This window comes from Mesorhizobium sp. PL10 (assembly GCF_053714315.1).
The window spans coordinates 111,020-164,758 of sequence record NZ_JBSKBR010000010.1 but is presented as its reverse complement, the minus strand read 5'-3'; the positions used below and the strand labels follow the sequence as shown (position 1 = coordinate 164,758).

The 53,739-nt window shown below is 62.7% G+C and carries 58 protein-coding genes and 1 pseudogene (1 of these 59 running past the window's edge); 28 read left to right on the top strand and 31 right to left on the bottom strand.

Annotation, left to right across the window (positions count from 1 at the left end; genetic code table 11):
- Positions 1 to 98: 98 nt before the first annotated feature.
- Both ACWGTO_RS18160 and ACWGTO_RS18155 read left to right on the top strand, forming a co-directional pair.
- A complete protein-coding gene (locus tag ACWGTO_RS18160) occupies positions 99 to 1,169 on the top strand; it encodes a branched-chain amino acid ABC transporter substrate-binding protein (RefSeq protein WP_454576180.1) in 1,071 nt (356 codons plus the stop codon).
- The gene (locus tag ACWGTO_RS18155) at positions 1,169 to 2,182 is read left to right on the top strand and encodes a P1 family peptidase (RefSeq protein WP_454576179.1); all 1,014 of its coding nucleotides are present in this window, start codon (positions 1,169 to 1,171) and stop codon (positions 2,180 to 2,182) included. The genes ACWGTO_RS18160 and ACWGTO_RS18155 overlap by 1 nt, the downstream gene beginning before the upstream one ends.
- Here ACWGTO_RS18155 and ACWGTO_RS18150 read toward each other — a convergent pair whose 3' ends face one another.
- On the bottom strand, positions 2,183 to 2,437 hold the full coding sequence (locus ACWGTO_RS18150; protein ID WP_454576178.1) for a DUF2171 domain-containing protein: 255 nt from the start codon (positions 2,435 to 2,437) through the stop codon (positions 2,183 to 2,185).
- Positions 2,438 to 2,575: 138 nt separating this feature from the next.
- Between ACWGTO_RS18150 and ACWGTO_RS18145 the strand changes: the two genes are divergently transcribed.
- From ACWGTO_RS18145 to purB, 3 genes are read left to right on the top strand one after another with little or no spacing between them, the layout of a single operon-like run.
- The gene (locus ACWGTO_RS18145) at positions 2,576 to 3,301 is read left to right on the top strand and encodes a DUF2259 domain-containing protein (protein WP_454576177.1); all 726 of its coding nucleotides are present in this window, start codon (positions 2,576 to 2,578) and stop codon (positions 3,299 to 3,301) included.
- The gene (locus tag ACWGTO_RS18140; protein WP_454576176.1) at positions 3,298 to 3,822 is read left to right on the top strand and encodes a hypothetical protein; all 525 of its coding nucleotides are present in this window, start codon (positions 3,298 to 3,300) and stop codon (positions 3,820 to 3,822) included. Before ACWGTO_RS18145 ends, ACWGTO_RS18140 begins: the two co-directional genes overlap by 4 nt.
- A 59-nt stretch (positions 3,823 to 3,881) precedes the next feature.
- Complete coding sequence (gene purB, locus ACWGTO_RS18135) at positions 3,882 to 5,183, top strand: adenylosuccinate lyase (RefSeq protein ID WP_454576175.1); 1,302 nt, start codon at positions 3,882 to 3,884, stop codon at positions 5,181 to 5,183.
- A 195-nt stretch (positions 5,184 to 5,378) separates the two neighbouring features.
- Here the strand turns inward: purB and ACWGTO_RS18130 are convergent, their stop codons facing one another.
- On the bottom strand, positions 5,379 to 6,191 hold the full coding sequence (locus tag ACWGTO_RS18130; RefSeq protein WP_454576174.1) for a VOC family protein: 813 nt from the start codon (positions 6,189 to 6,191) through the stop codon (positions 5,379 to 5,381).
- A gap of 184 nt (positions 6,192 to 6,375) precedes the next feature.
- On the opposite strand from ACWGTO_RS18130, the gene ACWGTO_RS18125 reads away from it, so the two are divergent.
- Entirely contained in the window at positions 6,376 to 6,930 is a 555-nt protein-coding gene (locus tag ACWGTO_RS18125; protein ID WP_454576173.1) for an RBBP9/YdeN family alpha/beta hydrolase, read from the top strand.
- Positions 6,931 to 6,955: 25 nt separating this feature from the next.
- Here ACWGTO_RS18125 and ACWGTO_RS18120 read toward each other — a convergent pair whose 3' ends face one another.
- The gene (locus ACWGTO_RS18120; protein WP_454576172.1) at positions 6,956 to 7,729 is read right to left on the bottom strand and encodes an HpcH/HpaI aldolase family protein; all 774 of its coding nucleotides are present in this window, start codon (positions 7,727 to 7,729) and stop codon (positions 6,956 to 6,958) included.
- Positions 7,730 to 7,862: 133 nt separating this feature from the next.
- Entirely contained in the window at positions 7,863 to 8,183 is a 321-nt protein-coding gene (locus tag ACWGTO_RS18115; protein ID WP_454576171.1) for a DUF1476 domain-containing protein, read from the bottom strand.
- Between the two features lie 276 nt (positions 8,184 to 8,459).
- Here ACWGTO_RS18115 and purC point away from each other — a divergent pair, with 276 nt between their 5' ends.
- Together purC and purS are read left to right on the top strand one after the other, a co-directional pair.
- A complete protein-coding gene (gene purC, locus ACWGTO_RS18110) occupies positions 8,460 to 9,254 on the top strand; it encodes a phosphoribosylaminoimidazolesuccinocarboxamide synthase (protein WP_056594372.1) in 795 nt (264 codons plus the stop codon).
- A gap of 87 nt (positions 9,255 to 9,341) precedes the next feature.
- Entirely contained in the window at positions 9,342 to 9,584 is a 243-nt protein-coding gene (gene purS, locus ACWGTO_RS18105; protein ID WP_454576170.1) for a phosphoribosylformylglycinamidine synthase subunit PurS, read from the top strand.
- 35 nt (positions 9,585 to 9,619) lie between these two features.
- Here purS and ACWGTO_RS18100 read toward each other — a convergent pair whose 3' ends face one another.
- Entirely contained in the window at positions 9,620 to 10,786 is a 1,167-nt protein-coding gene (locus ACWGTO_RS18100; RefSeq protein WP_454576169.1) for a hypothetical protein, read from the bottom strand.
- A gap of 271 nt (positions 10,787 to 11,057) precedes the next feature.
- Between ACWGTO_RS18100 and ACWGTO_RS18095 the strand changes: the two genes are divergently transcribed.
- Genes ACWGTO_RS18095 through ACWGTO_RS18080 form a run of 4 tightly spaced genes read left to right on the top strand, consistent with a single transcriptional unit; the run spans position 11,058 to position 13,370 of the window.
- Entirely contained in the window at positions 11,058 to 11,609 is a 552-nt protein-coding gene (locus ACWGTO_RS18095) for an RNA 2'-phosphotransferase (protein WP_454576168.1), read from the top strand.
- Entirely contained in the window at positions 11,606 to 12,274 is a 669-nt protein-coding gene (gene purQ, locus ACWGTO_RS18090; RefSeq protein WP_454576167.1) for a phosphoribosylformylglycinamidine synthase subunit PurQ, read from the top strand. Before ACWGTO_RS18095 ends, purQ begins: the two co-directional genes overlap by 4 nt.
- A gap of 36 nt (positions 12,275 to 12,310) precedes the next feature.
- Positions 12,311 to 12,721: a hypothetical protein gene (locus ACWGTO_RS18085; RefSeq protein ID WP_454576166.1), complete on the top strand. Its 411-nt coding sequence runs from the start codon at positions 12,311 to 12,313 to the stop codon at positions 12,719 to 12,721.
- A gap of 4 nt (positions 12,722 to 12,725) precedes the next feature.
- Complete coding sequence (locus tag ACWGTO_RS18080; RefSeq protein WP_454576165.1) at positions 12,726 to 13,370, top strand: Pr6Pr family membrane protein; 645 nt, start codon at positions 12,726 to 12,728, stop codon at positions 13,368 to 13,370.
- 16 nt (positions 13,371 to 13,386) lie between these two features.
- Here the strand turns inward: ACWGTO_RS18080 and ACWGTO_RS18075 are convergent, their stop codons facing one another.
- Complete coding sequence (locus ACWGTO_RS18075) at positions 13,387 to 13,632, bottom strand: DUF1127 domain-containing protein (protein ID WP_454576164.1); 246 nt, start codon at positions 13,630 to 13,632, stop codon at positions 13,387 to 13,389.
- A gap of 93 nt (positions 13,633 to 13,725) precedes the next feature.
- Here ACWGTO_RS18075 and ACWGTO_RS18070 point away from each other — a divergent pair, with 93 nt between their 5' ends.
- Positions 13,726 to 15,138: an aminotransferase-like domain-containing protein gene (locus ACWGTO_RS18070; protein ID WP_454576163.1), complete on the top strand. Its 1,413-nt coding sequence runs from the start codon at positions 13,726 to 13,728 to the stop codon at positions 15,136 to 15,138.
- 40 nt (positions 15,139 to 15,178) lie between these two features.
- Here ACWGTO_RS18070 and ACWGTO_RS18065 read toward each other — a convergent pair whose 3' ends face one another.
- Entirely contained in the window at positions 15,179 to 15,343 is a 165-nt protein-coding gene (locus ACWGTO_RS18065; protein ID WP_454576162.1) for a hypothetical protein, read from the bottom strand.
- Between the two features lie 192 nt (positions 15,344 to 15,535).
- Between ACWGTO_RS18065 and purL the strand changes: the two genes are divergently transcribed.
- The 3 genes from purL (at position 15,536) to ACWGTO_RS18050 (ending at position 18,629) form a co-directional block, all read left to right on the top strand.
- Positions 15,536 to 17,767: a phosphoribosylformylglycinamidine synthase subunit PurL gene (gene purL / locus ACWGTO_RS18060; RefSeq protein ID WP_454576161.1), complete on the top strand. Its 2,232-nt coding sequence runs from the start codon at positions 15,536 to 15,538 to the stop codon at positions 17,765 to 17,767.
- On the top strand, positions 17,764 to 18,288 hold the full coding sequence (locus ACWGTO_RS18055; protein ID WP_454576160.1) for a hypothetical protein: 525 nt from the start codon (positions 17,764 to 17,766) through the stop codon (positions 18,286 to 18,288). The genes purL and ACWGTO_RS18055 overlap by 4 nt, the downstream gene beginning before the upstream one ends.
- 107 nt (positions 18,289 to 18,395) lie before the next feature.
- Positions 18,396 to 18,629: a BolA/IbaG family iron-sulfur metabolism protein gene (locus ACWGTO_RS18050; RefSeq protein WP_010909092.1), complete on the top strand. Its 234-nt coding sequence runs from the start codon at positions 18,396 to 18,398 to the stop codon at positions 18,627 to 18,629.
- Between the two features lie 12 nt (positions 18,630 to 18,641).
- On the opposite strand, the gene ACWGTO_RS18045 is transcribed toward ACWGTO_RS18050, so the two are convergent.
- Positions 18,642 to 19,475: a phosphodiester glycosidase family protein gene (locus ACWGTO_RS18045; RefSeq protein ID WP_454576159.1), complete on the bottom strand. Its 834-nt coding sequence runs from the start codon at positions 19,473 to 19,475 to the stop codon at positions 18,642 to 18,644.
- Between the two features lie 160 nt (positions 19,476 to 19,635).
- Between ACWGTO_RS18045 and grxD the strand changes: the two genes are divergently transcribed.
- Both grxD and ACWGTO_RS18035 read left to right on the top strand, forming a co-directional pair.
- Positions 19,636 to 19,971, top strand: a complete 336-nt coding sequence (gene grxD, locus ACWGTO_RS18040) for a Grx4 family monothiol glutaredoxin (protein WP_112561431.1) — start codon at positions 19,636 to 19,638, stop codon at positions 19,969 to 19,971.
- Between the two features lie 115 nt (positions 19,972 to 20,086).
- Positions 20,087 to 21,355 (top strand): multidrug effflux MFS transporter, encoded by a 1,269-nt coding sequence (locus ACWGTO_RS18035; protein WP_454576158.1) that lies wholly within the window; start codon positions 20,087 to 20,089, stop codon positions 21,353 to 21,355.
- Between the two features lie 55 nt (positions 21,356 to 21,410).
- Here ACWGTO_RS18035 and ACWGTO_RS18030 read toward each other — a convergent pair.
- From ACWGTO_RS18030 to rpsD, 3 genes and pseudogenes are all read right to left on the bottom strand, one after another.
- A pseudogene (locus tag ACWGTO_RS18030) lies at positions 21,411 to 22,238 on the bottom strand (inositol monophosphatase family protein).
- The gene (gene ttcA / locus ACWGTO_RS18025; protein WP_454576157.1) at positions 22,228 to 23,121 is read right to left on the bottom strand and encodes a tRNA 2-thiocytidine(32) synthetase TtcA; all 894 of its coding nucleotides are present in this window, start codon (positions 23,119 to 23,121) and stop codon (positions 22,228 to 22,230) included. The pseudogene ACWGTO_RS18030 and the gene ttcA overlap by 11 nt, the downstream one beginning before the upstream one ends.
- Before the next feature lie 123 nt (positions 23,122 to 23,244).
- Positions 23,245 to 23,862 (bottom strand): 30S ribosomal protein S4, encoded by a 618-nt coding sequence (gene rpsD, locus ACWGTO_RS18020; protein ID WP_013895883.1) that lies wholly within the window; start codon positions 23,860 to 23,862, stop codon positions 23,245 to 23,247.
- 382 nt (positions 23,863 to 24,244) lie between these two features.
- On the opposite strand from rpsD, the gene ACWGTO_RS18015 reads away from it, so the two are divergent.
- Complete coding sequence (locus ACWGTO_RS18015; RefSeq protein WP_454576156.1) at positions 24,245 to 24,454, top strand: hypothetical protein; 210 nt, start codon at positions 24,245 to 24,247, stop codon at positions 24,452 to 24,454.
- 71 nt (positions 24,455 to 24,525) lie between these two features.
- Here the strand turns inward: ACWGTO_RS18015 and ACWGTO_RS18010 are convergent, their stop codons facing one another.
- Positions 24,526 to 24,714 (bottom strand): DUF3008 family protein, encoded by a 189-nt coding sequence (locus ACWGTO_RS18010; protein ID WP_454576155.1) that lies wholly within the window; start codon positions 24,712 to 24,714, stop codon positions 24,526 to 24,528.
- A 160-nt stretch (positions 24,715 to 24,874) separates the two neighbouring features.
- Here ACWGTO_RS18010 and ACWGTO_RS18005 point away from each other — a divergent pair, with 160 nt between their 5' ends.
- Positions 24,875 to 26,257 carry an RNB domain-containing ribonuclease gene (locus tag ACWGTO_RS18005; protein ID WP_454576154.1) on the top strand — a complete coding sequence of 461 codons (1,383 nt, stop codon included), beginning with the start codon at positions 24,875 to 24,877 and terminating at the stop codon, positions 26,255 to 26,257.
- 98 nt (positions 26,258 to 26,355) lie between these two features.
- On the opposite strand, the gene murI is transcribed toward ACWGTO_RS18005, so the two are convergent.
- From murI to ACWGTO_RS17990, 3 genes are all read right to left on the bottom strand, one after another.
- The gene (gene murI / locus ACWGTO_RS18000) at positions 26,356 to 27,156 is read right to left on the bottom strand and encodes a glutamate racemase (RefSeq protein WP_454576153.1); all 801 of its coding nucleotides are present in this window, start codon (positions 27,154 to 27,156) and stop codon (positions 26,356 to 26,358) included.
- 151 nt (positions 27,157 to 27,307) lie between these two features.
- On the bottom strand, positions 27,308 to 27,910 hold the full coding sequence (locus ACWGTO_RS17995; RefSeq protein ID WP_454576152.1) for a hypothetical protein: 603 nt from the start codon (positions 27,908 to 27,910) through the stop codon (positions 27,308 to 27,310).
- 81 nt (positions 27,911 to 27,991) lie between these two features.
- A complete protein-coding gene (locus tag ACWGTO_RS17990) occupies positions 27,992 to 28,840 on the bottom strand; it encodes an RNA methyltransferase (protein ID WP_454576151.1) in 849 nt (282 codons plus the stop codon).
- A 221-nt stretch (positions 28,841 to 29,061) separates the two neighbouring features.
- Here ACWGTO_RS17990 and ACWGTO_RS17985 point away from each other — a divergent pair, with 221 nt between their 5' ends.
- Both ACWGTO_RS17985 and ACWGTO_RS17980 read left to right on the top strand, forming a co-directional pair.
- Positions 29,062 to 30,273, top strand: a complete 1,212-nt coding sequence (locus ACWGTO_RS17985; RefSeq protein ID WP_454576150.1) for an NADP-dependent isocitrate dehydrogenase — start codon at positions 29,062 to 29,064, stop codon at positions 30,271 to 30,273.
- 59 nt (positions 30,274 to 30,332) lie between these two features.
- Complete coding sequence (locus ACWGTO_RS17980) at positions 30,333 to 30,959, top strand: glutathione S-transferase family protein (protein ID WP_454576149.1); 627 nt, start codon at positions 30,333 to 30,335, stop codon at positions 30,957 to 30,959.
- Between the two features lie 22 nt (positions 30,960 to 30,981).
- On the opposite strand, the gene ACWGTO_RS17975 is transcribed toward ACWGTO_RS17980, so the two are convergent.
- From ACWGTO_RS17975 to recA, 4 genes are all read right to left on the bottom strand, one after another.
- On the bottom strand, positions 30,982 to 31,461 hold the full coding sequence (locus tag ACWGTO_RS17975; RefSeq protein ID WP_454576148.1) for a DUF2269 family protein: 480 nt from the start codon (positions 31,459 to 31,461) through the stop codon (positions 30,982 to 30,984).
- Complete coding sequence (locus ACWGTO_RS17970; protein ID WP_454576147.1) at positions 31,458 to 32,771, bottom strand: SDR family oxidoreductase; 1,314 nt, start codon at positions 32,769 to 32,771, stop codon at positions 31,458 to 31,460. Before ACWGTO_RS17970 ends, ACWGTO_RS17975 begins: the two co-directional genes overlap by 4 nt.
- Before the next feature lie 10 nt (positions 32,772 to 32,781).
- Positions 32,782 to 35,448, bottom strand: coding sequence for an alanine--tRNA ligase (alaS, locus tag ACWGTO_RS17965; protein WP_454576146.1), 2,667 nt, complete (start codon positions 35,446 to 35,448; stop codon positions 32,782 to 32,784).
- A gap of 271 nt (positions 35,449 to 35,719) precedes the next feature.
- On the bottom strand, positions 35,720 to 36,820 hold the full coding sequence (recA, locus tag ACWGTO_RS17960; protein ID WP_112561417.1) for a recombinase RecA: 1,101 nt from the start codon (positions 36,818 to 36,820) through the stop codon (positions 35,720 to 35,722).
- Between the two features lie 284 nt (positions 36,821 to 37,104).
- Between recA and ACWGTO_RS17955 the strand changes: the two genes are divergently transcribed.
- The gene (locus ACWGTO_RS17955) at positions 37,105 to 38,049 is read left to right on the top strand and encodes a carbohydrate kinase family protein (RefSeq protein WP_454576145.1); all 945 of its coding nucleotides are present in this window, start codon (positions 37,105 to 37,107) and stop codon (positions 38,047 to 38,049) included.
- Between the two features lie 70 nt (positions 38,050 to 38,119).
- On the top strand, positions 38,120 to 39,037 hold the full coding sequence (locus ACWGTO_RS17950) for a pseudouridine-5'-phosphate glycosidase (RefSeq protein WP_454576144.1): 918 nt from the start codon (positions 38,120 to 38,122) through the stop codon (positions 39,035 to 39,037).
- 248 nt (positions 39,038 to 39,285) lie between these two features.
- Here ACWGTO_RS17950 and ACWGTO_RS17945 read toward each other — a convergent pair whose 3' ends face one another.
- Positions 39,286 to 39,609 carry a TfoX/Sxy family protein gene (locus ACWGTO_RS17945; RefSeq protein ID WP_454576143.1) on the bottom strand — a complete coding sequence of 108 codons (324 nt, stop codon included), beginning with the start codon at positions 39,607 to 39,609 and terminating at the stop codon, positions 39,286 to 39,288.
- Between the two features lie 89 nt (positions 39,610 to 39,698).
- Between ACWGTO_RS17945 and ACWGTO_RS17940 the strand changes: the two genes are divergently transcribed.
- The gene (locus tag ACWGTO_RS17940) at positions 39,699 to 40,196 is read left to right on the top strand and encodes a GFA family protein (protein WP_454576142.1); all 498 of its coding nucleotides are present in this window, start codon (positions 39,699 to 39,701) and stop codon (positions 40,194 to 40,196) included.
- 38 nt (positions 40,197 to 40,234) lie between these two features.
- On the opposite strand, the gene sufA is transcribed toward ACWGTO_RS17940, so the two are convergent.
- From sufA to ACWGTO_RS17905, 7 genes are all read right to left on the bottom strand, one after another.
- Positions 40,235 to 40,615, bottom strand: coding sequence for a Fe-S cluster assembly scaffold SufA (sufA, locus tag ACWGTO_RS17935; RefSeq protein WP_454576141.1), 381 nt, complete (start codon positions 40,613 to 40,615; stop codon positions 40,235 to 40,237).
- Positions 40,616 to 40,720: 105 nt separating this feature from the next.
- Positions 40,721 to 41,113 (bottom strand): SUF system Fe-S cluster assembly protein, encoded by a 393-nt coding sequence (locus ACWGTO_RS17930; RefSeq protein ID WP_256750870.1) that lies wholly within the window; start codon positions 41,111 to 41,113, stop codon positions 40,721 to 40,723.
- A 5-nt stretch (positions 41,114 to 41,118) separates the two neighbouring features.
- Entirely contained in the window at positions 41,119 to 42,360 is a 1,242-nt protein-coding gene (locus tag ACWGTO_RS17925) for a cysteine desulfurase (RefSeq protein WP_454576140.1), read from the bottom strand.
- A gap of 98 nt (positions 42,361 to 42,458) precedes the next feature.
- Positions 42,459 to 43,727: a Fe-S cluster assembly protein SufD gene (sufD, locus tag ACWGTO_RS17920; RefSeq protein WP_454576139.1), complete on the bottom strand. Its 1,269-nt coding sequence runs from the start codon at positions 43,725 to 43,727 to the stop codon at positions 42,459 to 42,461.
- Positions 43,728 to 43,752: 25 nt separating this feature from the next.
- Positions 43,753 to 44,508, bottom strand: coding sequence for a Fe-S cluster assembly ATPase SufC (gene sufC / locus ACWGTO_RS17915; protein ID WP_454576138.1), 756 nt, complete (start codon positions 44,506 to 44,508; stop codon positions 43,753 to 43,755).
- A 29-nt stretch (positions 44,509 to 44,537) separates the two neighbouring features.
- Entirely contained in the window at positions 44,538 to 46,055 is a 1,518-nt protein-coding gene (gene sufB / locus ACWGTO_RS17910) for a Fe-S cluster assembly protein SufB (RefSeq protein WP_454576137.1), read from the bottom strand.
- A 188-nt stretch (positions 46,056 to 46,243) separates the two neighbouring features.
- Positions 46,244 to 47,407 carry a cysteine desulfurase family protein gene (locus ACWGTO_RS17905; protein WP_454576136.1) on the bottom strand — a complete coding sequence of 388 codons (1,164 nt, stop codon included), beginning with the start codon at positions 47,405 to 47,407 and terminating at the stop codon, positions 46,244 to 46,246.
- A 250-nt stretch (positions 47,408 to 47,657) separates the two neighbouring features.
- On the opposite strand from ACWGTO_RS17905, the gene ACWGTO_RS17900 reads away from it, so the two are divergent.
- Together ACWGTO_RS17900 and ACWGTO_RS17895 are read left to right on the top strand one after the other, a co-directional pair.
- The gene (locus ACWGTO_RS17900) at positions 47,658 to 48,332 is read left to right on the top strand and encodes an alpha/beta hydrolase (protein ID WP_023669128.1); all 675 of its coding nucleotides are present in this window, start codon (positions 47,658 to 47,660) and stop codon (positions 48,330 to 48,332) included.
- A 156-nt stretch (positions 48,333 to 48,488) separates the two neighbouring features.
- Entirely contained in the window at positions 48,489 to 49,139 is a 651-nt protein-coding gene (locus ACWGTO_RS17895; protein WP_454576135.1) for an FMN-binding negative transcriptional regulator, read from the top strand.
- Positions 49,140 to 49,183: 44 nt separating this feature from the next.
- Here the strand turns inward: ACWGTO_RS17895 and ACWGTO_RS17890 are convergent, their stop codons facing one another.
- Genes ACWGTO_RS17890 through ACWGTO_RS17875 form a run of 4 tightly spaced genes read right to left on the bottom strand, consistent with a single transcriptional unit; the run spans position 49,184 to position 52,800 of the window.
- Positions 49,184 to 50,032 carry a phosphatase PAP2 family protein gene (locus ACWGTO_RS17890; RefSeq protein WP_454576134.1) on the bottom strand — a complete coding sequence of 283 codons (849 nt, stop codon included), beginning with the start codon at positions 50,030 to 50,032 and terminating at the stop codon, positions 49,184 to 49,186.
- 30 nt (positions 50,033 to 50,062) lie between these two features.
- Positions 50,063 to 51,706 carry an ArnT family glycosyltransferase gene (locus ACWGTO_RS17885; RefSeq protein WP_454576133.1) on the bottom strand — a complete coding sequence of 548 codons (1,644 nt, stop codon included), beginning with the start codon at positions 51,704 to 51,706 and terminating at the stop codon, positions 50,063 to 50,065.
- Positions 51,707 to 51,740: 34 nt separating this feature from the next.
- On the bottom strand, positions 51,741 to 52,073 hold the full coding sequence (locus tag ACWGTO_RS17880; RefSeq protein WP_454576132.1) for a lipid-A-disaccharide synthase N-terminal domain-containing protein: 333 nt from the start codon (positions 52,071 to 52,073) through the stop codon (positions 51,741 to 51,743).
- Entirely contained in the window at positions 52,066 to 52,800 is a 735-nt protein-coding gene (locus ACWGTO_RS17875; RefSeq protein ID WP_454576131.1) for a glycosyltransferase family 2 protein, read from the bottom strand. Before ACWGTO_RS17875 ends, ACWGTO_RS17880 begins: the two co-directional genes overlap by 8 nt.
- Positions 52,801 to 53,171: 371 nt before the next feature.
- Between ACWGTO_RS17875 and tyrS the strand changes: the two genes are divergently transcribed.
- Positions 53,172 to 53,739, top strand: the start of a protein-coding gene (gene tyrS / locus ACWGTO_RS17870; protein WP_454576130.1) for a tyrosine--tRNA ligase. It continues 686 nt past the right edge of the window; 568 of the gene's 1,254 nt are visible here — the first part of the coding sequence; its start codon is at positions 53,172 to 53,174; its stop codon lies beyond the right edge, outside the window.

The window sequence follows — 53,739 nt, the reverse complement described above, 5'->3', positions numbered from 1 at the left end:
CGCAAATTCGCGTGTTGCGCCCAGGGCGGGCAGCCTTTAGGTCTTGGCGCAAGAGACGCTGGAAGCATGCGACCGGCACGGAGGAATTCTTCGTCAGAATGCGACCCCTAGCAGCGACAATTGCGGCACTGCTCTGGCTGTTGCCGGCAAGCGCCGGCGCTCAGGCCCTGCTTGTCGGCGTCGCCGCGCCCCTGTCCGGTCCATCGGCGATCCTCGGCAAGCAGATCGAGGCCGGCGCTGGCTTGGCAGCTGAAGCCAATGGCTTGCAGATCAAGACGGTCGACGATGCCTGCACCGCCGATGGTGGGGCTGCCGCCGCCAGGGAATTCGTCGCGGCGAAGGTCAATGTCGTCGTCGGCTTCATCTGCACCGAGGCGATCCAGGCGGCGTTGCCGATCCTCAAGGATGCCGACATACCGGTCATCACCATTGGCGTACGCACCGAAAGCCTGACCGATCGCCGCGCCAAGACCGGCTGGCCGGTCTATCGGCTGGGACCACGCGGCGACGACGAGCGCAATGCGGTGGCTGCCATCCTTACCCGGCTGTGGCAGAGCGAACTGTTCGCCATCGTCGATGACGGCACCATCTATGGGCGCGAAATCGCCGAGACGCTGCGCGCCGCAGCCGAACAGGCAGCGCTGAAGCCGGTCTTCACGGACACGTTCCGGCCGCAACTCGACAACCAGATCGGCCTGATCGGCCGGCTGAAGAAGGCCGGCGCCAGCCATGTCTTTGCCGGCGGCGACGGCGACGACGTCGCCATCATGGGTCGCGACGCCGGCCAGCTCGAGGCCGGCATTATTTTTGCCGGCGGCGAGAATTTGCGCACACCGCCCGGCGACGTGCCCTACGCCGTCGGCACGCTGATGATCGCGCCGCCGGAATGGGCCGATGTTGCCGATCCCAAGGTGCTGGCCGCCTTTGCGGCCAAAAACCTTGCGCCCGACGGCTATACGCTACCAGCCTATGCGGCGGTGGAGATCGCCAAAGCGGCTTTGGCAGCCTCCGAGACCTCCGGCAAGCCGCTGGCTGACGCGCTCACCGGGCATGATTTCACAACTGCAATCGGCCAACTTCGTTTTGACGACAAAGGCGATCTGAGCCAGAGCCTCTATCGCGCCTTCCGCTTCGATGGAACGCGTTTCGTACCGGCGGAGACGAATTGATGTTCCGCACCGGGTCGCGCAATTTGATCACCGATGTCGCGGGCTTGCGCGTCGGCAACGCATCGGACGCAAGGCTGAAATCCGGGGTAACGGCCGTGCTGTGCGACGAACCGGCGATCGGTGGCGTGCAGATCCTGGGCGGCGCGCCAGGCACACGCGAGACCGACGTGCTTGAACCGCACAATTCCATCGAAGCGGTCCATGCCGTGGTGCTATCGGGCGGCTCGGCCTTCGGCCTCGACGCCGCCTCCGGCGTGCAGGCGGCGTTGCGCGAAAAAGGCATCGGCGTCGATGTCGGCGGCTTTCGCGTGCCGATCGTCCCGACGGCGATCCTGTTCGATTTGCGCAATGGCGGCGACAAGGATTGGGGCCGTTATCCCCCTTACCGCGATCTCGGCTACGAAGCTGTACAAACCGCTGCGATCGACTTTCCGCTCGGCACAATCGGCGCCGGCACCGGAGCGCTGAGTTCCGGGTTGAAGGGTGGGCTTGGCTCGGCCTCGACCGTGCTCGACAGCGGCGTCACCATCGGCGCGCTCGCCGCCGCCAACCCGACCGGCTCGGTGACCATCGCTCGAACCCACCATTTCTGGGCGGCGCCCTTCGAGATCGGCGATGAGTTCGGCGGGCTTGGCTATCCCTCGCCAATGCCCGACGACGCCAGGCGGATCCTGTTGAAATACCGCGACAAGCGTGTGGGTGGGACGGGCGGCGGCAACACCACCATCGCCGTCATCGCCACCGACGCCGTGCTGACCAAGGCGGCGGCCAAGCGCCTGGCCATTTCAGCCCATGATGGCTTTGTGCGCGCCATCTGGCCGGTGCACACGCCGGCCGACGGCGATCTGGTGTTCGCGCTGGCGACCGGCAAGAGCGGCATCGAACTCAGCGCCGACGATGCCGTCGATTTCTTTGCGGCCGCCGGCGCCACCATGGCGCGCGCCATCAGCCGCGGCATCCATGCAGCGACGCCGGCCGATGGCGATTTGTTTCCGGTGTGGTCGTCGCGCTGATCAGGTCGGGTCGGACTTTTCTTCCTCGAAGCTGACCGCGACATCGGAATTTGCCGACAGCCAGACCTTCTGGCCATCGACCTCGGCAAGCAGGCTCAGGGGAATGTAGTGGTGATGGCCTTTGTGCATACCCATGCCGCTGTCTGCCTTGGTCAGCTTGATCCGGTCGCCATCGACTTTGTCGACAGTACCGATGTGAACGCCATCGGCGCCGACCACTTCCATATGTTCGCGAATCTTGCTGACCTCGGTCATGGGGTGTTCTCCTTTTGAAAGCGATCGACGATAACAAACAGAGGCGTAATTGGATGCATCGGCTTTTGGATAGCACGATGTTTTGACTGTCTCATGATAGGGAACGATCGAACCATGGCAGCCGGAGCGGAGACGCCGATGCGAAATCTCGTCCTGATTGGCGTTTGCCTGCTGGTCCAGCTGGCCTCCGGTATCGCGGCCCGGGCGGGCGATGTTGCCGAGCTCGAAATCCTCGGTTTCACCAGAGATGGTGGCGTGTTCGCCTTCGAGGAATACGGCGTCGCGGACGGATCAGGCTTTCCCTATGCCAACCGCTATTACATCGACACCGCCGACGACACCTTCCTGAGGGGCACCCCGATCCGGGTCCGGCTGGAGGACGAGACCGCTTCGCTCGATACGGCCCGCCTCCAGGCCAGGCAAAAGGGCGAAGCGATCGTTGCCCAGGCCGAGCTTACCGCAAACCGTGGCATCACCGCCGGCTTCAATCCTGTGACCGAACTGTCGGCCGACCCGTTCCGCATGGTGGTCAACCCGCGGCCGATCTTTACACCGGTCGACCCGCCACTGGAATTCCGGCTCGACGAGATCGGCATGAACGACACAGAGGACTGCCAGAGCCAGGGCGAGATCAACGGCTTTCGGCTGCTGCGCATCGAAGCCAGGGATGGCGGCCAGACGCACCTTTTGCATGAGGACAAATCGATCCCGAAAAGCCGCGGCTGCCCGAATGGCTACCGGATCGGCGCGGTGCAGACATTTTCGATGGACAGCATCAGCGCCTATGCGGTCCTGATCGCGGTGCGCCAATACGGCTTTGAGGGGCCGGATTTCCGCTGGATCGCCGTGACCGGCCGCCTGTGACATCGCTCGATCAATCCGGTTGGCGCAAGCGCGCGGGCAACCGCGTCAGCCGCGCTGTCCCATCGACGCGCACGGCGCTTGTCGGCGCCTTGCTGTGGTCCGTTGCCATGGGCGCCAGTGCGCTGCTCTGTCTCTGGCTCGACAATTGGGAAACGCCTGAAAAGATCCGCTTCGTCGTCCTGCTCTTTGCCATGGGTGCAGCACTTGCCTTTCCGGTCGGCTTGTTCGCGGCGCGGCTGGTCTCGCTCGACCGGCATTGGGAAGTGGCATTCGCCGCCGCCTTCGTCTGTCTGCTTGCCGCGACACTTGCCTTCACCGGCGGCCTGTTCGCCCTGCAATACCGCTCTTACTACGCTGAATGGCACGCCGAGGCCTTCACCCTCCGTTGGGCGTTCGAACTGGTGTTCACCTCGCTGACAGCGCTCTACCAATTCGTGGTGCTGGGCGTGCGGCTCTATTTCCCGCTCGGATTCATCGCACTTGCCATTGCCAGCGTGTGGTTTGCGCGCCATCAGCGTTGAGCATTCGGTCCGCCTCTGTTAGGACGCGGACTTAACCACCGACACATCAGGACTGACGGATGATCCCTCGCTATTCCCGGCCGGCAATGGTCGCCATCTGGTCGCCGGAAACCCGCTTCCGCATCTGGTTCGAAATCGAAGCCCATGCCTGCGATGCGCTGGCCGAGCTCGGCGTCATCCCCAAGGAAGCTGCCAAGACCATCTGGGAAAAGGGCAATGCGGCCCGGTTCGATGTTGGCAAGATCGACGAGATCGAGGCCGTCACCAAGCATGACGTCATCGCCTTCCTCACCCACCTCGCCGAATTCGTCGGACCGGATGCCCGTTTCATTCACCAGGGCATGACATCGTCCGATGTGCTCGACACTTGTCTTGCGGTGCAGCTCAGCCGCGCCAGCGACATCTTGCTCGCCGACCTCGACGGCTTGCTCGCCGCACTCAAGCGCCGTGCCTTCGAGCACAAGGACACCGTCACCATCGGGCGCAGCCATGGCATCCACGCCGAGCCAACCACCTTCGGCGTCAAGCTGGCGCAGGCCTATGCCGAATTCTCGCGCTGCCGCGAGCGGCTGGTGCATGCGCGGGAGGATATTGCCACCTGCGCGATCTCCGGTGCGATCGGCACCTTCGCCAACATCGACCCCTATGTCGAGGAGCATGTGGCCAAAAAGCTCGGGCTGAAGCCGGAGCCGGCGTCGACGCAAGTCATTCCGCGCGACCGCCACGCCATGTTCTTTGCCACGCTCGGTGTCATCGCCTCGTCGGTCGAGCGGCTGGCGACCGAAATCCGCCATCTGCAGCGCACCGAGGTGCTGGAAGCGGAAGAGTATTTTTCGCCGGGGCAAAAAGGCTCCTCAGCCATGCCGCATAAGCGCAACCCGGTGCTGACCGAAAACCTCACCGGCCTTGCCCGCATGGTGCGGTCCATGGCGCTGCCGGCATTGGAGAATGTGGCGCTCTGGCACGAGCGCGATATCTCGCACTCATCGGTCGAGCGCATGATCGGTCCCGACGCCACGGTGACGCTGGATTTCGCGCTGTCGCGGCTGACCGGCGTCGTCGACAAATTGCTTGTCTATCCCGACAACATGCTGAAGAACATGAACAAGTTCCGCGGCCTTGTGCATTCGCAGCGCGTGCTTCTGGCGCTGACGCAAGCCGGCGTCAGCCGCGAGGACGCCTATCGCCTGGTGCAGCGCAATGCCATGAAGGTGTGGGAACAAGGCGCTGATTTCCTTGAGGAATTGTTGGCGGACAAGGAGGTCACCGCGGCGCTCCCCGAAGCCGAGATCCGCGAGAAATTCGACCTCGGCTATCACACCAAGCATGTCGACACGATCTTCAAGCGGGTGTTTGGATGAACTGCCTTCTCCCCGTTTACGGGAAGAAGGTGCCGGCAGGCGGATGAGGGGCGGCGCTGACCTCGGCGATCACCCACCCATAGGTTCCGCGGCTGAAAAGACAATTTTCGGGAACTTGGCGCTGCCCCTCATTGCCCTGCCGGGCATTTCTCGCCGTAAACGGGGAGAAAGAAGCTGTCGCCAGCGTCTCGCAGATCATGCCTTGCCCGGAACGGTCCTGATCACCGTGCCCCACGGATCTTCCCGCGTGGTCTCAGCCTTCACATTGTCCGAACGCATCTCGACCCAGGCCAGGCCGGAGCGAGACGGATCGCGGCGGCCGGCGCCGGCACTGTGCCAGGCATTGGCGCCGATATGGTGGTGGTAGCCGCCTGACGACAGGAACACCGCCTGGCCGCCATATTTGGCCACGGTGTCGAAGCCGAACTCCTGGTGCCACCAGGCTTCGGCGTCTTCAGGCCTCCCGACGCGCAGATGGACGTGGCCGACAATGCTATTCTCCGGCGCGCCCTGCCAGCCGGCGTCGCCGGCAGGTATGCTCGCCACAACGCCGGGCAGGTTCAGGCGTTCGGTCGCCATGGCAATCTTGTCGCCGTTCCACTTCCACTCCTGCGGCAGGCGATCTCGATAGATTTCGATGCCGTTGCCTTCTGGGTCGGTCAGATAGAGGGCCTCGCTGACCAGATGGTCGGAGGCACCCTCGATGCGAATCTGGTTGGCGGCGGCGTGGTTGATCCAGCGGCCGAGATCGGCGCGGCTGGGCAGCAGAAAGGCGGTGTGGAACAGACCGGCGCTGCGCGGATCGTCGGGCTTTGCGGCCTTATCCGCCTCGATGACCAGCAGCGGGCGCCCGGCGGCGCCCAACGTGATCGCGCCGTCGGCGCGGCTCAATTCCTGCAGGCCGACAACGGCACGGTAATAGGCCGCGAGGCTCTCGGCGTCTCGCGCCTTCAGGCCAACGCGTGACACACTGACGGGCGTGGTCGCGGCAAAAGGCAGTTCGCTCATAAAACTCTCCATTCGGCGCGCGATGCAAGGCTGCGCCGGCATCTGTCCAGATCTGACATCTCAAATCGTTCATCGCGATCGTTCACACAAGATGGAAAGAATCGAACAGGTTGTTCAACAATTGTGATAGGTCGCATCCAACGGCATGGTTGCACGAGACGGAGCCGCTCGCTATCTCAGCGCCATGAAAGTCAAAGACGCAGATATTCTGATCGTGCCGGGCTACACCAATTCCGGTCCCGAACACTGGCAGACACGCTGGCAGTCGAAACTGTCGACGGCGCGCCGGGTCGAGCAGGCCGAATGGTCGAAGCCGGTGCGCGAGGATTGGACAGCGAGCGTGGCCAAAGCGGTCAACGAGGCCGAGAGGCCGGTGGTCATCGTCGCGCATTCGCTTGGCGTTGCGGCGGCGGTGCAAGCCATTCCGCAGTTTCAGAAGCCGGTCGCTGGCGCCTTTTTCGTAGCGCCACCCGATGTTGCCAATCCGGAGATCAGGCCGAGGCACCTGATGACCTTCGGCCCCTATTCGCGCAGGCCGCTGCCCTTTCCGTCCATCGTGATCGCCAGCCGCAATGATCCTTTCTGCGCTTTCGACGTCGCCGAGGACATTGCCGCTGCCTGGGGCTCGCTGTTCATCGATGCCGGCGAAACCGGCCACCTCAACGAGGACGCCGGCTTCGGCCCGTGGCCGGAGGGATCGATGACCTTCGCCAAGTTCCTGACCGATCTCAAGGCCTGACCGCTCCCGGGCAAAGCCCCGTGCCTCAGCCCTTGATCGAATCGTTCATGCTCTTGATCAGCGTCTTTGCGCCGAGCGAAATCAGCGCATGGTCCGAACCCATTGCCAGCAGCCGATAGCCCATTGCCACCACGCGGCCGGCAATCGCCGGCTCGATGACATAGATCGCGGCATGCTTGCCGGCCTTGCGCGTACGCTCGGCGATAGAGGCGACGGTCTCCATCATGCTCTCCAGCGTCGAATTGACGGTGGCGCCGTTCGACCAGGCAATCGAGAAGTCCGACGGACCGAGGAAGATGCCGTCGATGCCGGGCGTGTCCAAAATGCCGTCCAGCGCATCGAGCGCGGCGCGCGTTTCGACCATCGCAAACGCCATGGTGCGTGAATTGGTGTCGCGCAGCCATTCGGCATGGTCGCCCTTGCCATGGCGCGGAAAGGCATAGGTCGGGCCCCAGGAGCGCTCGCCCAGCGGCGGGTATTTCATCGCGGCGGCAAACAGTTTTGCATCGGCCACCGAATTCACCATCGGTGCAATCACCGCCTCGGCGCCGAAATCGAGCGCGCGGCTGGCCATGTCGAAGCGTCCGACCGGAATGCGAACCAGCGCCGGCTTGTTGGCGGCGAGCACCGGCACGAGGCCGCGCAGGACCGAGTCTTCATGGTGCCCGCCGTGCTGCATATCGAGCGTGACGGCGTCAAAACCCTGCTTGGCGATGATTTCGACCGTCAAAGCGTCCGGAACACCGGACCAGGCGGTGAACAGGGTTTCATCCGCCGCCAGGCGTGATTTCAGGGACATCGGGCGCTTTTCCTTGTTGGCCGGGGACCTTTTCTAACAGGCCCACACACAGTTTCAGCCGGAAAAGGCTGAAAAGGCAAAGAAAAACCGCCCGGCTGGGCCGGGCGGTCGATTGGTCCAGACGTGGCTGGGATCAGGTATTCTTGATCTGCTCGATCGCCTGCGCCATCAGCTCGTCCATGGTGCGGCGGATCTGATGGTCCGACTGGTCGACGCCAGCAGCGTCGAAATCTCCACGGATCTTGCGGAACACGTCGTGATCGCCGGCTTCCTCGATGTCGGAGACAACCACTTCCTTGGCATAGGCGTCGGCATCAGCGCCGGACTTGCCGAGCTTTTCGGCGGCCCACAGGCCAAGCGCCTTGTTACGGCGCGCCGAAGCCTTGAAGCGAAGTTCTTCGTCGAAGGCGAATTTGCGCTCAAAACCCTCTTCGCGGTCTTTCATGCTGCTCATGGCTTCCCTCCGATGAAATCGATTCGCGTTGGCGGTGAATATGTGTGTTGCCGCAGCACAAACCAAAAGGGCGCGGGTCGGTCAATATGCTACATCACTTGCTGCGCTGCGGCATTTCATTCCTGAAACCGGTCGATCGAAAGGATTTGCCGATTGAGCAAACGCTGTGATTGGGATAGACCCGGCATTGAACCCCACCCGTCGCCGCACTAATTCAGGCAGACGGACAGGAACTGGTCGCTTGCCGCCTGCCCGCAAATCCAGAGAAAAAATAAGATGAAAAATCGCCGCCGCATTTATGAAGGCAAGGCCAAGATCCTCTATGAAGGACCAGAACCGGGCACGCTTATCCAGTTTTTCAAGGATGATGCCACCGCGTTCAACAAGAAGAAGCATGAGGTCATCGACGGGAAGGGTGTGCTCAACAACCGCATTTCCGAGTACATCTTCAACCATTTGAACCGCATGGGCATTCCGACCCACTTTATCCGCCGGCTCAACATGCGCGAGCAGCTGATCAAGGAAGTGGAGATCATTCCGCTCGAAGTAGTGGTGCGCAACGTCGCCGCCGGTTCGCTGTCCAAGCGCCTCGGCATCGAGGAAGGCACCGTTCTGCCGCGCTCGATCATCGAATTCTATTACAAGGCCGATGCGCTCGACGACCCGATGGTGTCGGAAGAGCATATCACCGCATTCGGCTGGGCCTCGCCGCAGGAGATCGACGATGTCATGGCGCTCGCCATCCGCGTCAACGACTTCCTCTCAGGCCTGTTCATGGGCGTCGGCATCCAGCTCGTCGACTTCAAGATCGAATGCGGCCGCCTGTTCGAAGGCGACATGATGCGCATCGTCGTTGCCGACGAGATCTCGCCGGATTCGTGCCGGCTGTGGGACGTGGCCACGCAGGACAAGCTCGACAAGGACCGTTTCCGCCGCGACATGGGCGGCCTCGTCGAAGCCTATCAGGAAGTTGCCCGCCGCCTCGGCATCATGAACGAGAACGAGCCCCCGCGCCCGACCGGCCCGGTGCTCGTCGCCTCGACCGAAGGCATCAAAGGCAAACCGCACTAAACCTTCTTTTTTGACGCAATTCCGAACGGAAAACCGCTTCACACTTTTCCTGGAATTGCTAAGTCTCCGAACAGGAACCCGTCCAGCATGATCAAGGCCCGCATCACCGTCACCCTCAAGAACGGCGTGCTCGACCCCCAGGGAAAAGCCATAGAGCACGCTCTGTCGGGACTGGGTTTCGGCGGCGTCGGTCAGGTGCGGCAAGGCAAGGTGTTCGACCTGGAGCTTTCGGAGACCGACAAGGCCAAGGCCGAAGCCGATCTCAAGGCGATGTGCGACAAGCTGCTGGCGAACACGGTGATTGAGAATTATAGCGTCTCGATCAGCTGAATCTCTGAACTGACGCCGAACCCCAGAGCATTCGGCTAGACCATGCCCGGGCGTTGCCGTCTGTAGACCCACAGAAAATAGAAAACTGTGGCCCCGCCGATGATCATCAGAAGCTTGTAGGACATTCGTTCGACATCGCCGAGATCGAAGACTTTGTCGATCGAGCCCGGAAAGCTTGGGTCTCGCAGCACTTCGATTTCCGTTCCAACCGATGTCGGCATCTGGACATAGAAGTCTCCGGCGACATCGAACGAAAACTCGTTACCCTCGGGCGTGCGATAGGCAAGCTTTGCGGTCGGAATCGTGGTGACACGCCAAGTGCCGCTCTCCGGCATGGGGCTGGCAGGTGGGCTATCAGGCGCGCAATTCATGCGCGACCGTTCGGTCCATGTGCGCCTGACTTTGACTTCCAGTGCACATTGCATGCCTGTTTCGACGACATGAGCCGCCTGCCGATCCCACGTCACGGTGTGAAACATTCGAGCTACGGCCGGCCGGATCGACCAAGCTCCAGCAACAAAGAACAACGCAGCCAGCCCTGTCGCTGCGATCTTCGCGACGAAACGGGATGAGCCCAAGGCTGCTTTCGTCCGCTCCATGGCGGCCAATTGGACAGCCCTAACGCGCGGATCGTCAGAAAGCTGATTCGGGTCACGGTTCTCGGCAATCATCCACCGCATATTCAGCAGAGCAAGGATGTTCACCCAGCCCAGCAGAAGCGCGATCAGCGGCTGCACGTGCAGTCGATAGTAAGTCGTGTGAAAGCTCGCCGCGCAAGCGGTGGCAAGATCCACTCGCGAAACACTGCGACGCCCACCAACGTGCCACGCCCCATCTCCCGACACGAGCGGAAACAACAAAAGCGCGGCAAGGAGCATGACGGCCAGCAGTTGCTTCCGGTAGACCCAAAGGCTTCTCTTGTAACTGAAGATATCCAGAGCGTTCGACGCCACCAGGCCAACGGAAACAATTCCCAGGCCGATCGACAGAGCCGTCTCCGCCATCAACAGGTTTGCGAAAGAGGCGGCGCAACCAGCCAAATCCACGTGAAAGGAAAGCCAGGCGGAAAACGACGATCGCATGGATGGAGAAGCATCCCAGAACAACATGGCGGCGAAGGCCGCAAGCGCCGTTACGATGGTCGTCGCCGTCCACATCGACCGCTTTTTGTATTCCAGCTCTCTATTCTTGCCGTAATCCACAAAATCCTCGCATCACCGCACGGTATATTCCCTTGTGCAGCAGTGTCGTTAACAACGTGGTTTTATACTGCGGATATCCGGTCGCAGAACGGGCCAAAACAAGTGTATAGCTAACCGTTTGCTAAGCGGCTGCATTGACTCGCCAGCGCCGCGGCTTAGGTGCCCCTGCGCCTGTTTGACCGATTTGTGCGACCTCGCTAAACACGGGCCTGCGCTTTGGATCGAGCAGACCTTTGACGCAACCGCCAACATTCCAAGCTATTTTTTTGCAATGCCGAACGAAACGCAAATCTCGAAATTCATGAGCCTTGTCCTGCGACACGCGCCGCAGGAAGCGGGACTGTCGCTTGACGAAAATGGCTGGGCTGACCTCGGCGCGCTCTGTGCCGTCATCCAGGCGAAGTTCGGCGCTTCGGCCACTGAGGTTCAGCGCATCGTCGATGAAAATCCGAAAAAGCGCTTCGCCATCGACGGCAATCGCATCCGCGCCGTACAGGGTCACAGCGTCGATATCGACCTTGGCCTGTCGCCGTCAGCGCCGCCGGCAATCCTCTGCCACGGCACCAAGGAAGAGTTTCTGCCTGCCATCCTGCGCGAAGGCCTGACCAGCCAGTCGCGCCAGCACGTGCATCTGTCGAAAGACATAGAAACGGCCCGCATCGTCGCGCGGCGGCGCAAGGGAAAAGATGTTATCCTTCGGGTCGACTCGGCGGCCATGGCGGGGGATGGAGAGACATTCTTTCTCTCGGACAACGGCGTCTGGTTGACCAATCACGTTCCGCCCCGGTATCTGCTTGAGATCAGCGAACAGGAATTGCCATGAAATCCGCCGTCGTTCTCTTGCCAGGCCTAAATCGCGACCGAGACATGATCGCGGCGCTGACCAAGATTTCCGGACAGGCGCCGGTCACCGTCTGGCAGACCGATACCGAAATCCCCGATGTCGACCTGATCGCCATTCCCGGCGGCTTTTCCTTCGGCGATTACCTGCGCTGCGGCGCGATTGCCGCGCGCATGCCTGTCATGCGGGCGGTGGCCGAAAAGGCCGCCAAGGGCGTCATGGTCATCGGCGTCTGCAACGGGTTCCAGATCCTGGTTGAGGCCGGCCTGTTGCCCGGCGCGCTGATGCGCAATTCCTCGCTGAAATTCGTCTGCCGGCAGGTGAAGCTCGAAATCGCCAACGCCAACACCATGTTCACCCGCCGCTACCAGCCGGGTCAGATCATCCGCACCCCAGTGGCGCATCATGACGGCAATTATTTCGCCGATGCCGACACGCTGGCCCGCCTCGAAGGCGAAGGTCAGGTGGTGTTCCGCTATGCCGAGGGTACCAATCCCAACGGCTCGATCAACGACATTGCCGGTATCATCAGTGAGAAGGGCAATGTGCTCGGCCTGATGCCGCATCCGGAAAACCTGATCGAGGCAGCACATGGCGGCAGCGACGGCCGCGCGCTGTTCGAGGGCGCACTCGGCATTGCCGCCTGATATTTCTCGAAATCTTCTACGCGGGGGCGGCTGACCATGAAACTGACGATTGCTCGGATGGCTTTCATGACCGCCGCCGGCTTTGCGCTGGCGTCCTGCCAGTCCAGCCCGAAGAGCGCGCCGGCGCCGGCAGGCAAGAGCGCTTCGCTGCTCGCCATGGAACAGGTGGCGATAGCAGCCCACAAATGCTGGATCGCCAGCAAGGATCCCGCCTTCAAGTCGTATCAGATGGCCAATGAGCTGAATTCGTTCAGCGGCACGCCGCGCTTCCTGCTGGTGCCGGCCAAGCATTATGGCGGCAAGCCGTTGCTGGTCGTCCAGGCGCAAGGCAATTCCAGCCGCATCGACGTGTTTGGCCCGCTGATGGACGATCCGCTCGGCGCGCGCATCGGCTCCGATATTGCGCGCTGGCAGACGGGCAATCCCTCCTGCAACGCGGCCGCATGACACCATGGGCCGCTTCCTGCAGATTGCGGGATTGATCGTCGGTCTGTCCGGGCTTGTCCTGCAATTTTGCATCACCATCCCGGCGTCGATGGAAGCCGGCCGCAGCTTTCTCGGCTCCATCGTCTTTCTGTTCAGCTTCTTCACCATCCTGACCAACATCGGCGCGGTTCTGGTCCACGTGTCGCTGCTGTCGCCTTCAGGCTATGCCTGGCTGCCTGCCTTCGCCGGATCGCGAATGCGCGCAGGCGTCGCTGTTTCGATCGCGCTGGTCTTCATCGTCTATGCCACGGTTCTGGCGCAGCTCTGGCAGCCGCAGGGCCTGTTCCTGCTCTGCGACGTGCTGCTGCACTACGTGACGCCGGTGCTGTTCGTGCTGTGGTGGCTGGTGGCGGGCGCCGACGGCAGGACGCGGTGGAGCGACATCTCCTGGTGGATGGCCTATCCGATCGCTTATCTCGCCTATGCGCTGGCACGGGCGCCGATCGCAGGCGAAGTGTCCTACCCCTTCCTCGACGCCGCCAAGAACGGCGCGACCAGCGTCGCACTTTCGGCGCTGGCCGTCACCGGGGTTTTTCTGGTGCTGTGCATCCTCGCCGTACTTGTCGACAAGGGCATCGCACGCCTCAGGGCGCCGGGCGTCCGTCGCTGACCGGAATGGCTCCAGGTCAGTCCCAGAAGCGCCGGATACCTTCGCGGTGAGCGTCGCCACGCGAGACACCGATGTCCCTGAGCTGCTCGTCGGTCATTTCCAGCAAGGCCAGGCGACCGCGGCGGCGCTCGAGCAACGCGCCGATCTGCTGAGTGAGTGACCTGACCACACGCACGATGCGGCTGACAAAGCCGCGCCGGCGCGACGAGCGTGGCCCGACCAGTTCAGTTCCCGTATAGCGGATTGTCTCGATTGTGCTCATTGTCTTTCTGCCAAGGTTGCAAATTGTACCCATTTCGGTACGGCGCTGATATGTATTGACACCTAATTCGGTGCAATATACAAAATTGTCACCATGACAAATTGGCTCCCCGACCTCACCACCGGTCCCGGCCCGCTCTATCAGCGCCTTGCCGACAGCATCGAGTCCGACATCGACAAGGGCGTCATCGACGCCGGGGCCAAACTGCCGCCGCAGCGCGATCTCGCCTATGACATCGGCACCACCGTCGGCACGATCGGCCGGGCCTACCAGTTGCTGCGCGAGCGCGGGCTGGTGAGCGGCGAGGTCGGGCGCGGAACCTATGTGCTGGCCCAGCAATCGAAAGCGGCGTCACCCGAATTCGCCGAGCCCGCCGTTCAAGGCACGCGCTATGTCGATGCGCCGCCTGGCAAACTGCGCTTCGACAGCACGGCCGCGCCCGATATCGGCCAGGGTGCCATTGTTGCCGACATGCTATTGCGCACGGTGCAGGACCATCCGCATGAGATTTCCAGCTACACCAGGGACTTCCCGGACCGCTGGTTCGAAGCCGGCGCCCGCTGGCTGTCGCGCAATTCGTACCGTCCTGCCGCAGAGACCATCGTTCCCACGCTCGGCACCCATGCCGCTGTGATGGCGGCGATCGCGGCGCTGACCACGCCGGGCGATTACGTCGCCTTCGAACACCTCACCTATTCGCAGATCGCCCGCAGCGCAGGGCTTATCGGGCGGCGCATTGCACTGGTGGCATCGGACAAGGGAGGTCTCGATCCCGAGGATTTCGAGCGCGTCTGCGCGCAAAAGCACCCGAAAATGATTTTCCTGATGCCGACGATGCAGAACCCGACGCTGGCGATCCTGTCGGTTTCGCGCCGCGAGGCGATCGCGCGCGTCGCGCGGGAGTACAATGTCATCCTCATCGAGGACGATCTTTATGGCGGGCTGACCTCGGACCCGACACCGCTCATCGCCGAATATGCGCCCGAGCGCACCATCGTTGCCGGCGGCCTGTCGAAGTCGGTCGCCGCCGGCGTTCGCGGCGGCTGGCTCTCCTGCCCGCCCGCCTATCGCCACCGCATCCGCGTCGCGCACAAGATGATGACCGGCGGCATGCCGTTCCTGCTGGCGGAAGTGAATGCGCGTCTGGTGCTGTCCGGACAGGCTGGCGATATCCGCCGGCGCAGCATCGCCGAAATTGCCGCCCGCATCGCCATCGTGCGCGAGACATTGGCCGGCTTCGCGTTCAAGTCACACGACAGCGTGCCCTTCGTCTGGCTGACCCTGCCCGATCCCTGGCTGTCCGGCACGTTCAGAAGTGCCTGCCTCGAAAACGGCGTGCTGCTCGACGACGAGGACGAATTCAAGGCCGGGCGCTCCGAGCAGGTTTTCCACGGCGTTCGTTTCGGCGTTTCGCAGCCCATGCGGCGCGAGGAGATCGCCAGCGGCATGGAGGTAATCCGTCGGCTGCTGGAGGAAGGTCGCGCCGGCTACGACAGGTCGTCCTGACCCATTGACGCTTAACGGGTTCTGGCGGCCCCGATCTCGGTCAGCCCTCCGCCTTGAAGTTTTTGGCTTCCTTCGCGCCCTTGTCCTTGCCGTGCTCCTCGGCCAGGTCCTTGGCCTGCTGCGGCGAAACGTCGGTGATCTCCGCAAGATGCATAGCTTCCTTGTCCGAGAGGCGATTGTCTTTCTTGCCTTGCTTGGTGGCCATGTCGAAATCTCCTGATTGGTTGCAGACCTAACGGCCGGGATGCCATAGCGTTCCGCGACCACTCTCTCGGTGCTATCGTCACCTTGTGGCTTTCCGGCGTTTTTCGTCGGAGGATGGGGTGTATCGCGGCAAAGCTTGCGATAAGAGGGGACTCAGAAAATCCCCCTCTCCCACGGATGCCAATCGCTGCCCATGACCATTTCCAATTCCGTGCCGATCACTCCCGAACTCATTGCAGCGCACGGGCTGAAGCCCGACGAATACCAGCGCATCCTCGATCTGGTCGGGCGCGAGCCGAGCTTCACCGAGCTCGGCATCTTCTCGGCAATGTGGAACGAGCACTGCTCCTACAAATCCTCCAAGAAATGGCTGCGCACGCTGCCCACCACCGGGCCGCAGGTCATCCAGGGCCCGGGCGAAAATGCCGGCGTGGTCGATATCGGCGATGGCGACTGCGTCGTCTTCAAAATGGAGAGCCACAACCACCCCTCCTACATCGAGCCCTATCAGGGTGCGGCAACCGGCGTCGGCGGCATATTGCGCGATGTCTTCACCATGGGCGCGCGGCCGATCGCGGCGATGAACGCGCTGCGCTTCGGCGCGCCAGACCATCCCAAGACCAGGCACCTCGTCTCCGGCGTCGTGTCCGGTGTCGGCGGCTATGGCAACGCCTTCGGCGTGCCGACGGTCGGCGGCGAGGTCAATTTCGACGCCCGCTACAATGGCAACATCCTGGTCAACGCCTTTGCCGCCGGTCTTGCCAAGACCGATGCGATCTTCCTGTCGGAAGCCAAGGGCGTCGGCCTGCCGGTCGTCTATCTCGGCGCCAAGACCGGCCGCGACGGTGTCGGCGGCGCCACCATGGCGTCAGCCGAGTTCGACGACAAGATCGACGAGAAGCGGCCGACCGTGCAGGTCGGCGATCCCTTCACCGAAAAATGCCTGTTGGAGGCTTGCCTTGAACTGATGGCCTCGGGCGCGGTCATCGCCATCCAGGACATGGGGGCGGCCGGCCTCACCTGCTCGGCGGTCGAGATGGGCGCCAAGGGTGACCTCGGCATCGAGCTTCACCTCGATCAGGTGCCGGTGCGCGAAGAGCGCATGAGCGCCTATGAGATGATGCTGTCGGAAAGCCAGGAGCGCATGCTGATGGTGCTGCGCCCCGAGAAGGAAAAGGAAGCCGAGGCGATCTTTCACAAATGGGGCCTCGACTTCGCCATCGTTGGCAAGACCACCGACGATCTGCGTTTCCGTGTCATCCACCGGGGCGACGAGGTCGCCAATCTGCCGATCAAGGACCTTGGCGACAAGGCGCCGGAATATGACCGACCCTGGGTCGAGCCGAAGAAGCCAGCGGCACTGGCGGCTGGCGATGCACCAAAGGCCGATGTCGCCGACGCGCTGCTGAAGCTGCTCGGCGGGCCGGATTTGTCGTCGCGCCGCTGGGTGTGGGAGCAGTATGACACGCTGATCCAGGGCAATTCGCTGCAGCTGCCGGGCGGCGACGCCGGCGTGGTGCGCGTCGAAGGCCATCCGACCAAGGCGCTCGCCTTCTCCTCCGACGTCACACCGCGCTATTGCGAGGCCGACCCCTATGAGGGCGGCAAGCAGGCGGTAGCCGAATGCTGGCGCAACCTGACCGCCACCGGCGCGCTGCCGCTGGCGGCGACCGACAACCTCAATTTCGGCAATCCGGAGCGGCCGGAAATCATGGGCCAGCTGGTTGGCGCGGTGAAAGGCATTGGCGATGCCTGCCGGGCGCTCGGCTTCCCGATCGTGTCGGGCAATGTCTCGCTCTACAATGAGACCAACGGCCAGGGCATCCTGCCGACGCCGACCATTGGCGGCGTCGGGCTGATCGCCGACTGGTCGAAGATGACGCGCATCGGCTTTGCCGCCGAGGGCCAGATGATCCTGCTGGTCGGCGCACCCGCGACCTGGGGCAGCCATCTCGGCCAGTCCGCCTATTTCAGGGACATTCATGGCCGTACCGACGGGCCGCCGCCCCCGGTGGACCTCGCGCATGAAAAGCGCGTCGGCGACCATGTGCGCGGGCTGATCGCATCGGGCGTGGTGACGGCCGCGCATGACCTTTCCGATGGCGGCCTGGCGATAGCGCTGGCCGAAATGGCGATGGCATCCGGCATCGGCGCCACCATTCCCGGTCTTGCCGGCACCGACCCGATCCCCGTATGGTTCGGCGAGGACCAGGGCCGCTACCTCCTGACGCTGTCGGTCGATCCGCAGAGCAAGGAATGGGACGCCATCCGCGAGGAGCAGAGCAAGCTCGGCATCTTCGCGCCATGGATCGGTTCGACCGGTGGAAGCGAGCTGAAACTGGGCGACGCCAGGGCGATACCGGTGAGCGAGCTCGTGAGCGCCCACGAAGGCTGGTTCCCGCGCTTCATGGATAAGGCCAGTTGACCCGACTGGCCGCCCGGACGCTGATTGCAGTCGTCTTCTGGCCGTCGCTGTTCTTCTTCTGGTTTCTCGGGCCGTTCGTCTTCTTCCTGCTGTCGACGACCTCGAGCGAGGTCTGTCCGCTGCTGGAAAGGCGTGAGCAGTTCCTTGAGGCGGCCAACGGCACGCTTCCGATGCTGGTCCTGCAGACCCTCATCTATGCGGTTCCGATCATCTGCCTGGTGCTTTGGATCCGGCTTTTGCCGGAGCCGGCGCGTGCAGGGAATGTCGTCACCTGCATCAAGCTTTTTGTTGTCGCAGTAATCATAGGGGCGCTGTGGGAATACGGCTCGTCGCTGGCCTGCGACGGCTATGGCCAGCCATTCTTTTCGCCACTATGGCAGATGACCAGCTATCTCCCCATCGTCGGCCTTGTGGTCAACATTCCGCTCTATGTCCTGACCTTCAGTCTTGGCCGGGGGTTCTCGACCCGCGACGACATCACCGAGGATGGTGTGGTCCACCCGCGGCAGGATGGCCCTTAGACACTGCGTCACCGACAGAACGGCTTCAACCCGAACCAGAAAGGCATTAGGCTTATCCCGAGTCACCCTCGTAAAAGCTGCCTAGCCGCCCAGAACAGGATTTTGCCATGGCAATGGATGCCCACGACATCGAAAAACTGATCAAGGACGGCATTCCGGACGCCAAAGTGACGATCCGCGACCTCGCCGGCGACGGCGATCACTATGCGGCCGAAGTGGTGGCCGAGAGCTTCCGGGGAAAGAGCCGCGTCCAGCAGCACCAGATGGTCTATGACGCGCTGAAGGGCAATATGGGCGGCGTGCTGCATGCACTGGCGCTGCAGACCAGCGTGCCGGACTGAAACCAGGCTGACCTACTGTGTCAGCGGCTGCCTGGCCGAAACGGACGTGATCGGCTTCACCGATACTGAAATGATCGGCCCTGCAGGATACTTGCCGCCTACAATCATTCTCATTCCATCCGACAATGCCGAGACCGCGCCGTCGAGGAACAACGCGTTGCGGCAGCCAAGTGCGTCGCGGAACAGCCGCGCGAAGCTGCCAAAACTCACGTCCGAACGCGAGATCGCCAGCACGACCGTGTTTTCGTCACGCACGCCGACGCCATTGCGGATGTAGCGGGAGCTACCATTGGTCTCAAAGCGTGGATGAAGCGCGCCATCGATCACCAGCATCGGACCGGACTGCGTGGCGAAAGCGACGTCAGGCCTGGCGGCGGCATAGGCGCTGCTCTCCATGACCGCGGCCTTTCCGTCCTTGCCCAGCAAGAAAATGCCGTTCGGCTTGAGGAAGAAGTTGCCTTCGGCACCGGCAAGGTTGAGCGGCGACTTTTCAATGCCGCTCTCGATCAGCAGGCCGACCGGCGACAAATCCTCATGATACATGCCGCCATTCATGGACAGCAGCACCGGCCTGCCCTCGCCGGCCATTGCTTTGTCGAAGGCCTCTAGCGAGCCAAACGGTTTGCCGTCGGCAGCGGCATGGAAAACACCGATGCTGTCGGCGCGAAGATCGATCTCGCAGACAACATAGGTCACCGCCTCGAAGGCGACATTCCGGCAAGGTGCCGGCAGGTCACCGCCAATGACCAAAGGCGGCGGCTCCGGGCGTTTTGGCCACCAGATGAAGGACGTCGCCACCACCAGGATGGCGATCAGAAAGGCGGCGCCATATCGTTTTTTCATCATGTCCCGGAGGCTGCAATCGGTACGGAGGCTTGGCCCAAATCAGGCGATCCTTTGCGCCATTTCCGCGGCAGCGGTGCAAACGTCTTGTTTCGGCCCATCTATGGGTTTATTTGATGGCTATGCTTCGAGCCTGACTCCCACAGGCGTGAAAGGATATTCCATGAGCGGCATCAACGACTACATCGACAGCGAAGTGAAGGGCAACGACGTCGTCCTTTTCATGAAGGGCACGCCCGGCTTTCCGCAGTGCGGGTTTTCCGGCCAGGTGGTGCAGATCCTCGATTACATCGGCGCCGACTATAAGGGCGTCGACGTGTTGACCTCGGCCGAACTGCGCCAGGGCATCAAGGAATATTCGAACTGGCCGACGATTCCGCAGCTCTACGTCAAGGGCGAATTCGTTGGCGGCTGCGACATCATCCGCGAAATGTTCCAGGCGGGCGAACTGCAGACGTTCCTCGTCGAAAAGGGCGTCAGCGTCAAAGCGACAGCCTGATTCTGGTTTGAGGCGGGGCAGCCCTGCCCCGACAAAATGCTACCTCCCCTATCGGGTGAGGACGAACCGATGCGCCGGCATGCCGGCGCATATTCGTTTTGAGATTGGACCCGCCGTGGACCAGCAGTCACAAGCGCCGCAACAGGCAAGCAAATTGCCTATTCCGCGCTGGGAATTCATTGCGCTGTGCGCGGCGCTGATGGCGCTGAACTCGCTCGCCATAGACATCATGCTGCCGGCGCTGCAACAGATCGGCGCCACGCTCGGCGTTGAGAATGAAAATCACCGCCAATATGTGATCACCGCCTACATCCTGGGCTTCGGCGGCGGACAGCTTTTCTTCGGCCCGATCTCGGACCGGTTCGGGCGCCGCGCGCCGCTGGTCGTCGGGCTGGCGATCTACGTCGTGGCGGCGGCGGCTGCCGCCATCGCCCCCTCATTCGCCATCCTGCTCCTGTGCCGGCTTGTGCAAGGCATCGGTGCGGCGGCCACGCGCGTCATCGCCGTGTCGATCGTGCGCGACACCTTCGACGGCCGGCGGATGGCCGAGGTGATGTCGCTAATCTTCATGGTGTTCATGGCCATCCCGGTGATTGCTCCGGGGATCGGCCAGTTCATCATGCTGTTCGCAAGCTGGCACTGGATCTTCGTCACCATGGCGGTCGGGGCGCTGATCGTGTCGGCCTGGTCGCTGCTGCGGCTGCCGGAAACGCTGCATTCGGAATATCGCCGGCCGTTGACAGTATCATCGGTCCTCGGCGGTTTCCGCATTGTGCTCACCAACCGCATCGCGCTTTGCTACGCCTTTGCCAGCACCTTCATTTTCGCCGCCATGTTCGGCTTCATTGCCTCGGCACAGCAGATCTATGTCGACATTTTTCATGTCGGCGAGTTGTTTCCGCTCATCTTCGCGGGTGTCGCAGGCGTTCTCGCTTTTTCGAATTACCTCAACTCCCGCCTGGTCGGCCGCATCGGCATGCGCCGCCTGTCACAGAGCGCACTGCTTTTGTTCCTGGTGATCAGCCTTGCCTGGCTCACCGTTTCGCTTGAAATGAAGATGCCGCTCTGGCTGTTCATCGCCTTCTTCGCCAGCGCGATGCTGCCATTCGGTGCGCTCGGCGCCAATTTCAACGCGCTCGCCATGGAGCCGCTCGGTCAACTGGCCGGCACGGCGTCGTCGATCCTGGGCTTCATGCAGACGTTTCTCGGCGGCATTCTCGGCACCCTGATCGGCCAGGCCTTCAACGGCACGGTGACGCCACTCGCCGCCGGTTTCTGCAGCGTCTCGGTCGCGGCACTGCTGATGATCCTGATCGCCGAGCGCGGCAAGATGTTCCAGCCGCACAACCCACCCATTTCAGGGCACGTCACCGACCTGCATTAATTTTGGTCTGGAGGCCGGAAGCCCGGCGGCTTAAACGCCAAGGCAGGAATTGGCCCTACTCAGCCCAGAGTTCCCGGCGCAATTCTTTCCAGCTTTCGCGGTCAGGCGCGACCAGGATGCCGCCGTCGATATGCGACGGCAGATAGGCGCTGCCGTCGATCCGCGCCGTGTGTCCGCCGGCCTCGGCATGGATCAGCACGCCGACCAGATGATCCCACGGCATCAGCTTGTTGTAGACGACGAAATGCGCATGGCCGTTGGCCAGCAGCCGGTATTCATGCGCCGCACAGCGATAGCCGAACTGCGACAGCGTCTTGGTCTGGTTGCGGGCGAGAAGCGAGCGTTGCGGCTCAGCCAGATATTGCCAGGAGACGGAGCCGGTCATCTGTGAGATCGGCACGGCGTCAGCGACATGCACCTTCTCCAGCGTGCCATGCGCGTGGCGGATATGGCTGCCCGCGCCCCTGGCGCCGATCAGCCAGTCCTTGCCCACGGGATCATGGATGATGCCGGCCACGGTCTCGCCCTTGACCACGACGCTGAGCATGACGCCGAACAGCGGCACACCGGAGGCGAAATTGAAGGTGCCGTCGACCGGGTCGACGACGAAGGCGAGGTCGGCATCGCCGAGCCCCTGGAGCAACGCCGGATTGTCGGAACAGGCTTCCTCGCCGACGATCATCGCCGTGGGATAGCGCTCCCGCAGCCGCGCAGTAATCAGCCGCTCGGCGTTGACGTCGGCCTAGGTCACCAGATCGGCGGCGGATGTCTTCTGGCGGACGTCACACTCGCCCAGTCGGCGAAAGCGCGGCATGATTTCAACTCTGGCGGCATCGGCAAGTAGCTCGGCCAGCCAGTCGATCGAGTGGTCGTCAAATGTCATCGGAAATGTCTTGTCCTGCGGTGAGGCTGCCATTGAGGGCGGCAAAGTCGAACAGTTTTCTGTCGAGCAGATGCGAAGGCCTGGTGTTGGACAGCGCGCGCAGCATCGTGTCCTTTCGGCCCGGCATACGCTTTTCCATATCGTCCAGCATCGCCTTCGTGGCGTTGCGCTGCAGGCCTTCCTGGCTGCCGCAAAGATCGCAGGGAATGATCGGGAATTTCATCGCACCGGCGAATTTTTCCAGATCCGCCTCGGCGCAATAGCTCAACGGCCTCAGCACCATGACGTCGCCGTCATCGTTGAGCAGTTTTGGCGGCATGGCGGCAAGGCGGCCGCCGTGGAACAGGTTCATGAAGAAGGTTTCGAGGATGTCTTCTCGGTGGTGGCCGAGCACCAGCGCCGAACAGCCCTCTTCGCGCGCGATGCGGTAGAGATGGCCGCGTCTGAGCCGCGAGCACAGCGAACAATAGGTGCTGCCCTGGGGCAGCTTGTCGGTGACCACCGAATAGGTGTCCTGGTACTCGATGCGATGGGCAATGCCGTGCGCGTCGAGATAATCCGGCAAGATGTGTTTCGGGAAATTCGGCTGGCCCTGGTCGAGATTGCAGGCCAGAAGGTCGACCGGCAGCAGCCCGCGCCATTTGAGATCGAGCAGCACGGCGAGCAGGCCGTAGGAATCCTTGCCGCCGGACAGCGCCACCAGCCAGCGGTCGCCGGGCCTGACCATGGCGAAATCCTCGATCGCCTGGCGGGTCAGCCGCAACAGCCGCTTGCGCAGCTTGTTGAACTCGACCGAGGACGGCACGTCGGCAAACAGCGCATGAAAGCCGCCTTCGGCATCGGCAACCGGTTCAAGCAGATCGGCGTGTGGCAGCATGTTCATGGCGCGTCGGCCCAAATGTCTGTTAGGCAGGAATTAGCGCATCGGCCGCAAATCGCAAAGCGCGCCGCCCAAGAAAAAGGCCGCCTCGAGGGGCGGCCTTGATGTCTGCGGCAGAGAAGCCGATCAGCGCGAATAGAATTCGACGACCAGGTTCGGTTCCATCTGCACGGCGAACGGAACGTCCGCCAAGCCGGGGATGCGCGAGAAGGTCGCGACCATCTTGTTGTGATCGGCTTCGATGTAGTCCGGTACGTCGCGTTCGGCGAGGCCGACCGATTCCAGAACGATGACCAGCTGCTTCGACTTTTCGCGCACTTCGACGACATCGCCCGGCTTGCAGCGGTACGAGCCGATGTTGACGCGCTTGCCGTTGACGTTGACGTGGCCGTGGTTGACGAACTGGCGGGCGGCGAAAATGGTCGGCACGAACTTGGCGCGGTAGACGACCGCATCCAGACGCGACTCGAGCAGGCCGATCAGGTTCTCCGAGGTGTCGCCCTTGCGACGGTCGGCCTCTTCGTAGACCTTGCGGAACTGCTTTTCCGAAACGTCGCCATAGTGACCCTTCAGCTTCTGCTTGGCGCGCAGCTGCAGGCCGAAGTCGGAAAGCTTGCCCTTGCGGCGCTGGCCGTGCTGGCCGGGGCCGTATTCACGCTTGTTGACCGGAGACTTCGGGCGGCCCCAGATGTTTTCGCCGAGACGGCGGTCGATCTTGTATTTCGCGGATTCGCGCTTGCTCATCGCATTCCCTTTCAAAACAAACCACCCGGAACCTCATGGTCCGGGTGAAGGAAACGCGCCCTCCTCTGGCCTCCGTTTTCGAGACCTGACAGGGTTTTCCACGCAATGCGATGGAAAACCCACGGGACACGTCATTTCAAAACAAGACCAAGGAAACGATAAACCTGATTTCCCGGGGCTTGCCATGCAAAAGAAACAACCGGGCATTGCGGCCCGGTGTTGGTGGGCTCGTTAAACGGAGATTTAACCGGTGTCAAGCTCGCCGCTGGCAGCGGTTGCGGCAACTGTATAGCATTTCTGACGTTAAGTGCGGTGCCGGATGTGGCGGGGTCGTTACCGACGGCATTAGGAAGGGACTGGAGCTAAAGGAGCCAGAAGTCGTATGAAAAAATTCTTCCTTTCGTTGGTAAGTGCAGCCGTCCTGGCAGGATCGATGTCGATTGCCGTCCCGGAGCCGGCGATGGCCAGGCATTGGCACGGCCACAAACACCATCAGGTCTGCCGCATCGTGGTGAAGAAGAAGGTCATCTGGCGGCACGGCCACAAGAAGGTCATCCGCTACAAGGTGAAGCGCTGCTGGTGGCGCTGGTAATTTCGGCTTCGGCCTGAAGTGAAGAGCCCGCGGTCTCGGCCGCGGGCTTTTGTTTTGGATTGGTTCCGGACTCAATCCGCCGGCTTCTTCTGGGGCAGGCCCTTGCGCTTGGTCTCGGCGAATTCCTCAAGCTGCTTTTCGCTCATCGATTCATACATTTCTCGTGCGGCGCCTATAAGTTCGCTTTTCCTGGTTTCGCCGCGTTTGGCCGAAAGCGCGGCGCCGGCGGCCTTTTGTTGCGCTTGTGATTTTGCAGGCATGTCGGTTCCTCCTTTGCTGCCAGAACAAGAAACGTTGCGCTCCGGCGAGGGTTCCAGCGCTGGCGGTCAACTCTCTCCGCGCTTCGTGTCTCCCCAAGGCCGGCTCGCCTGCCAGCAAATCGGCCTTCCCGTGTCCAGAACGCCAGTGTAGGACGGCGCGATGAAATCGTTGACCGATCCTTCGCAAGCACTCGCTACCGGCCTCGCAAAAATCCGTACCGAGTTCCATGTGCCGGAGGAATTTCCGCCTGATGTAATGGCCCTAGCGCAGACGGCGGCCAAGCGCGTGCCCAACCAGCATGCCGACCGGACGGCGATGCCTTTCGTGACACTCGATCCGGCGACTTCCACCGACCTTGATCAGGCGTTTTCGATCGAGGCGAGCGGCAGCGACCTTCTGTTGCACTATGCCATTGCCGACGTGGCCTGGTTCGTCGAGGACGGCGACGCGGTCGACCTCGAAGCCTGGGCGCGGGGCGAGACCCTGTATTTGCCGGACGGCAAGGCCGGGCTCTATCCCCGGGTGATTGCCGAGGGTGCCGCGAGTTTGTTGCCCAGCGGACCGCGTCCGGCTGTTGTCTTCACGGTCCGGATCGCTGCGGACGGCGCGGTAAGACTGGATGGCGCGGAGCGCGCAATCATTCAGAGTCGCGCCAAGCTCGCCTATGACAGCGTGCGAGCGTCAGACGTTCCCACAGGCTTCGCCGAAATTGCGCGGCGCATGGCAGCAAACGAAGAGCGTCGTGGCGCTTCCCGCGTCGACCCGCCCGAGCAGGAGGTGGAACAGCTTGCCGATGGCACATTCCAGCTTGCGTTCAGACCGCTGCTGCAATCCGAGCAGGACAACGCCGCGCTTTCGCTGGCCGCCAACATGGCGATTGCCGACGCCATGCTGGCCCACCGGACCGGGCTGTTCCGGGTGATGGCGCCGCCGGATGCTTCCAAGGTGCAAAGACTGCGCAACGCTGCACAGGCTCTCGGCCTGTCATGGCCGGCGTCGACCAGCCTGCGCGACTATCAGCGAACCCTCGATCCCAGCAACAGGCAACAGGCAGCGCTGATGCTGGAAATCCGCCGTGCCGGTTCCGGTGCGTCCTACCAACCCTATGAGGAAGGCGTTGTTCCGTGGCACGAGGCGATGGCCGCGACCTATGCCCATGCCACCGCGCCGCTGAGACGGCTGGCAGACCGCTATGTCGTGCGCTGCGCGCTGGCAATCGCCAACGGGCAGCCGGTGCCGCAGGCCGTTACCGATGCGTTCGCCAGACTGCCTAGGGTTATGGGGCGCGCGGATGCCCGCGCCTCACAGATCAACCACGCGGCCATCGACCTTGCAGAGGCAGTCATGCTGAAGGGACGCGAGGGTGAAATGTTCAAGGCCGTCGTCACCGACGTCGCCGACCAGCGTATGCGCGTTCAGCTCTCGGACATGCCTGTTGTTGCGAATGTAAAAGCCTCCGGGTCCGGACAAGGCGATGGCCTGACGCTAAGGCTGGTTTCGGCCGATCCGGAGCAACGCCGTATTGTCTTCGAACCGGCCTAGAGCAATTCCAGGAAAAGTGTGTAGCGGTTTTCCGTCCGGAATTGCGTAAGAACAAAGAGCTTGAGCGGGTCAGCGATTCCGTGAAACGCTGAACCGCTCTAGCGCGTGCTCAATCCAAAGCCCTGCATCAGCCGGCTGATGGCGAAATCGGCGTTTCCTGAGGTAAAGACAGCGATGTCGGGCTCGCTCTGCGGCAAAGGCCCGTCGACTGCCGGAAGCAGCGACATCGCACGCCGCGCAATCGCTTCGGCGGGATCGAGCCAATCCACCGGCCAGGGTGCGGTCTTGCGCATGCGGTTGGCCAGGAACGGATAGTGCGTGCAGGCGAGCACGACGATATCGGTGCGCAAATCGTTATGTTGAACGAAGCACGGTGCGATCTCGGCGCGCACCGCCTCCTCGTCGACAAAGCCCTCGCGCATATAGGCTTCGGCCAATCCGGCCAGATTGTTGCTGCCGACCAGGCGGACATGGCATTTCTGCGCCCATTTGCCGATCAGGTCGCGCGTATATTGCCGCTTCACCGTGCCCGGCGTCGCCAGCACCGAAACCAGCCCGGAGCGGGTGCGCTCGGCCGCCGGCTTGATCGCCGGGACGGTGCCGACAAAGGGATGGCCAGGAAACCTGTCGCGCAGCGCATCGATCACCAGCGTCGAGGCGGTGTTGCACGCGATGACCGAAATGGCTGGTGAAAACCGGTCCAGCAGCTTTGCGAAGAGATCGAGTATATGGGTCTGCAGGGCCGGCTCTCCCCAGGCGCCGTAGGGGAAAGCCGCATCGTCGGCGACATAGATGAAGCGCCGATCGGGCATCAGCACGCGCGCTTCACGCAGCACGGTCAACCCACCAACGCCGGAATCGAACATCAGGATCGGGCGGTGGCTTGATCGATCGCTCATTGATGTCGGACCATGGAAAGAGGCTGGAGATCAGAAGGGGCTGGCCGGTGATGTGGCCGATGCCGTTCTATCCGCAACGATCATGGTCTTGAAGTGGCGAATTCGGTCAAGTTTTGCGCAGCGCCCGCGAAGATCGCTTTTCGCGATTGCTCTACAGCCCGCGCTTGCCGAACCCCGCGGGCTTAGGCCGGCCCATCGGTTGGACAGATGGCACCGAGCGTGTGGCAGGTGCGGCGGCGCGCGCAGTGGATGGCGCAGCGCTGGTGGCCATCCGGCTGCTAGCCGACGGAACAGCGCCCTCGAAATCGAAAACCGATGTCAGCTCATCGATATTGCTGCCCGCCACCGGCTTTGCCACCAGGATCGTGCACCAAAGGCCAAAGATCGACAGCGCAAGCAGGTTGAGACCGCTGGACGTGTTTTCCGGGTTGTTGAAATCCATGACCAGCAATGTGCCTGCCTGCAGAAAAGCGTAGATGGCGCAGAACACGATGTAGGACCACAGAATCCAGGCCTTGCCATTGGCGTCGCGGCTGCGCCGCCAGGCAAAGTTGCCGCGCATGACCACAGCCAGGAGCGAAACGACGAGGACCGCGCCGGCCATCCCTTGCCGCGACGGACCAGGCGCGGAGTTGATGAAGCCTTCGAGACCCATCGTCCCCACAATGCATACCAGAGCCAACATGGCCTCGAGGAAGGCTAGGCCGAGGGAATAGAAGAAGAAGCGCATGCGGCCGATATTGGACGTGAACATTTGCCACTCCGCCGTTTTGACAACAATGGATGAGAAGCAAATAAAATTCGGTTACTTCAGCCGTTCGAAGCTTAGTGATTGCTAATCTTCTTTGTCTGCCAGGCGTTTTCGCGCGGCGGCCGGAAGCCGTCTCGGATCGTCTCCCGGCGAGCCGTCGCCGCGCGGCATGGCCGGCGAAAACCGGTCCAGCGACGAGATGATGCCGCGCAGCACCTTGAGTTCCGGCTCGGCGAAACCGGCGCGGGTCAAGACGGCGCGCAGATTGTCGACCATCTTCGGTTTCTTCGGCGCCGGGCGGAAATAGCCGCGCGCTTCGAGCGCGCCTTCGAGATAGGCAAACAGGCCGTGCAGCTCTTCCTTGCTTGCCGGCTTCATTTCGGGACTGGAGAAATTGGTCGCCGTCTCCTCCTCGAGGCCCGACTTCATCCATTCATAGGACATCAAAAGCACGGCCTGGGCGATGTTGAGCGACGAGAAGCCGGGGTCGACCGGAAAGGTGACGATCTCGTCGGCCAGTCCAACCTCGTCATTGTAGAGGCCGAAGCGCTCGCGCCCGAACAGGATCCCGGTGCGCTGGCCTTCTATCTGGCGCGCCCTGAGCGCCCTGCCCGCCTCGACCGGACCGCGCACGGCTTTGAAGCCGTCGCGCTCGCGCGCCGTGGTGGCGAAGACGAAATTGAGATCGGCGACCGCGGACGCCAGGTCGCCGAACACAGTGACGGCATCTATGACATGGTCGGCGCGGCTGGCTGCGGCGCGCGCCTTCTCGCTCGGCCAGCCGTCACGCGGATTGACGAGACGCAACTCGGACAGGCCGAAATTGGCCATGGCGCGCGCGACCATGCCGATATTCTCGCCGAGTTGCGGCTCGACCAGAATGATCGCTGGGCCAGCGGTGGGGGTGTTTTCAGGCGGCTTCGGGGCGGACATGATCTCAATGAACTGCTGTTTGCGGCATTTTCAGCGTTCCCTGCCACATCCGCCCGCCAAAATGAAGCGTTTGCAAAACAGCGGGTCCCCCACGCGACCTCATCTTTCGACGTGGATCGGCGTTTGCGCGGCCAAATAGGCTTTGATATACGCTCCGCATCCTCGGCCAAAAGCCATGCGGGCAAGGCCGTTCCGTTCCCCAAAAGCGAGGCATTCTTTCCATGGCGAAGATCAAGGTGGCGAACCCGGTCGTCGAACTCGACGGCGACGAGATGACCCGCATCATCTGGCAGTTCATCAAGGACAAGCTGATCCACCCTTATCTCGACCTCAAGCTCGAATATTACGATCTCGGCGTCGAGCACCGCGACGCCACCAACGACCAGGTGACCGTCGATTCGGCCAACGCCATCAAGAAATGGGGTGTCGGCGTGAAGTGCGCGACCATCACCCCCGACGAACAGCGCGTCGAGGAATTCAAGCTGAAGAAGATGTGGAAGTCGCCGAACGGCACCATCCGCAACATTTTGGGCGGCACCATCTTCCGCGAACCGATCATCATGAAGAACGTGCCGCGGCTGGTGCCGGGCTGGACCAAGCCGATCATCGTCGGCCGCCACGCCTTCGGCGATCAGTACCGCGCCACCGATTTCCGCTTCCCCGGCAAGGGCAAGCTGACCATCAAGTTCGTCGGCGAGGACGGCAAGGTGATCGAGCACGAGGTGTACGACGCGCCCGGAGCCGGCGTCGCCATGGCCATGTACAATCTCGACGAGTCGATCCGCGAATTCGCGCGTGCCTCGCTGAATTACGGCCTGCTGCGCAACTATCCGGTCTATCTCTCGACGAAGAACACCATTCTCAAAGCCTATGACGGCCGCTTCAAGGATATTTTCCAGGAGGTCTACGAGCAGGAGTTCGAGGCAGAGTTCAAGTCGAAGAAGCTGTGGTACGAGCACCGGCTGATCGACGACATGGTGGCCTCCGCTCTGAAATGGTCGGGCGGCTATGTCTGGGCCTGCAAGAACTATGACGGCGACGTCCAGTCCGACACGGTGGCGCAAGGTTTTGGTTCGCTCGGCCTGATGACCTCGGTGCTGATGACGCCGGACGGCAAGACCGTGGAAGCGGAAGCCGCGCACGGTACCGTCACCCGCCACTATCGCCAGCACCAGAAGGGCGAGGAAACCTCGACCAATTCGATCGCCTCTATCTTCGCCTGGACGCGTGGCCTCGCCCACCGCGCCAAGCTCGACGACAATGCCGAGCTGAAGCGCTTTGCCGACACGCTGGAGAAGGTCTGCATCCAGACCGTCGAGAGCGGCTTCATGACCAAGGACCTGTCGCTCCTGATCGGCCCCGACCAGCCCTGGCTGTCGACCACCGGTTTCCTCGACAAGATCGACGAGAACCTGCAGAAGGCGATGGCATAAGCCGATAACGAAGGCTCCGAAAGGAGCCTTCTTTTTGGGCAGAAACGAGGGGCTGATCAATGACCAGGCCGATCCTCTACGGCGCCGACTACAGCGTCTATGTCCGCATCGTCCGCCTGGCGCTGGCGGAAAAGGGTACCGACTACGAGCTTGTGCCGGTCGATATCTTCGCTGCAGATGGTAGTCCAGCCTGGTATCTGGAACATCACCCGTTTGGCCGCATCCCGGCCTTCGAGCATGACGGTTTTCGCCTGTTCGAAACCAGTGCAATCGCCCGCTATGTCGACGAGGCGTTCGACGGCCCGGCGCTGCAGCCGAAGGACCCGCGCGGCCGCGCGCGAATGAACCAGATCATCGGCATGCTCGACGCTTATGCCTATAGGTCGATGGTCTGGGATGTTGCCGTCGAGCGGCTGGAGAAGGAAGCGCCCGACGAGGCGCTCATCGCCGACGGACTGCGCCAGGCCGAAACAGTGCTCAGGGTGCTTGCCTCCCTCAAAGCGCCGGGGCCGTGGCTGCTCGGCGACCAGCTGACGTTGGCCGATCTGCATGCGGCATCCATCATCGCCTATTTCCTCAACGTTCCCGAAGGGCAGAATCTGCTCGCTGAATTTGCTGATATCCACGCCTGGTGGGACCGAATTGCTGCCAGAAAAGCCTTTGCCATGACTGAAAAGGCCGATTGAGCGGTGCCGCAAAGTCGATGGGCTAGAAGCCTATCTCGGGCTTTGTCGACATCAGCCACAGAATGGCAAGAACGGCGGCGAATGCCGGGACGCCGCACGCAAACCAGATGCGAAACAGGCGCTTTTCCTCAAGGGGCAGCGGTGTGTTGTCGATGACCGCCTGCCGCGCCAGGTTGCGGATGCGGATCTGAACCCAGACCACCGGTAGCCAGAACAGGCCGGTCATGACATAGAGCAGCAGGGACAGCACGATCCAGCCTTCGGAAAGCGGCCAGCCCACCGCCTGCGCCAGCAGCACGCCGGTGATGGGCTGCACGATGACGGCGGTCGCGGTGAAAATGGTGTCGGCGAAGACGACGGTGCCGGCGACATGGGCAACGAGTTCGGCACGGCCGGTGCGCTGCGCCATCAGCATGAAGAAGGCGATGCCGGCGCCGGTGCCGAACAGGACCGTGGCGCCGATGATATGCGCCCAGCGCAGGAGGTCGGCCCAGAGGTTCATCGCTCGTCCAAGATGGCCAACGCCACCAGGGCAAGGCAAAGCGCGGGTACCGCCTTGATGATAGCTCCCAGCGGATCGAGCCACAAATCGGGCGCAAGCGCGGTTGCTGCGCTGAGATAGGCCAAGGTGATGGCGATCATCCCCAGCAACGCAAGGCGCGCCAAGGACCGCACGAGAACAGCGGCGCCGACAATGATGTCGGCAACACTTCCGGCAAGAACCATTCCGAGCGCCAGCGTGGGCGACAGGCCATGCGAGACAAGAATGCCGGCAGCAGCATCCTGCCTGGCAAACCCGACAATGCCGGAGACCAGCCAGAACAGCGAGAGGCAGCCGAATACGACCGGTTTCAGCAGCCAGAGCCGCGCGAACCAGCGCTCCTGAACATGGGCGGGCATGGCGGCCAGCGTTGACTCCAGCGGATGCAGCGGATGATCGGAAATCTCGCTCCACGACCTGGCGTTGCCGGTCACGCCGCGCGCCAGCGCGGCCAGGGCCGCGCTGCGCAAAGGCGATCGCCAGCCGAGCAGGCCGAGGCCGTCGGCAACAACAGCCGCGAGCCGGCCGAGAAAGGCCGGCATCGGCACCAGGCGGGCCGGCGCCAGGCCGAGCCATGCGCGGAAGGTAACCAGCACGTCGGCCAGCGAGCGAGCCTCGGCTTCGACGAGATCGACGGACAGACGCGGCGGCAGCGATCCGGCAACCGCGCGCGACACGGCCTCGGCAACATCGGTGACTGCCACGGTCTGGATCGGCTGGCGCGCCATGACGGCAGGGACAAAACCGGGAAAGGCGGCAAGAGCGCGCACAAGTGCTGTCCCACCATAGGCGGCGGGCGCGATCACCAGCCCCGGGCGCAGGATTGTCCACTCCAGCGAAGAACCTGCGACGGCCTTGTCGCCTTGCGCCTTGGTGCTGAAGAAAACATCCGGCGAGGCGAGATCGGCGCCGATTGCCGAGATCTGTATGAAATGCCCGATACCGGCCTGTTCGCAGGCCGCGACAAGCGCCACGACCGCGCCTCGGTGGATGGCGTCGAGGCGGTCGCGCGGGCCGTCCTGCAGGGCGCCCGCCGCATTGACCACCGCATCCATGCCGGCAACCAGCGGCAGCCAGTCTTCAGCGGCAAGCAGCCGCGCCATGTCGGCCGCGACCCAGCGCACGGCTGGCCAGCGTCGCGCGGCCTCGCTGATATCGCGGCCGAGGCCGGTCACATCATGCCCGTCGCGAGCCAAGCGGCCGACGACGGCTTCGCCGATCAGTCCGTAGCCGCCGAGGACGAGCACCTTCTTGCGGGGACTATCGGGCATGGGGTGGCTTTCAGGCTGCCTCCAGCGCTGCCTTGACCGCGGCGATGGCATCATTCGCCTTCGAGGCATCCGGGCCGCCGGCTTGCGCCATGTCGGGCCGGCCGCCGCCGCCCTGCCCGCCGAGCGCTGCCGAAGCCACGCGCACCAGATCGACCGCGCTGAAGCGGCTAACGAGGTCGTCGGTGACAGCGACCACGACACTTGCCTTGTTGTCTTCGCCCGCGCCAACGAACACGACCACGCCGGAGCCGAGCGAGGTCTTGCCGGCATCGGCCAGCGGCTTCAGATCCTTCGGCGATACGCCGGAGACCGCCTTGCCGAGGAAGCCGACGCCGGCGACGGTTTCGTTGGCAGCCGGAGCATCGGCAGGCGACCCGCCGCCCAGCGCCAGTTTCTTGCGCGCTTCGCTCAGCTCCTTCTCGAGCTTCTTGCGCTCCTCGAGCAGCGTCTCGACACGCCCCGGCACGTCGGCAGGCGAAATCTTCAGCACTGCCGCCGTCGCCTTCAGGCGTCTGTCCTGCTCGTCGAGATACTTTCTGGCTGCTTCGCCGGTCAGCGCCTCGATGCGGCGCACGCCGGCGGCGACCGCGCTGTCGGAGACGACGCGGATAAGACCGATATCGCCGGTCGCGCGGACATGCGTGCCGCCGCAGAGCTCGACAGAATAGGGCCGATTGGCCTTGGCGCCGTGCACGCCGGTGCCCATCGACACGACGCGCACCTCGTCGCCGTATTTTTCGCCGAACAGCGCCATGGCGCCCTCGGCGATGGCATCGTCGACCGACATCAGCCGCGTCGTCACCGGGCTGTTCTGGACGACGATTTCGTTGGCCATGCGCTCGACCTCGTCGAGGTCTTCGGCCGAGATCGGCTTATTGTGCGAGATGTCGAAGCGCAGCCGCTCAGGCGCCACCAGCGAGCCCTTCTGCGCGACATGCGTGCCCAGCACCTCGCGCAGCGCCTCATGGATGAGATGCGTCGCCGAATGGTTGGCGCGCAACCTGGTGCGGCGTGCATGGTCGACCTTCAGTTCGACAGAAGCACCGGTCTTGACCGAGCCGCTCGCCACCTTGCCCAGATGCACGAACAGCCCGTCGGCCTTCTTCTGCGTGTCGGAGATTTCGATCGAAAAACCTTCGCCTGAGATCACGCCGGTGTCGCCCATCTGGCCGCCGGACTCGCCATAGAACGGCGTCTGGTTGACGACGACCGCCACTGCATCGCCCTTGCCGGCGCTGTCGACAGTCTTGCCGTCCTTGACCAGCGCCTGGATGAGGCCTTCCGCAGCTTCAGTTTCGTAGCCGAGAAATTCGGTGGCGCCGGTCTGTTCGCGCACGGAAAACCACACCGTTTCGGTGGCGGCCTCGCCGGACCCGGTCCAATGCTTGCGCGCCTCGGCCTTCTGCTGCTCCATCGCATGGGTGAAGCCGGCAAGATCGACCGAGATGCTGCGCTGGCGCAGCGCGTCCTGCGTCAAATCGAGCGGGAAGCCGTAAGTGTCGTAGAGCTTGAAGGCGGTCTCGCCATCCAGCATGTCGCCGGCATGCAGCGTCTCGGTCGCCTCGGAGAGCAAACCGAGGCCGCGCACCAGCGTCTTGCGGAAGCGCGTCTCCTCGAGCTTCAGCGTCTCGGTGATCAGCTGTTCGCCGCGCAGCAGTTCGGGATAGGCCTGGCCCATCTCGCGCACCAGCGCCGTCACCAGCTTCCACATCAGCGGCTCCTTGGCGCCCAGCAGCTGAGCATGGCGCATGGCGCGGCGCATGATGCGGCGCAGCACGTAGCCGCGGCCTTCGTTCGACGGCAACACGCCATCGGCCACCAGGAAGGATGACGAGCGCAGGTGATCGGCAATGACGCGGTAGGACGCCACCGTCTCCTTGTCAGGCCCCTGCCCGAGCGCGGACGACGCCGCATCGATCAGATGGCGGAACAGATCGGTCTCAAAAACGCTCTCTACCCCTTGCAGGATGGAGGCCATACGCTCCAGGCCCATGCCCGTGTCGATCGACGGCCGCGGCAGGTCGATGCGCTCTTCCTTGGTGACCTGCTCATACTGCATGAACACCAGGTTCCAGAATTCGAGGAACCGATCGCCATCTTCCTCCGGGCTGCCGGGAGGGCCTCCCCAGATGTGCTCGCCGCGGTCGATGAATATCTCCGAGCACGGTCCGCACGGGCCGGTGTCGCCCATCGCCCAGAAATTGTCCGAGGTCGGGATGCGGATGATGCGGTCATCGGAGAAGCCGGCGATCTTCTTCCAGAAGCCGGCCGCCTCGTCATCGGTGTGATAGACGGTGACCAGGAGCTTGTCCTTGTTCAGCCCGAACTCCTTGGTGATCAGGTTCCAGGCCAACTCGATGGCGCGCTCCTTGAAATAGTCGCCGAAGGAGAAGTTGCCGAGCATCTCGAAGAAGGTCAGGTGGCGCGCGGTGTAGCCGACATTGTCGAGGTCGTTGTGCTTGCCGCCGGCGCGCACGCTCTTCTGCGCGGTGGTGGCGCGCGAATAGGGCCGCTTCTCGAGACCGGTGAAGACATTCTTGAACTGCACCATGCCGGCATTGGTGAACATCAGCGTCGGGTCGTTGCGCGGCACCAGCGGGCTCGAGGCCACGACCTCGTGGCCCTCCTTGCGGAAATAGTCGAGGAATGTCGACCGGATCTCGTTCACGCCACTCATGACTGCTGCCTTTTCGCGAAAACCGCCGGCACGGCCGGCGGAAACTGGTCTCTGCTTTTAGAAGATCGACTTGGCCTTTTAGCGGGCAGGCTTCACCCTGTCCAGAAACTCGGAATTGGGCCAATCCGGCAGCTGCCAGGCTGCCTTCACGCTTGCCCAAAAACGAAAACCGCCGGCTCGAAGGCCGGCGGTCTGGAACGCAAAACTAAGAACTCGGTTACATAAGCATCAGATAATAGACTGGATTTATGGCCGAACTCTGACCATTGCCCTACATGGCGCCGGATTCTTCCTCGAAGCCGTCGTCTTCGCCGCGCTCAGGGCCGCCATTTTCGAGGAATTTCTCGGCGATCAGCCCGGCATTCTGCCTGAGCGCCAGTTCGATCTCGCGCGCCGTGTCAGGATTGTCGCGCAGGAACAGTTTGGCGTTCTCGCGGCCCTGACCGAGGCGCTGCGAATTGTAGGAGAACCACGCGCCTGACTTCTCGACCACGCCGGCCTTGACGCCGAGATCGACCAGCTCGCCGGTCTTGGAGACGCCCTCGCCATACATGATGTCGAACTCGACCACTTTGAAGGGCGGCGCCAGCTTGTTCTTGACCACCTTGACGCGGGTCTGGTTGCCGACGACCTCGTCGCGGTCCTTGACCGAGCCGATGCGCCGGATGTCGAGGCGGACCGAAGCATAGAATTTCAGCGCGTTGCCGCCCGTCGTGGTTTCCGGCGACCCGAACATGACGCCGATCTTCATGCGGATCTGGTTGATGAAGATGACCATGGTGTTGGAGCGCGAGATCGAGGCGGTCAGCTTACGCAGCGCCTGGCTCATCAGACGCGCCTGCAGGCCGGGCAGCGAATCGCCCATTTCGCCCTCGATTTCAGCGCGCGGCGTCAGCGCTGCGACCGAATCGACCACCAGCACGTCGATGGCGCCGGAACGCACCAGCGTGTCGCAGATCTCCAGCGCCTGCTCGCCGGTGTCGGGCTGCGAGATCAGCAGGTTTTCGAGATCGACGCCGAGCTTGCGGGCATAGACCGGGTCGAGCGCGTGCTCGGCATCGACGAAGGCGCAGATGCCGCCCTTCTTCTGGGCTTCGGCCACCGTGTGCAGCGCCAGTGTCGTCTTGCCCGAGCTTTCCGGCCCGTAGATCTCGACGATGCGGCCGCGCGGCAGGCCGCCGACGCCAAGCGCGATGTCGAGGCCAAGCGATCCGGTCGGCACGGTTTCGATTTCGACGACCTGCTCATTGGCACCCAGCCGCATGATCGAGCCCTTGCCGAAGGCGCGCTCGATTTGCGACAGCGCCGCGTCCAGAGCCTTTGATTTGTCCACCGCTTTGTCCTCTACAAGCCGCAAAGAATTCTGAGCCATGATACATCACCCCTTGGTCGTCAATGAAGGCCGGACAATCCGTAATCCCTGCCCCAGTTTGTACCTTTTTTGTTCTCGTTTGGCAAGAGGGGTCAAATATCTGAAAAACAATCTTTATCCGGATTTGTTCTTTTTTTGTCTAACGCTTTCGTTTCCGGATGTATCCCGCATTGGGCCAGACGTTCCAGCCGTTTGGCTCCGCCCGAATCGCCGGCTTGCCTGCGAAGCTCCGCCGCACAGCCTAGCGCTTGTGCGGCTCGAATAACAAAGGTCATATCGCCGGCATGGTGAAATCTGCAAAAATCCTCGCCGTCGGCGGCGCCCATATCGACCGGCGCGGCCAGGTGTCCGGCCCTTACGTGCCCGCCGCCTCCAACCCCGGCACAATGCGCGAAGATGTCGGCGGCGGCGTCTTCAACGCGCTGCGCAGCCTCGTTCGGCGCGGCGTCTCGGCCTCGCTTTTGTCGGTGCGCGGCGGCGATGCCTCGGCCGAGACGGTGTCGCGCGCCATCATTGAGGCCGGCATTGCCGACCTGTCGGCGGTGTTCCTCGACCGCACCACGCCAAGCTACACCGCGCTGATCGACCGCGAAGGCGAGCTGATCACCGGCTTTGCCGATATGGCGCTCTACGATTTGGCCTTCCCCAAACAGATCCGCCGCTCCAAGGTGCGCGAGGTGGTTGCCGAGGCCGATGCGGTGCTGTGCGACGCCAATCTGCCGTCCTCGGCACTTGAGCGGCTGGTGGGGCTCGCCGCCGGCAAGCCGGTCTATGCCATCGCTATCTCGCCGGCCAAGGTGGTGCGGCTGATACCCGTGCTGAATGCGCTCGCGCAGGTCTTCATGAACCGGCGCGAGGCCGTGGTGCTGGCCGGCGTCAATGCGAATGCGACGGAGCGCGAAATCGTCGACGGTTTGCGCTGCAGCGGCCTCAGGAGTGGCGTGGTGACGGCAGGCGATGGCCCGGTGCTGGGCTTCGACGAAGCCGGCGCCTTCTCGATCCTGCCGCCGACGCCGAGAAAGGTTGCCGACGTCACCGGCGCCGGCGATGCACTGGCCGGTGCTTGCATCGCTGCCCTGCTGCGCGGTCTAGCCTTGCGGCAGGCCCTGCGCGAGGGCGTGGCCGCGGCAACGCTCGCCATCGAAAGTGCGGATGCCGTGCCGGCCTTTACCACCGCGACCTTTGCCGAGGCGCTGGCCCTTGTGCCCGACGCGCGGGAAATGGCATGAGGGCGGCCAATTGCCATCGCCGGAACGCGACGTCCAAGAGGACGCGCGGCTATCCGGATCGGAGACCGTCATGACCCCGCAAAGCGCCCGCCCCTTCATCGACATCCACCCGCCGGTGGCCGAAGCGCTCGCCGCCGGCCGCCCCGTGGTGGCCCTGGAAAGCACCATCATCACCCATGGAATGCCCTATCCCGACAACGGCGCCATGGCCGCCAATGTCGAAAAGATCATCAGCGACGGCGGTGCGGTGCCGGCGACGATCGCCGTGGTCGCCGGGCGCATCAAGATCGGGCTGTCCGACGGCGAGCGCGAGTCACTGGCGATGACCGGCGACGCGATGAAGCTGTCGCGCGCCGATCTCGGCTTTGCGGTTGCTGAGGGACGCACCGGCGGCACCACGGTCGCCGCCACCATGATCGCAGCCGATATGGTCGGGATCAAAGTGTTCGCCACCGGCGGCATTGGCGGCGTGCACAAGGGTGCGGAAAAGAGCTTCGACATCTCGGCCGATCTCGATGAGCTGGCGCGCACGCCGGTCATCGTCGTCTCGGCCGGCGCCAAGGCGATCCTCGACATCGAAAAGACGCTGGAAGTGCTGGAAACGCGCGGCGTGCCGGTGATCGGCCATGGCTGCGAAACGATGCCCGCCTTCTGGTCGCGCCAATCGCGCTTCCGCGCCCCGCTGACCCTGCACAAGCCGGAAGAGATCGCGCATTTCTACAAAACGCGGCAGGCGCTGGGCCTGGGCGGCGGCATGCTGATCGCCAACCCGGTGCCGCAGGATGACGAAATCCCGGCCAGCGAGATGGCCGGTTATATCGATGCCGCGCAGAGGGCGGCCGAGGTGCAGAATGTGACGGGCAAGGCGGTGACGCCGTTCCTGTTGGGAAAAATCCTCGAACTGACCGGCGGCCGGAGCCTCAAGACCAACATTGCGCTGGTCGAGAACAATGCGCGGCTGGCGGCGAGGATCGCGAGGGCATTGTAGAGAAGGAAGCCAAGCCTCGTTGGCGGTGCAAGGCTAAGCGCGACTGCCGCGTTCCGTCACACCCCCCTCTGTCCTGCCGGACATCTCCCCCGCAAGGGGGGAGATCGAGCTGTCATTTTCGCTTTCGCCAATCTTCAACGTTGAAGGAGAAGCGCCGGCACTGAAGCTGCCAATCTCCCCCCTTGCGGGGGAGATGTCCGGCAGGACAGAGGGGGGTGCTGTCCCTCCAACGTTCCGAATTTTGTGCGTCACTTCCCCGCCCGCAGCCCCGCCTCATAAGCCCGGCGTGCCCACACAATCATCTCGTCGGGATCGTCAAACGCGCTGTCGGGAATGCTCCAGTAAGGCATGGCGACCAGTTTGCCGTGGCGCGTGCCGGTATAGGTCCACTGCTTGCAACCGGCCGCTTCGAAGTCGGGGGCGCTTTGTTCGTCGGCCTTGAGCAGCAATTCGCCGCGCAGCATGATGGCGACGATGACGCCGTCGAAATAGATGCCCTTGCCGCCGAACAGTTTGCGGATCGAGACTGGGCCAAGGCCCTCGAACAGTTCGGCGATGCGTTCATTGTCCATGCCGCAATCATGTCATCGCGATCTTGCCTTGTCATTGCCGCAACCAAGATCATGCTGACAAGTTGAGAGCCATCCATCGGAGTTTTGCCATGCCGCTTCTGCTCAAAGGATCCTGCCGCTGCGATGCCGTCCACTTCGAGGTGCAAAGCCACACGCCGGTGCCGTTCATGCTGTGCTACTGCTCGATCTGCCGCAAGCAGCAGGGCGGCGGCGGTTTCGCCATTAATCTCGGCGCCGACTACAAGACACTGAAGATCAAGGGCAAGCGCAGCCTCGGCGTCTTTCGCGCCGAGATCGAAGATGACGAGCATCCAACGTGCGAGATTTCGTCGGGCGAGCGCAATTTCTGTAGGAAATGCGGCTCAGCGCTCTGGCTCTACGACCCGACATGGCCGGATCTGGTGCATCCCTTCGCCTCGGCGATCGACAGCGAGCTGCCGAAACCGCCGGAAAAGGTGCACCTGATGCTGAAATACAAAGCGAGCTGGGTGGAGCCGGAGATCGGCAGGAAGGACAAGGCGTTCGACGTCTATCCCGAGGAATCGATCGCCGACTGGCACAAGCGGACAGGGATGTGGGTGAAGTAGCGCTCTTCGCCCCGTTTACGGGGCGAAGGAAGAGGCGTCTAGGCCAATGCGCGCGCTTCAGCCAGCTTCTTCAGATCAGCGGGCTTGAGCTCGACCGATTCGCCGCAGCCGCAGGCCGAACTCTGGTTCGGGTTGTGGAAGGTGAAGCCGGTGCGCAGCGCCGTCTGCTCGAAATCCATCTCGGTGCCGAACAGGAAAAGCGCCGCCTCGGGCGCAACATAGACATGGGCGCCGTCGCGCTCGATGTGGTCGTCCTTGGTGTTGGGTTCGGTCACCAGGTCGACCGTGTACTCCATGCCGGCGCAGCCGCCCTTCTTGATGCCCAAGCGAATGCCATGCGCATTGTCGCGCGTGGCAACGATCTCGCGCACCCGGTCGGCGGCCTTTTCGGTCATCGTGATGACGGCGAAGCGTCCCATTCTTTTTCCTCTTCCATTCAATGCAGGTTCAAGGCCCGCCGAATGATTCCTCACCTAAAATGGTGAAGTTTTACCACTGGCGCAAGTGCGCCAAACCCTGTCAGCCTAGTACCAGCCGACCGCCACCTGCGCCTCTTCCGACATGCGGTCGGGCGACCAGGGCGGGTCGAAGGTCATGTTGACCTCAACGCCGGAGACGCCTTCGACGGCACCGACGGCGTTCTCCACCCAGCCTGGCATTTCGCCGGCCACCGGGCAGCCCGGCGCGGTCAGCGTCATGTCGATCTTGACCGAGCGGTCATCCTCGATGTCGATCTTGTAGATCAGGCCGAGTTCGTAGATGTCGGCCGGAATTTCCGGGTCGTAGACCGTCTTCAGCGCCGAGACGATGTCGTCGGTCAGCCGCGCCAGTTCATCGGCGGGAATGGCCGAGGCGGAAACCAGCGGATTGATGGCCGCTTCCGGGGCGGTCTCGGTGGTGTGGCTCGCATCATCCATGGTCATCATCCAAAGAACTTGCGCGCTTTCTCAAGCGCTCCGGCCAAAGCATCGACTTCGGCCCTGGTATTATACATGCCGAACGATGCCCTGCATGTGGAGGTTACGCCAAAGCGTTTCAACAGCGGCTGGGCGCAATGGGTTCCGGCACGCACCGCCACGCCTTGCCTGTCTATCACCATCGACACGTCATGGGCGTGAATACCCTGCAATTCGAACGAGATGATGGCGCCCTTGCTCGGCGCGTCGCCGAAGATGCGCAGCGAGTTGATGGCGCGCAGCCGCTCATGCGCATATGTCTTGAGGTCGGCTTCGTGCGCCGCGATGCGCTCGCGGCCAACCTTCTCCATGTACTCCAGTGCCGCACCCAGGCCGATCGCCTGCACGATCGGCGGCGTGCCGGCCTCGAACCGATGCGGCGGCTCGTTGTAGGTCACGATATCTTCCGTCACCTCCTCGATCATCTCGCCGCCGCCCATGAAGGGGCGCATGCCCTGCAGAATGTCCTTCTTGCCGTAGAGCACGCCGATGCCAGAGGGACCGTAGACCTTGTGGCCGGTGAAGACGAAGAAATCGCAGTCGAGATCCTGGACGTCGATCGGCATATGGACAGCGCTCTGGCTGCCGTCGACAAGCACCGGAATGCCACGGGCATGCGCGATGCGCACGATCTCCTTGATCGGCGTCACTGTGCCCAGCGCATTCGACATCTGGGTGATGGCGACCAGCCTGGTTCGGTTGGTCAGCCGCTTTTCGAATTCCTCGATGTGGAAGACGCCGAGATCGTCGACCGGCACCCAGACCAGCTTGGCGCCCTGCCGCTCGCGGATGAAATGCCACGGGACGATGTTGGAGTGATGTTCCATGATCGACAGCACGATCTCGTCGCCCTCGCCGATATTAGGCATGCCGTAGCCATAGGCGACGGTGTTGATGGCGGCGGTGGTGTTCGAGGTGAAGACGATGTTGTCGGTGCTCGGCGCGTTGAGGAAACGGCGCACCGTTTCTCGCGCCTTTTCATAGGCGTCGGTCGCGGCGTTGGAGAGGAAATGCAGGCCACGGTGGACGTTGGCGTATTCCTGGGAATAGGCGTGCTGGATCGTGTCGAGCACCACCTGCGGCTTCTGCGCCGAGGCGCCATTGTCGAGATAGACGAGCGGTTTGCCATAGACTTCGCGCGACAGGATCGGGAAGTCGCGGCGGATCGCCTCGACGTCGTAAGGGGTGGTTTCGAGTTTCTGGTCCATTACGAAGTCCTTTGCGGCCAAGGCCGCGATCCTTCCAATACCCGGCGCGACGCTACGTTGGCGATCGACCTTCTCCCACAAGGGAGAAGGTCGGGCGCTTACCCGTGCGCTGCGAACCACTCGTCGAGCCGTGTCTCCAGCGCCTCGACGATCGTCTCGTCGTCCAGTTCCTCGATCACTTCCGCCACGAACGCCTTGACCAGCAGGCCGCGGGCGCTCTTCTCGTCGATGCCGCGCGCCATCAGGTAGAACAGGTGATTGTGATCGATCTCGGTGACGGTCGCGCCATGGCCGCAGATGACGTCGTCAGCAAAAATTTCCAGCTCCGGCTTCGTCGAGAACTCGCCATCGTCGGACAGAAGCAGCGTGTTGCAGGCCATCTTGGCGTTGGTCTTCTGCGCGTATTGATGGACGTTGATGCGGCCCTGGAAGACGCCGCGCGCCTTGCCGGTCACCACATTGCGGATCACTTCCGTCGAGGTGGTGTGGGGCACGGCATGGTCGAGCACCATGGTGACGTCGGTGTGGGTGTCGCCGGCCAGCAGATTGATGCCGCGCAGTTTGAAGTCGGCGCCTTCGCCAGTGGTCCTGACGACGATCTCCTGGCGCACAAGCTTGCCGCCGGCATTCATGAAGAACACGGTCAGCTTCGAATTCTTGCCTAGATGCGCCTTGAACTGCGCAAGATGCGTGGCGGTCTCCGGCTGTTCCTGCACGATCAGCCACGTCACCTCCGCACCTTCGCCCAGCACGAGCTGGCTGACCGAGCTGGCCAGTGCCGCGCCCTCGCCGGCCTGACGCTCGACGATAGCCGCTTTGGCGCCCGCGCCGACACGCACGGGAAAGCGCACATGCAGCTGGCCGCCAGCCTGCAGGTTCTGCAATTCGATCGGCTTTTCAAGTGCTGCGCCATCGGCGATGTCGACGAAATAGCCGTCGGCGACAAAGGCGGTGTTCAGCGCACCGATGGCGTCATCGCTGCCATAGGGATCGAGGCCGGGCGCAATCGAGCCGTCGGTCAGCTTTTCCGACAGGCGATGGACAGTCACGCCTTCGATCGCGGGAAACTTCGCGTTCGAGACGCCGTTCAGGACGGCCAGGATGGCGGAGCCTTCGACAATCGGCGCCAGCGCTTTGACCGCAGCGGTCGGATCGAAGTCCGGCACCAAAGTCAGCAGCCGGCGCAGATCCGTATAGTGCCAGGATTCGATGCGACGCGTCGGCAGGCCGTGCTTGATCGCCTCGATGGCGTCGTCGCGCTTCAGCATCACCGCGCCGTCGCCCGGCAGCAGCGACAGCCGCTCGCCGAAGGCGTCGATCAGCGCCGTTTCGGCTGGAGTTCGCTGGGGTTGTGTATGCATATTCATCAGTTTCGCCCTGCCTTCTGGCATCTCACGCGGCTTCGCCGATCACACCGGCGTATCCATTGGCTTCGAGGTCGAGCGCCAGCGACTTGTCGCCCGACTTGATGACCTGGCCCTTGTAGAGCACGTGCACGCTATCCGGCACGATGTGTTCGAGCAGGCGCTGGTAATGGGTGATGACGACGATGGCTCGATCGGGCGAACGCAGCGCATTGACGCCGTCCGAGACGATCTTCAGCGCGTCGATGTCGAGGCCGGAATCGGTCTCGTCGAGCACGCATAGCTTCGGCTCCAGGAGCTTCATCTGCAGGATTTCGGCGCGCTTCTTCTCGCCGCCGGAGAAACCGACATTGAGCGGCCGCTTCAGCATCGCCATGTCCATGTTGAGCGAGGCGGCTGCCTCCTTCACCCGCTTCAGGAATTCCGGGATCTTCAGCGGTTCTTCGCCGCGCGCCTTGCGCTGCTCGTTCATCGCCACCTTGAGGAATTCCATGGTGGCCACGCCCGGTATCTCCATCGGATACTGGAAGGCGAGAAAAATGCCCGCGGTGGCACGCTCGGCCGGGTCCATTTCGAGGATCGACTGGCCGTTGTAGAGGATGTCGCCCTCGGTGACCTCATAGTCCTCGCGGCCGGCGAGGATATAGGACAGCGTCGACTTGCCCGAGCCGTTCGGGCCCATGATGGCGGCGACCTCGCCGGCTTTCACCGTCAGGTCGAGGCCGCGAATAATCTCGGTGCCGTCATCGACGATGCGGGCATGCAGGTTCTTGATCTCAAGCATTTTTTCTTTCCTGGATATATCTTGTGCGGTCAGCCGACCGAGCCCTCGAGGCTGATGCCGATCAGCTTCTGTGCTTCGACCGCGAACTCCATCGGCAATTGCTGGATGACGTCCTTGACGAAGCCGTTGACGATCAGCGCGATCGCCTCTTCCTCGGGGATGCCGCGCTGCATGACGTAGAACTTCTGGTCCTCGGAAATCTTCGACGTCGTCGCCTCATGTTCGAACTGCGCCGTCGAGTTCTTGGCTTCCATGTAGGGCACGGTGTGCGCGCCGCACTGGTCGCCGATCAGCAGACTATCGCAATTGGTGAAGTTGCGCGCGTTGGTCGCCTTGCGGTGCGCCGAGACCTGTCCGCGATAGGTGTTCTGCGAGAAGCCGGCGGCGATGCCCTTGGAGATGATGCGGCTCGACGTGTTCTTGCCGAGGTGGATCATCTTGGTGCCCGAGTCGACCTGCTGATAACCGTTCGACACGGCGATCGAATAGAACTCGCCCGAGGAATCGTCGCCGCGCAGGATGCAGCTCGGATATTTCCAGGTGATGGCCGAACCGGTCTCGACCTGCGTCCACGAAATCTTCGAACGGTCGCCACGGCAGTCGCCGCGCTTGGTGACGAAATTGTAGATGCCGCCCTTGCCCTCGGCGTCACCGGGGTACCAGTTCTGTACCGTCGAATATTTGATCTCGGCGTCGTCGAGCGCCACAAGTTCGACCACGGCGGCATGCAGCTGGTTCTCGTCGCGCTGCGGCGCCGTGCAGCCTTCGAGATAGGAGACGTAAGCCCCCTCCTCGGCGATGATCAGCGTGCGCTCGAACTGGCCGGTGTTCTTTTCGTTCATGCGGAAATAGGTCGAAAGCTCCATCGGGCAGCGCACGCCCTTGGGCACGAAGACGAACGAGCCGTCGGTGAAGACAGCCGAATTCAGCGTGGCGTAGAAATTGTCGGAGGTCGGCACGACCGAGCCAAGATACTTCTGCACCAGTTCCGGATGCTCGCGGATGGCTTCCGAGATCGAGCAGAAGATGACGCCGGCCTGCGCCAGCTCCTTCTTGAAGGTGGTGACGACCGAAACGGAATCGAACACCGCGTCGACCGCGACACGGCCCGATTTGTAGACATTGTCGCTGGCTTCCTCGAATTCCGACACGTCGGTCTTCTGCACGCCGGCGAGGATTTCCTGTTCCCGCAGCGGGATGCCGAGTTTCTCATAAACCTTCAGGATTTCGGGATCGACGTCGCTGAGCGACGTCGGGCCGGGCGTGCTCTTGGGCGCCGCATAGTAGTAGATGTCCTGGAAGTCGATCTTGGGATAGTTGACGCGCGCCCAGGTCGGCTCCTCCAGCGTCAGCCAGCGCCGATAGGCTCCCAGACGCCATTCCAGCATCCAGGACGGTTCATCCTTCTTGGCCGAGATGAAGCGAATAATGTCTTCGCTCAGGCCCTTGGGGGCCTTGTCGACGGCGATCTCGGTCTGGAATCCGTATTTGTATTGGTCGACGTCGATCTTTCGGACCCGATCGATCGTGTCCTGCACAGCAGGCATAAGCGTTCTCCATCCACGCCGGGGTCAAGGCCCGACAGTTTTCAAACTATGGCATCGCGGACGGCTGCCCCTCAGGGCGCGTCCAGCGGCGTAAGTTCCATATAGTGCGTCTCGACCGGGAATTCATCCGGCCACTTGCAAACGCACGGCTCTACCAGGCCCAAAGACCTGAACTCCTCTTCGCCGCCTCAGGCGGCCTGTTCCCTGCCCGCCCGACGCTGGGCGATCCCTGCCAGCGCCGAACGAAACAGCTCGATATCAGCAGCACCCGTTGCGTGGCCGATGGACACGCGCAAAGCGCCGAGGCTGTCGCCATAACCCATGGCTTTCAGCACATGGCTCGGACCGACCTTGCCCGACGAACAGGCCGATCCCGCCGACAACGCCACGCCGGCCAGATCGAAAGCGATCTGCGCCGTCTCGGCCTTGACGCCGGGAATAGCGAAGAATGTCGTATTGGCAAGCCTTGGTGCGCCGGTTCCGAAGATTTCTGCGTCCGGCACCAGGATTTTGATGATGGTTTCGACTTCGTCACGGCGGTACTTGAGCGTATCGACATGGTTCAGACCAGCCAAAGCCTGTCGCGCAGCGGCCCCAAAGCCGGCAATGGCCGCCAGGTTTTCGGTGCCGCCGCGATGGCCCTTTTCCTGGCCGCCGCCATTGATCAGCGGCTTCGGCATCATCAGGTCGGCTGCCGCAACGATGGAGCCGACGCCCTTGGGGCCGCCGATCTTGTGCGAGGACAGAATCAGGTAGTCGGCGTAACCCGCTGACATATCGATGGAAACGCGGCCTGCAGCCTGCACCGCATCGACCACCAGGATCCCGCCCGCCGCCTTGACGATTGCGGCGATGCGATCAATCGGCTGGATGACGCCAGTCTCGTTATTGGCGGCATGGACGGCCACCAGCGGCAGGCCATCGGCCTTGTCATGCGCGGCGAGAGCGGCCGTCAGTTGAGAAAGATTGGCGATGCCGTTGGCATCGACGCCAATCCGCGTCACCTGCGTTGCCGGGAAGCGGCCGCCATTCAGCAGGCACGGATGATCGGCTTGCGAGACGTAGAGCCGGCTCAGGCGCACCGCGCCGCGGCCCATCTGCCAGTCCGGCGTCAGCAGCGTCGAGGCGGCTTCCGTCGCGCCGGAGGTGAAGACGACATGTTCAGGCTTCGCGTTGACCAACGCGGCCACGTCGCGCCGGGCAGTATCGATCAGCCGGCGCGCCGCGCGCCCCTCGGCATGCACCGATGACGGATTGGCGACGAGATCGAGCGCGGCAATCATCGCCTCGCGCGCCTCGGTGACGAGCGGCGCGCTGGCATTGTAGTCGAGATAGGCGCGTGTGGCGGCCATTTTCACTCAGTCGATCCCGTCAAAACCCATTCCGTAGGGATAGCGCGTTATTTCCTTGAAATTGCAAGGCAAGACGTCCTATTTACGCGGCTTGCGGCGGGATGGCCGGGCCATAGCGGCCAGCCATCCAGTTTTGAACAATTCTAAACTAGCTTCTAAGAAGACGCTCGCCCTGCGTCAAGGTCTGTGGAAGCGGGCCAGAGGAAGAGAGTTCCGGGCGCCGCGCATTGTATGCCATTTGGAGTATTTCATGCCTGAGGTCATTTTCACCGGTCCCGCCGGCCGCCTGGAGGGTCGCTACCAGCCTTCCAAGGAAAAGAGCGCGCCGATCGCCATCGTCCTGCACCCGCACCCACAGTTCGGCGGCACGATGAACAACAAGATCGTCTATGACCTCTTCTACATGTTCCAGAAGCGCGACTTCACCACGCTGCGCTTCAATTTCCGCGGCATCGGCCGCAGCCAGGGCGAGTTCGACCACGGCACCGGCGAATTGTCGGATGCGGCGGCGGCGCTGGACTGGGTGCAGTCGCTGCATCCGGATTCCAAGAGCTGCTGGGTTGCCGGCTATTCCTTCGGCTCGTGGATCGGCATGCAGCTTCTGATGCGCCGTCCGGAGATCGAAGGCTTCATCTCGATCGCGCCGCAGCCCAACACCTATGATTTCTCGTTCCTGGCGCCCTGCCCGTCATCGGGCCTGATCATCCATGGCGATGCCGACAAGGTGGCGCCGCCCAAGGACGTACAGGGCCTGGTCGACAAGCTGCACACGCAAAAGGGCATCACCATCACGCAGAAGACCTTGCCCGGCGCCAACCATTTCTTCGCCAATGACGCCGACCTGCTGCTCGAGGAATGTGCCGACTATCTCGACCGGCGGCTGGCCGGCGAATTGTCCGATCCGCGGCCGAAGCGGCTGCGCTAGGACCGTTCGATCTGGCGCCATGCGCGGTCGTGCCTACGGTGGGCGCGACAATACCGTTTCGGCTGATCCATATGGTAAGGCGCGCCTGACATGTGGCGCGGCTTGGCTGAACGGTGCACAATACCGGTTCAGCAGCCGAAGAAGGCGTGACCGATCATGTACCAACCTCCTCATTTCGTAGAGACGCGCCAGGACGTCCTGCACGGGTTGATCCGCTCGCACCCGCTGGGATTGCTGATCTCCAACGGCAGTGACGGCCCCATCGCCAACGCCATTCCGTTCCTGCTCGACGCCGAGGCGGGGCCGAACGGCAGGCTGCGCGCGCATCTGGCCAAGGCCAACCCGCAATGGCGCCTGCTGGCCGACAATCCGGCATCGGCCGTGCTGGTCGTCTTTCAGGGCGCCGATGCCTATGTGACGCCGTCCTGGTACGAGACCAAGCGCGAGACAGGCAAGGTCGTTCCGACCTGGAACTATGCCATCGTCCAGGTGCGCGGAACGGTCAAGGTGATCGATGATTCCGCCTGGATCGCGCAGCAGATTTCCGATCTGACGCTGTCGCAGGAAGGCGCCCGCAAGGAGCCCTGGGCGGTGACCGACGCGCCGCCGACCTTCATCCAGTCGCAGATCAAGGGCATCATCGGGCTGGAGATCGAGATCGCCGCGATCAGCGGCAAGTGGAAGGTCAGCCAGAACCGCCCTGTCGCCGACCGCGTCGGTGTCGCCGAAGGGTTGGAAAAGGAAGCCGCCGGCGCGCCTGATATGGCACGGCTGGTGCGGAGTTGGGGCGGCATCGACGGCAAATAGCCAAGCGGCTCTGCAATGCGGGCACAGCGCCGATAATACGCCTTCTACTGCGTGACGCGCTCGCGGTGCGGTCTTCCGGAGCGTCGGAACAGGTGAAATGTTATTTTCGGCACCGGCAATCCGGCTGTCCTGTGGCGGAAGATGAACCCCAGCCGGGTAAAGGCCAGCGCGCAGCCGACGGCAACGGCGCAGCCGAGGCCAAAGCCGGCGACGGTATCGCTTGGATAATGCGCGCCGACAAAAATCCGGGTCGACGCGACAGCCAAGGTCCCGGCCAGCAGCATCCATTTGCGCTGCGGTAACATCAGCAACGCCAGTCCGAAAATGACGCCCATCGTCGTGGCATGGCCGGAGGGGAAGCTGGCAAAGCTCGCCTCCATGGCAAAAGGATGCAGCGAAAGATCGCCGAGCTTGCTGAAATTCATCGGCCTGGCTCTTCCCACGCCGTATTTCAGCGCATTGACGACCAGGGCGGACGCCGCGATCGAACCCAGCACCATGAAAGCAAAGCAGGTCCAGTTGTAGAGGGTCATCCGCGCACGCCTGGAAAGACCGCGCCAATCCGTCAGATTCGCGACAATCAGCACCAGTGCCGACGGGATGAGGTACCAGCCACCCAGGCCGAAGACGGTGAAAAAGCCTGTGAAGCGTTTGAAGCCGGGCGACCACTGCCTCACCATGGCTCCTGCCGCGTCGTCAAAACGGATCGAAACCGCGATCGTCAGCAAAAGCCAGGCCAAAGCCCAGACAGACCACAGGATTTTCGGGTAGCGGGCAGGCCGCGTCGCCAGGCGCCGCCGCACGATCCGAAACGTATCGCGGAAATTGTCCAGAGACTGCCGGAGCCTGGCAGGCACCCCTGCACGCGCCGGCGATGGCGACTTCATCAACATGCGGGGCTCGAAGCGATCATCGAAGAGGTATCAGTTCGCCACACGGTACAGGCCAAGCGACAATTCATCACCTGACGAATAGTTGATACCATCGATCTCGGCGACGCGGCTGGCCTTCTTGCCCTGCCCTGCCAGCAGGTCATCCAGCTTTTGCTCGTCACCGACGGGCGCCAGGCCCAGCGCACAGGCCGGGTCGTCAAGCAGATGTTGCGCAACCCCGTCGACATCGGTCAGTACCGTCTTTGTGCCTACCAAAAATACCAGGCTCGGTTCGTGATATTCAGCGGAGGCGAGTACGCTCGTCTCACACGGACGATCGGCGCGAACCGCCGCCTCGATTTCCCGGCTCATCCAAATCGGTTTCAGTGACGGGACGATGACACCGAACAGCAGGGCGTAGGTTATACCGGCGCAAACCGCTGTCGCGCCGATGCGGACGAGCGGCACCTGCAGCCGGCGCGAAAAGGCGAGATATCCGGCGCCAAGGGCCGCCGCGGCGGCTGGCACACTCCACCATGAGAAGGCATGCGTCAGATAGAGGGGCGCTCCAATGCAGACCGCCGCCAGACCGAGGCTGACCACGGCCAGACCGAATGCCGTGGACCACCACAGCCAGTTTTGCCAGCGCCTGAGCGGCGCATTCGCGTCCTGCGGCTGCAATGTCAAAAGCCAGCCGACCATCAGCGCCATGCCGGGATAGGCCGGCAGCACATAATGCGGCAGTTTGGTCGGGATCAGTTCGAAGACGAGCCAGAACGGGATGTACCAGGCGAGGCAGAAGCGCAGGCGCGGATCGTCGCGCAGGCGATTGAGCGCTTGCAGCCCGGCGCCGACCGCCATCAGGCCGAACGGCCACATGAACAGCGAATAGGTCAGCACGTAGAAGCCGGGCGGAATGCCGTGCGATTCCTCGCCTTGCGCGACCTTGCCTAGCATATCCTTGCCCACCGCCTGCTGCAGGAAGGCGCCGTGGCTTTTCCAGGTGATGAGGGCAAGCCACGGCAGCACGATCAAGACCACCAGAATCAGCCCGCGCCCCGTTTTCAGCTTCGCCAGCCAGCGCCAGTCGCGCTCGAAAGCAACCAAGGTCAGCACCGTCAGCGCCGAGAGCAATGGCGCTATCGGCCCTTTGATGAGGATCGCCGCGCCTTGCGCGGCCCAGAAAACCCACGGCAGATGGCCGGCGACGGTCTCGTTGCGGCGTGATGCCAAATAGACCTGCGCCAGCGCGCCTTGCGCCAGAACGCAACAGGCGAGCAGTATGGCGTCGGTCTTGGCGTCGCGGCCTTCGAAAGCGGTGGCAAAAATCGCCGCCATGATGAGGCCGGCGGCCAGGCCGGCATTGGCGCTGAACAGATTGGCTCCCGTCCAGGCAATCGCGACAACGGCGATGGCGATGCCCAGCGCCGAGACCAGCCGGTAGACCCAGATCGGCGCCTGCGCGCCCTCGCCGCTCAGCGTTACCGCCGCCGATTGCAGCCAGTAGATGCCGATCGGCTTCTGGTAGCGCGACGCCTCCTGGAACCGGATGTCGACATAGTCCCCGGTTTCGGCCATCTGCTTGGTGGCCTGGACGAAGCGCGGCTCGTCGCGGTCGAGCGGCGGCATGGAAGCGAGCCCCGACGCCGTCATCATCAGGCTGAACAGGAAGAGAAAAAGGTAGTTCCTGCTCATTTCACACCAGACAGGGTTGGATTTTGGGCGCCGCTCAATCGACCTTGGTCATCGCCGCCTTGCGCTCATTGGCGATGAGCCAGAGATTTCTGACGTAGATGAACATGCCCATCGCCTGGCCGGCGATGAACACCGGGTCCTGGCGCTGGATGGCGTAGACCAGCAACAGGCCGCCGCCGAACAGCGAAAAGAACCAGAAAGCGACCGGCACCACGCTGCGCTTGGCCTTTTCCGAAGCGAGCCACTGCACGACGAAGCGCATGGTGAAGAAAAACTGGGCGACGAAGCCGAGCAGGATCCAGGCGTCGAACTGTTTAACGAACACCTGATGCAGCCAGGTCGCCAATTCCTGAAACACGTTAGCCATGCGTGATTTCCTCTACCTTTGGCATTCTGCGGCGCCTGCGCCGAAGCCACCAGACGCCGGCGAGATCGAGCACGCCCTGCAGGCCACGGTCGAAGATGCCGTAATTCGACTTGCCGTGGCGGCGGGAGCGGTCGACGACGTCGCAGTGCACGACGCGAAAACCTTCCTGTATGACCAGCGCCGGCACAAAACGATGCGTGCCGTCGAAGAACGGCAGTTTGCGCAGGATATCGGTATGGATCGCCTTCAGGCCGCAACCGGTGTCGCGGGTGTCGTCATGCAGGATCGCGCCACGCAGCCAGTTGGCGAAACGCGATGCCAATTGCTTGATCTTGCTGTCGCGGCGCTTCAGCCGCTGCCCTTGCGCGGCGCCGAAATCGGGCCCGGCCTGACGCAGCGCATCGACCAGCACCGGGATATATTGCGGGTCGTTCTGGCCATCGCCGTCGATGGTGGCGACGATGGCGCCGCGCGCCGCCCAGGCGCCGGAGCGCACCGAAAGCGACTGGCCGGCGGATTTTTCGTGACGCAGCTGGCGGAGCGGAAATGGGCGTTTGGCCGCCTCGGCGGCAAGCACCGAAGCCGTGTCGTCGGTCGAACCGTCATTGACGATGATGATTTCGAAGTCGCGCCCGGTCATGGCAGCCTCGATCTCGTCGATCAGAAGCGGCAGGTTCGCCGCCTCGTTGCGGCAAGGAATGACGATGGATATCAATGCGTCCGGCATATGTCGCGTCGGGCTCTGTCACAGGATATGGCATTTTGGTGGATGCCGTGCGGTGCCGTTCCATCGGATCGAAGGTTGCAAGAACCCGTTGGCGCGGCGCCTCATTACGCCAGCCGGCACGATGAAGCAAGCATAGCGGACGTCTTGCACGCGGACGTGAAAACCGGATTCCCCCTTGCTGATCGCGGCCTTCGATTTGGCGCGCGATCGAACGCAAAACCGGAAACCACTTTTGCTGATCGCGACCCTTTGATTTGGCGCGCGATCGAACGCAAAACCGGAAACCACTTTTGCTGATCGCGCTTGGATGCTAAACGCCCGCGTTCATATCACGCCGGGCGGTTGGGGCCTGGCGCTTTCAGGAAGAAAAAATGTCCGCCTTCAAATCCGATTTCCTGCGCATCATGAGCGAGCGCGGTTTCATCCACCAGATCTCCGATGAGACCGGGCTGGACCAGCTTTTCGCCAAGGAAACGGTGAGCGCCTATATCGGCTTCGACGCCACCGCCAAAAGCCTGCATGCCGGCTCGCTGATCCAGATCATGATGCTGCATTGGCTGCAGCAGACCGGCCACCGGCCGATCGCGCTTATGGGCGGCGGCACCTCGATGATCGGCGACCCGTCCTTCAAGGACGAGGCACGCAAGCTGCTCACCCCGCAGGACATCGATAACAATCTCGTCGGCATCCGCCGCAATTTCGCGCCTTACCTGCAGTTCGGCAGCGGTCCGGGCGATGCGGTCATGGTCAACAACGCCGACTGGCTGATGCAGATCAACTACGTCAACTTCCTGCGCGATGTCGGCCGGCATTTCTCCGTCAACCGCATGCTGGCCTTCGATTCCGTGAAGCTCAGGCTCGACCGCGAGCAGTCGCTGTCCTTCCTCGAATTCAACTACATGATCCTGCAGGCCTACGACTTCGTCGAGCTCTACAAGC

Excerpts from the sequence above, each read along its gene's own strand:
- ACWGTO_RS18160 (WP_454576180.1), top strand. The coding sequence starts at position 99 with ATGCGACCCCTAGCAGCGACAATTGCGGCACTGCTCTGGCTGTTGCCG.
- ACWGTO_RS18155 (WP_454576179.1), top strand. The coding sequence starts at position 1,169 with ATGTTCCGCACCGGGTCGCGCAATTTGATCACCGATGTCGCGGGCTTG.
- ACWGTO_RS18150 (WP_454576178.1), bottom strand. The coding sequence starts at position 2,437 with ATGACCGAGGTCAGCAAGATTCGCGAACATATGGAAGTGGTCGGCGCC.
- ACWGTO_RS18145 (WP_454576177.1), top strand. The coding sequence starts at position 2,576 with ATGCGAAATCTCGTCCTGATTGGCGTTTGCCTGCTGGTCCAGCTGGCC.
- purB (WP_454576175.1), top strand. The coding sequence starts at position 3,882 with ATGATCCCTCGCTATTCCCGGCCGGCAATGGTCGCCATCTGGTCGCCG.
- ACWGTO_RS18130 (WP_454576174.1), bottom strand. The coding sequence starts at position 6,191 with ATGAGCGAACTGCCTTTTGCCGCGACCACGCCCGTCAGTGTGTCACGC.
- ACWGTO_RS18125 (WP_454576173.1), top strand. The coding sequence starts at position 6,376 with ATGAAAGTCAAAGACGCAGATATTCTGATCGTGCCGGGCTACACCAAT.
- ACWGTO_RS18120 (WP_454576172.1), bottom strand. The coding sequence starts at position 7,729 with ATGTCCCTGAAATCACGCCTGGCGGCGGATGAAACCCTGTTCACCGCC.
- ACWGTO_RS18115 (WP_454576171.1), bottom strand. The coding sequence starts at position 8,183 with ATGAGCAGCATGAAAGACCGCGAAGAGGGTTTTGAGCGCAAATTCGCC.
- purC (WP_056594372.1), top strand. The coding sequence starts at position 8,460 with ATGAAAAATCGCCGCCGCATTTATGAAGGCAAGGCCAAGATCCTCTAT.
- purS (WP_454576170.1), top strand. The coding sequence starts at position 9,342 with ATGATCAAGGCCCGCATCACCGTCACCCTCAAGAACGGCGTGCTCGAC.
- ACWGTO_RS18095 (WP_454576168.1), top strand. The coding sequence starts at position 11,058 with ATGCCGAACGAAACGCAAATCTCGAAATTCATGAGCCTTGTCCTGCGA.
- purQ (WP_454576167.1), top strand. The coding sequence starts at position 11,606 with ATGAAATCCGCCGTCGTTCTCTTGCCAGGCCTAAATCGCGACCGAGAC.
- ACWGTO_RS18085 (WP_454576166.1), top strand. The coding sequence starts at position 12,311 with ATGAAACTGACGATTGCTCGGATGGCTTTCATGACCGCCGCCGGCTTT.
- ACWGTO_RS18080 (WP_454576165.1), top strand. The coding sequence starts at position 12,726 with ATGGGCCGCTTCCTGCAGATTGCGGGATTGATCGTCGGTCTGTCCGGG.
- ACWGTO_RS18075 (WP_454576164.1), bottom strand. The coding sequence starts at position 13,632 with ATGAGCACAATCGAGACAATCCGCTATACGGGAACTGAACTGGTCGGG.
- ACWGTO_RS18070 (WP_454576163.1), top strand. The coding sequence starts at position 13,726 with ATGACAAATTGGCTCCCCGACCTCACCACCGGTCCCGGCCCGCTCTAT.
- ACWGTO_RS18065 (WP_454576162.1), bottom strand. The coding sequence starts at position 15,343 with ATGGCCACCAAGCAAGGCAAGAAAGACAATCGCCTCTCGGACAAGGAA.
- purL (WP_454576161.1), top strand. The coding sequence starts at position 15,536 with ATGACCATTTCCAATTCCGTGCCGATCACTCCCGAACTCATTGCAGCG.
- ACWGTO_RS18050 (WP_010909092.1), top strand. The coding sequence starts at position 18,396 with ATGGCAATGGATGCCCACGACATCGAAAAACTGATCAAGGACGGCATT.
- ACWGTO_RS18045 (WP_454576159.1), bottom strand. The coding sequence starts at position 19,475 with ATGATGAAAAAACGATATGGCGCCGCCTTTCTGATCGCCATCCTGGTG.
- grxD (WP_112561431.1), top strand. The coding sequence starts at position 19,636 with ATGAGCGGCATCAACGACTACATCGACAGCGAAGTGAAGGGCAACGAC.
- ttcA (WP_454576157.1), bottom strand. The coding sequence starts at position 23,121 with ATGAACATGCTGCCACACGCCGATCTGCTTGAACCGGTTGCCGATGCC.
- rpsD (WP_013895883.1), bottom strand. The coding sequence starts at position 23,862 with ATGAGCAAGCGCGAATCCGCGAAATACAAGATCGACCGCCGTCTCGGC.
- ACWGTO_RS18015 (WP_454576156.1), top strand. The coding sequence starts at position 24,245 with ATGAAAAAATTCTTCCTTTCGTTGGTAAGTGCAGCCGTCCTGGCAGGA.
- ACWGTO_RS18010 (WP_454576155.1), bottom strand. The coding sequence starts at position 24,714 with ATGCCTGCAAAATCACAAGCGCAACAAAAGGCCGCCGGCGCCGCGCTT.
- ACWGTO_RS18005 (WP_454576154.1), top strand. The coding sequence starts at position 24,875 with ATGAAATCGTTGACCGATCCTTCGCAAGCACTCGCTACCGGCCTCGCA.
- murI (WP_454576153.1), bottom strand. The coding sequence starts at position 27,156 with ATGAGCGATCGATCAAGCCACCGCCCGATCCTGATGTTCGATTCCGGC.
- ACWGTO_RS17995 (WP_454576152.1), bottom strand. The coding sequence starts at position 27,910 with ATGTTCACGTCCAATATCGGCCGCATGCGCTTCTTCTTCTATTCCCTC.
- ACWGTO_RS17990 (WP_454576151.1), bottom strand. The coding sequence starts at position 28,840 with ATGTCCGCCCCGAAGCCGCCTGAAAACACCCCCACCGCTGGCCCAGCG.
- ACWGTO_RS17985 (WP_454576150.1), top strand. The coding sequence starts at position 29,062 with ATGGCGAAGATCAAGGTGGCGAACCCGGTCGTCGAACTCGACGGCGAC.
- ACWGTO_RS17980 (WP_454576149.1), top strand. The coding sequence starts at position 30,333 with ATGACCAGGCCGATCCTCTACGGCGCCGACTACAGCGTCTATGTCCGC.
- ACWGTO_RS17975 (WP_454576148.1), bottom strand. The coding sequence starts at position 31,461 with ATGAACCTCTGGGCCGACCTCCTGCGCTGGGCGCATATCATCGGCGCC.
- ACWGTO_RS17970 (WP_454576147.1), bottom strand. The coding sequence starts at position 32,771 with ATGCCCGATAGTCCCCGCAAGAAGGTGCTCGTCCTCGGCGGCTACGGA.
- alaS (WP_454576146.1), bottom strand. The coding sequence starts at position 35,448 with ATGAGTGGCGTGAACGAGATCCGGTCGACATTCCTCGACTATTTCCGC.
- recA (WP_112561417.1), bottom strand. The coding sequence starts at position 36,820 with ATGGCTCAGAATTCTTTGCGGCTTGTAGAGGACAAAGCGGTGGACAAA.
- ACWGTO_RS17955 (WP_454576145.1), top strand. The coding sequence starts at position 37,105 with ATGGTGAAATCTGCAAAAATCCTCGCCGTCGGCGGCGCCCATATCGAC.
- ACWGTO_RS17950 (WP_454576144.1), top strand. The coding sequence starts at position 38,120 with ATGACCCCGCAAAGCGCCCGCCCCTTCATCGACATCCACCCGCCGGTG.
- ACWGTO_RS17945 (WP_454576143.1), bottom strand. The coding sequence starts at position 39,609 with ATGGACAATGAACGCATCGCCGAACTGTTCGAGGGCCTTGGCCCAGTC.
- ACWGTO_RS17940 (WP_454576142.1), top strand. The coding sequence starts at position 39,699 with ATGCCGCTTCTGCTCAAAGGATCCTGCCGCTGCGATGCCGTCCACTTC.
- sufA (WP_454576141.1), bottom strand. The coding sequence starts at position 40,615 with ATGGGACGCTTCGCCGTCATCACGATGACCGAAAAGGCCGCCGACCGG.
- ACWGTO_RS17930 (WP_256750870.1), bottom strand. The coding sequence starts at position 41,113 with ATGGATGATGCGAGCCACACCACCGAGACCGCCCCGGAAGCGGCCATC.
- ACWGTO_RS17925 (WP_454576140.1), bottom strand. The coding sequence starts at position 42,360 with ATGGACCAGAAACTCGAAACCACCCCTTACGACGTCGAGGCGATCCGC.
- sufD (WP_454576139.1), bottom strand. The coding sequence starts at position 43,727 with ATGAATATGCATACACAACCCCAGCGAACTCCAGCCGAAACGGCGCTG.
- sufC (WP_454576138.1), bottom strand. The coding sequence starts at position 44,508 with ATGCTTGAGATCAAGAACCTGCATGCCCGCATCGTCGATGACGGCACC.
- sufB (WP_454576137.1), bottom strand. The coding sequence starts at position 46,055 with ATGCCTGCTGTGCAGGACACGATCGATCGGGTCCGAAAGATCGACGTC.
- ACWGTO_RS17905 (WP_454576136.1), bottom strand. The coding sequence starts at position 47,407 with ATGGCCGCCACACGCGCCTATCTCGACTACAATGCCAGCGCGCCGCTC.
- ACWGTO_RS17900 (WP_023669128.1), top strand. The coding sequence starts at position 47,658 with ATGCCTGAGGTCATTTTCACCGGTCCCGCCGGCCGCCTGGAGGGTCGC.
- ACWGTO_RS17895 (WP_454576135.1), top strand. The coding sequence starts at position 48,489 with ATGTACCAACCTCCTCATTTCGTAGAGACGCGCCAGGACGTCCTGCAC.
- ACWGTO_RS17890 (WP_454576134.1), bottom strand. The coding sequence starts at position 50,032 with ATGTTGATGAAGTCGCCATCGCCGGCGCGTGCAGGGGTGCCTGCCAGG.
- ACWGTO_RS17885 (WP_454576133.1), bottom strand. The coding sequence starts at position 51,706 with ATGAGCAGGAACTACCTTTTTCTCTTCCTGTTCAGCCTGATGATGACG.
- ACWGTO_RS17880 (WP_454576132.1), bottom strand. The coding sequence starts at position 52,073 with ATGGCTAACGTGTTTCAGGAATTGGCGACCTGGCTGCATCAGGTGTTC.
- ACWGTO_RS17875 (WP_454576131.1), bottom strand. The coding sequence starts at position 52,800 with ATGCCGGACGCATTGATATCCATCGTCATTCCTTGCCGCAACGAGGCG.